Annotated in this window: 56 protein-coding genes and 1 pseudogene (2 of these 57 only partly in view); 26 read left to right on the top strand and 31 right to left on the bottom strand. The window is 71.0% G+C overall.

Annotated features, from left to right (window positions below; translation table 11 throughout):
- Positions 1-251 carry the final stretch of a DNA recombination protein RmuC gene (locus tag O7597_RS16560; RefSeq protein ID WP_269739814.1) on the top strand. The gene continues 919 nt to the left of window position 1, outside the view, so only the last 251 of its 1,170 coding nucleotides appear in the window; its start codon lies beyond the left edge, outside the window; it ends in the stop codon at positions 249-251.
- A 163-nt stretch (positions 252-414) separates the two neighbouring features.
- A complete protein-coding gene (locus tag O7597_RS16555) occupies positions 415-3,681 on the top strand; it encodes a S8 family serine peptidase (RefSeq protein ID WP_281580079.1) in 3,267 nt (1,088 codons plus the stop codon).
- Positions 3,682-3,759: 78 nt separating this feature from the next.
- Here O7597_RS16555 and O7597_RS16550 read toward each other — a convergent pair whose 3' ends face one another.
- The 3 genes from O7597_RS16550 to O7597_RS16540 all read right to left on the bottom strand — a co-directional run bounded on the left by O7597_RS16550 (position 3,760) and on the right by O7597_RS16540 (position 6,190).
- Positions 3,760-4,596, bottom strand: coding sequence for a hypothetical protein (locus O7597_RS16550; protein WP_281580078.1), 837 nt, complete (start codon positions 4,594-4,596; stop codon positions 3,760-3,762).
- 72 nt (positions 4,597-4,668) lie between these two features.
- Positions 4,669-5,121 (bottom strand): hypothetical protein, encoded by a 453-nt coding sequence (locus O7597_RS16545; RefSeq protein WP_281580077.1) that lies wholly within the window; start codon positions 5,119-5,121, stop codon positions 4,669-4,671.
- 76 nt (positions 5,122-5,197) lie between these two features.
- A complete protein-coding gene (locus O7597_RS16540) occupies positions 5,198-6,190 on the bottom strand; it encodes a 4-hydroxy-3-methylbut-2-enyl diphosphate reductase (RefSeq protein ID WP_269739818.1) in 993 nt (330 codons plus the stop codon).
- A gap of 157 nt (positions 6,191-6,347) precedes the next feature.
- On the opposite strand from O7597_RS16540, the gene xseA reads away from it, so the two are divergent.
- Both xseA and O7597_RS16530 read left to right on the top strand, forming a co-directional pair.
- Positions 6,348-7,568: an exodeoxyribonuclease VII large subunit gene (gene xseA / locus O7597_RS16535; protein ID WP_281583263.1), complete on the top strand. Its 1,221-nt coding sequence runs from the start codon at positions 6,348-6,350 to the stop codon at positions 7,566-7,568.
- A 169-nt stretch (positions 7,569-7,737) separates the two neighbouring features.
- A complete protein-coding gene (locus tag O7597_RS16530) occupies positions 7,738-7,959 on the top strand; it encodes an exodeoxyribonuclease VII small subunit (protein WP_269739819.1) in 222 nt (73 codons plus the stop codon).
- Positions 7,960-8,152: 193 nt separating this feature from the next.
- Here O7597_RS16530 and O7597_RS16525 read toward each other — a convergent pair whose 3' ends face one another.
- The 3 genes and pseudogenes from O7597_RS16525 to O7597_RS16515 all read right to left on the bottom strand — a co-directional run.
- Entirely contained in the window at positions 8,153-8,995 is an 843-nt protein-coding gene (locus tag O7597_RS16525; protein ID WP_281580076.1) for a hypothetical protein, read from the bottom strand.
- Positions 8,996-9,229: 234 nt separating this feature from the next.
- Positions 9,230-10,033: a hypothetical protein gene (locus O7597_RS16520; protein WP_281580075.1), complete on the bottom strand. Its 804-nt coding sequence runs from the start codon at positions 10,031-10,033 to the stop codon at positions 9,230-9,232.
- Between the two features lie 134 nt (positions 10,034-10,167).
- A pseudogene (locus tag O7597_RS16515) lies at positions 10,168-10,695 on the bottom strand (DUF4245 domain-containing protein); the annotation flags it as partial.
- Positions 10,696-10,887: 192 nt separating this feature from the next.
- On the opposite strand from O7597_RS16515, the gene glpX reads away from it, so the two are divergent.
- Positions 10,888-11,919: a class II fructose-bisphosphatase gene (gene glpX / locus O7597_RS16510; protein WP_164446111.1), complete on the top strand. Its 1,032-nt coding sequence runs from the start codon at positions 10,888-10,890 to the stop codon at positions 11,917-11,919.
- Positions 11,920-11,945: 26 nt separating this feature from the next.
- Positions 11,946-12,944, top strand: coding sequence for a DMT family transporter (locus O7597_RS16505; protein WP_281583262.1), 999 nt, complete (start codon positions 11,946-11,948; stop codon positions 12,942-12,944).
- On the opposite strand, the gene O7597_RS16500 is transcribed toward O7597_RS16505, so the two are convergent.
- The 5 genes from O7597_RS16500 to O7597_RS16480 all read right to left on the bottom strand — a co-directional run bounded on the left by O7597_RS16500 (position 12,874) and on the right by O7597_RS16480 (position 17,202).
- Positions 12,874-13,527, bottom strand: coding sequence for a rhomboid family intramembrane serine protease (locus O7597_RS16500; protein ID WP_269739822.1), 654 nt, complete (start codon positions 13,525-13,527; stop codon positions 12,874-12,876). The two genes, O7597_RS16505 and O7597_RS16500, sit on opposite strands and share 71 nt — an antisense overlap.
- Before the next feature lie 109 nt (positions 13,528-13,636).
- Positions 13,637-14,311 carry a lytic transglycosylase domain-containing protein gene (locus O7597_RS16495; RefSeq protein ID WP_281580074.1) on the bottom strand — a complete coding sequence of 225 codons (675 nt, stop codon included), beginning with the start codon at positions 14,309-14,311 and terminating at the stop codon, positions 13,637-13,639.
- Between the two features lie 291 nt (positions 14,312-14,602).
- On the bottom strand, positions 14,603-16,018 hold the full coding sequence (locus O7597_RS16490; RefSeq protein ID WP_269739824.1) for a PhoH family protein: 1,416 nt from the start codon (positions 16,016-16,018) through the stop codon (positions 14,603-14,605).
- 382 nt (positions 16,019-16,400) lie between these two features.
- Entirely contained in the window at positions 16,401-16,829 is a 429-nt protein-coding gene (locus O7597_RS16485) for a hypothetical protein (RefSeq protein ID WP_281580073.1), read from the bottom strand.
- A 28-nt stretch (positions 16,830-16,857) separates the two neighbouring features.
- Positions 16,858-17,202, bottom strand: coding sequence for a hypothetical protein (locus O7597_RS16480; protein WP_269739826.1), 345 nt, complete (start codon positions 17,200-17,202; stop codon positions 16,858-16,860).
- A 264-nt stretch (positions 17,203-17,466) separates the two neighbouring features.
- On the opposite strand from O7597_RS16480, the gene O7597_RS16475 reads away from it, so the two are divergent.
- From O7597_RS16475 to otsB, 3 genes are all read left to right on the top strand, one after another.
- Entirely contained in the window at positions 17,467-17,907 is a 441-nt protein-coding gene (locus O7597_RS16475; protein ID WP_269739827.1) for an XRE family transcriptional regulator, read from the top strand.
- Positions 17,908-18,066: 159 nt separating this feature from the next.
- Positions 18,067-18,420 (top strand): hypothetical protein, encoded by a 354-nt coding sequence (locus O7597_RS16470; protein ID WP_164446118.1) that lies wholly within the window; start codon positions 18,067-18,069, stop codon positions 18,418-18,420.
- A 69-nt stretch (positions 18,421-18,489) separates the two neighbouring features.
- Complete coding sequence (otsB, locus tag O7597_RS16465) at positions 18,490-19,314, top strand: trehalose-phosphatase (protein WP_281580072.1); 825 nt, start codon at positions 18,490-18,492, stop codon at positions 19,312-19,314.
- 25 nt (positions 19,315-19,339) lie between these two features.
- Here the strand turns inward: otsB and O7597_RS16460 are convergent, their stop codons facing one another.
- The 4 genes from O7597_RS16460 to O7597_RS16445 all read right to left on the bottom strand — a co-directional run bounded on the left by O7597_RS16460 (position 19,340) and on the right by O7597_RS16445 (position 24,551).
- On the bottom strand, positions 19,340-20,110 hold the full coding sequence (locus tag O7597_RS16460) for an isoprenyl transferase (protein ID WP_281580071.1): 771 nt from the start codon (positions 20,108-20,110) through the stop codon (positions 19,340-19,342).
- Positions 20,111-20,141: 31 nt separating this feature from the next.
- The gene (locus tag O7597_RS16455) at positions 20,142-21,284 is read right to left on the bottom strand and encodes a geranylgeranyl reductase family protein (RefSeq protein ID WP_281580070.1); all 1,143 of its coding nucleotides are present in this window, start codon (positions 21,282-21,284) and stop codon (positions 20,142-20,144) included.
- 524 nt (positions 21,285-21,808) lie between these two features.
- Positions 21,809-22,669 carry a hypothetical protein gene (locus O7597_RS16450; RefSeq protein WP_281580069.1) on the bottom strand — a complete coding sequence of 287 codons (861 nt, stop codon included), beginning with the start codon at positions 22,667-22,669 and terminating at the stop codon, positions 21,809-21,811.
- A gap of 31 nt (positions 22,670-22,700) precedes the next feature.
- A complete protein-coding gene (locus tag O7597_RS16445) occupies positions 22,701-24,551 on the bottom strand; it encodes a phosphoenolpyruvate carboxykinase (GTP) (protein ID WP_281580068.1) in 1,851 nt (616 codons plus the stop codon).
- Between the two features lie 417 nt (positions 24,552-24,968).
- Here O7597_RS16445 and O7597_RS16440 point away from each other — a divergent pair, with 417 nt between their 5' ends.
- Both O7597_RS16440 and O7597_RS16435 read left to right on the top strand, forming a co-directional pair.
- Entirely contained in the window at positions 24,969-25,496 is a 528-nt protein-coding gene (locus O7597_RS16440; protein ID WP_332317176.1) for a GtrA family protein, read from the top strand.
- Positions 25,497-25,559: 63 nt separating this feature from the next.
- Entirely contained in the window at positions 25,560-26,276 is a 717-nt protein-coding gene (locus tag O7597_RS16435; RefSeq protein ID WP_269739833.1) for a GtrA family protein, read from the top strand.
- 42 nt (positions 26,277-26,318) lie between these two features.
- Here the strand turns inward: O7597_RS16435 and O7597_RS16430 are convergent, their stop codons facing one another.
- Both O7597_RS16430 and O7597_RS16425 read right to left on the bottom strand, forming a co-directional pair.
- The gene (locus O7597_RS16430; protein ID WP_269739834.1) at positions 26,319-26,876 is read right to left on the bottom strand and encodes a PH domain-containing protein; all 558 of its coding nucleotides are present in this window, start codon (positions 26,874-26,876) and stop codon (positions 26,319-26,321) included.
- Between the two features lie 181 nt (positions 26,877-27,057).
- Positions 27,058-27,933, bottom strand: a complete 876-nt coding sequence (locus O7597_RS16425; RefSeq protein ID WP_269739835.1) for a biotin--[acetyl-CoA-carboxylase] ligase — start codon at positions 27,931-27,933, stop codon at positions 27,058-27,060.
- A 74-nt stretch (positions 27,934-28,007) separates the two neighbouring features.
- Between O7597_RS16425 and O7597_RS16420 the strand changes: the two genes are divergently transcribed.
- Entirely contained in the window at positions 28,008-29,591 is a 1,584-nt protein-coding gene (locus O7597_RS16420; protein ID WP_269739836.1) for an acyl-CoA carboxylase subunit beta, read from the top strand.
- Between the two features lie 43 nt (positions 29,592-29,634).
- On the opposite strand, the gene O7597_RS16415 is transcribed toward O7597_RS16420, so the two are convergent.
- From O7597_RS16415 to O7597_RS16405, 3 genes are all read right to left on the bottom strand, one after another.
- Positions 29,635-30,486: a hypothetical protein gene (locus O7597_RS16415; protein WP_281580067.1), complete on the bottom strand. Its 852-nt coding sequence runs from the start codon at positions 30,484-30,486 to the stop codon at positions 29,635-29,637.
- Positions 30,479-30,979, bottom strand: a complete 501-nt coding sequence (locus O7597_RS16410; RefSeq protein WP_269739838.1) for a SigE family RNA polymerase sigma factor — start codon at positions 30,977-30,979, stop codon at positions 30,479-30,481. The genes O7597_RS16415 and O7597_RS16410 overlap by 8 nt, the downstream gene beginning before the upstream one ends.
- A 70-nt stretch (positions 30,980-31,049) precedes the next feature.
- On the bottom strand, positions 31,050-31,790 hold the full coding sequence (locus tag O7597_RS16405; protein WP_269739839.1) for a M50 family metallopeptidase: 741 nt from the start codon (positions 31,788-31,790) through the stop codon (positions 31,050-31,052).
- A gap of 132 nt (positions 31,791-31,922) precedes the next feature.
- Here O7597_RS16405 and O7597_RS16400 point away from each other — a divergent pair, with 132 nt between their 5' ends.
- Positions 31,923-32,474: a Uma2 family endonuclease gene (locus O7597_RS16400; protein ID WP_269739840.1), complete on the top strand. Its 552-nt coding sequence runs from the start codon at positions 31,923-31,925 to the stop codon at positions 32,472-32,474.
- Between the two features lie 118 nt (positions 32,475-32,592).
- Positions 32,593-33,342 (top strand): GH25 family lysozyme, encoded by a 750-nt coding sequence (locus tag O7597_RS16395; protein WP_204004703.1) that lies wholly within the window; start codon positions 32,593-32,595, stop codon positions 33,340-33,342.
- Between the two features lie 105 nt (positions 33,343-33,447).
- On the opposite strand, the gene O7597_RS16390 is transcribed toward O7597_RS16395, so the two are convergent.
- Positions 33,448-33,684, bottom strand: a complete 237-nt coding sequence (locus O7597_RS16390) for a hypothetical protein (protein WP_164446131.1) — start codon at positions 33,682-33,684, stop codon at positions 33,448-33,450.
- Positions 33,685-33,748: 64 nt separating this feature from the next.
- Positions 33,749-36,232, bottom strand: a complete 2,484-nt coding sequence (locus O7597_RS16385; RefSeq protein ID WP_281580066.1) for a serine/threonine-protein kinase — start codon at positions 36,230-36,232, stop codon at positions 33,749-33,751.
- 92 nt (positions 36,233-36,324) lie between these two features.
- Between O7597_RS16385 and O7597_RS16380 the strand changes: the two genes are divergently transcribed.
- The 6 genes from O7597_RS16380 to O7597_RS16355 all read left to right on the top strand — a co-directional run bounded on the left by O7597_RS16380 (position 36,325) and on the right by O7597_RS16355 (position 41,103).
- Positions 36,325-36,537: an acyl-CoA carboxylase subunit epsilon gene (locus O7597_RS16380; protein ID WP_281580065.1), complete on the top strand. Its 213-nt coding sequence runs from the start codon at positions 36,325-36,327 to the stop codon at positions 36,535-36,537.
- A 110-nt stretch (positions 36,538-36,647) separates the two neighbouring features.
- The gene (locus O7597_RS16375) at positions 36,648-37,148 is read left to right on the top strand and encodes a hypothetical protein (protein ID WP_281580064.1); all 501 of its coding nucleotides are present in this window, start codon (positions 36,648-36,650) and stop codon (positions 37,146-37,148) included.
- On the top strand, positions 37,145-38,506 hold the full coding sequence (locus tag O7597_RS16370; RefSeq protein ID WP_281580063.1) for a hypothetical protein: 1,362 nt from the start codon (positions 37,145-37,147) through the stop codon (positions 38,504-38,506). Before O7597_RS16375 ends, O7597_RS16370 begins: the two co-directional genes overlap by 4 nt.
- A gap of 119 nt (positions 38,507-38,625) precedes the next feature.
- The gene (locus O7597_RS16365) at positions 38,626-39,675 is read left to right on the top strand and encodes a S8 family serine peptidase (RefSeq protein ID WP_281580062.1); all 1,050 of its coding nucleotides are present in this window, start codon (positions 38,626-38,628) and stop codon (positions 39,673-39,675) included.
- A gap of 108 nt (positions 39,676-39,783) precedes the next feature.
- The gene (locus O7597_RS16360) at positions 39,784-40,440 is read left to right on the top strand and encodes a nucleoside triphosphate pyrophosphatase (protein WP_281580061.1); all 657 of its coding nucleotides are present in this window, start codon (positions 39,784-39,786) and stop codon (positions 40,438-40,440) included.
- Between the two features lie 9 nt (positions 40,441-40,449).
- Positions 40,450-41,103: an O-methyltransferase gene (locus tag O7597_RS16355; RefSeq protein ID WP_269739845.1), complete on the top strand. Its 654-nt coding sequence runs from the start codon at positions 40,450-40,452 to the stop codon at positions 41,101-41,103.
- 151 nt (positions 41,104-41,254) lie between these two features.
- On the opposite strand, the gene O7597_RS16350 is transcribed toward O7597_RS16355, so the two are convergent.
- Together O7597_RS16350 and O7597_RS16345 are read right to left on the bottom strand one after the other, a co-directional pair.
- Complete coding sequence (locus tag O7597_RS16350; RefSeq protein WP_269739846.1) at positions 41,255-42,010, bottom strand: ABC transporter permease; 756 nt, start codon at positions 42,008-42,010, stop codon at positions 41,255-41,257.
- A 17-nt stretch (positions 42,011-42,027) separates the two neighbouring features.
- Complete coding sequence (locus tag O7597_RS16345) at positions 42,028-42,987, bottom strand: ATP-binding cassette domain-containing protein (RefSeq protein ID WP_269739847.1); 960 nt, start codon at positions 42,985-42,987, stop codon at positions 42,028-42,030.
- 185 nt (positions 42,988-43,172) lie between these two features.
- Here O7597_RS16345 and O7597_RS16340 point away from each other — a divergent pair, with 185 nt between their 5' ends.
- A complete protein-coding gene (locus tag O7597_RS16340) occupies positions 43,173-44,927 on the top strand; it encodes a biotin carboxylase N-terminal domain-containing protein (RefSeq protein WP_281580060.1) in 1,755 nt (584 codons plus the stop codon).
- Positions 44,928-44,941: 14 nt separating this feature from the next.
- Here the strand turns inward: O7597_RS16340 and O7597_RS16335 are convergent, their stop codons facing one another.
- Positions 44,942-45,838, bottom strand: a complete 897-nt coding sequence (locus tag O7597_RS16335; protein WP_281580059.1) for a LysR family transcriptional regulator ArgP — start codon at positions 45,836-45,838, stop codon at positions 44,942-44,944.
- Between the two features lie 71 nt (positions 45,839-45,909).
- Between O7597_RS16335 and O7597_RS16330 the strand changes: the two genes are divergently transcribed.
- Together O7597_RS16330 and O7597_RS16325 are read left to right on the top strand one after the other, a co-directional pair.
- Positions 45,910-46,506: a LysE/ArgO family amino acid transporter gene (locus O7597_RS16330; RefSeq protein ID WP_281580058.1), complete on the top strand. Its 597-nt coding sequence runs from the start codon at positions 45,910-45,912 to the stop codon at positions 46,504-46,506.
- Positions 46,507-46,520: 14 nt separating this feature from the next.
- Positions 46,521-47,960 (top strand): GuaB1 family IMP dehydrogenase-related protein, encoded by a 1,440-nt coding sequence (locus O7597_RS16325; RefSeq protein ID WP_269739851.1) that lies wholly within the window; start codon positions 46,521-46,523, stop codon positions 47,958-47,960.
- Positions 47,961-47,977: 17 nt separating this feature from the next.
- Here O7597_RS16325 and thrS read toward each other — a convergent pair whose 3' ends face one another.
- The gene (gene thrS / locus O7597_RS16320) at positions 47,978-49,195 is read right to left on the bottom strand and encodes a threonine--tRNA ligase (protein ID WP_281580057.1); all 1,218 of its coding nucleotides are present in this window, start codon (positions 49,193-49,195) and stop codon (positions 47,978-47,980) included.
- 518 nt (positions 49,196-49,713) lie between these two features.
- Between thrS and O7597_RS16315 the strand changes: the two genes are divergently transcribed.
- Positions 49,714-50,358: a DUF998 domain-containing protein gene (locus O7597_RS16315; RefSeq protein ID WP_281580056.1), complete on the top strand. Its 645-nt coding sequence runs from the start codon at positions 49,714-49,716 to the stop codon at positions 50,356-50,358.
- Here the strand turns inward: O7597_RS16315 and O7597_RS16310 are convergent.
- On the bottom strand, positions 50,292-51,695 hold the full coding sequence (locus O7597_RS16310) for an NAD(P)H-quinone dehydrogenase (RefSeq protein WP_164446144.1): 1,404 nt from the start codon (positions 51,693-51,695) through the stop codon (positions 50,292-50,294). The two genes, O7597_RS16315 and O7597_RS16310, sit on opposite strands and share 67 nt — an antisense overlap.
- Positions 51,696-51,801: 106 nt before the next feature.
- Here O7597_RS16310 and O7597_RS16305 point away from each other — a divergent pair, with 106 nt between their 5' ends.
- Positions 51,802-52,257 carry a gamma-glutamylcyclotransferase gene (locus O7597_RS16305; protein ID WP_269739856.1) on the top strand — a complete coding sequence of 152 codons (456 nt, stop codon included), beginning with the start codon at positions 51,802-51,804 and terminating at the stop codon, positions 52,255-52,257.
- A gap of 93 nt (positions 52,258-52,350) precedes the next feature.
- On the opposite strand, the gene O7597_RS16300 is transcribed toward O7597_RS16305, so the two are convergent.
- The 3 genes from O7597_RS16300 to O7597_RS16290 form a co-directional block, all read right to left on the bottom strand.
- A complete protein-coding gene (locus O7597_RS16300; protein WP_269739857.1) occupies positions 52,351-53,088 on the bottom strand; it encodes a hypothetical protein in 738 nt (245 codons plus the stop codon).
- 86 nt (positions 53,089-53,174) lie between these two features.
- Positions 53,175-54,098, bottom strand: a complete 924-nt coding sequence (locus tag O7597_RS16295; protein ID WP_281580055.1) for a hypothetical protein — start codon at positions 54,096-54,098, stop codon at positions 53,175-53,177.
- 3 nt (positions 54,099-54,101) lie between these two features.
- Positions 54,102-54,734: an MBL fold metallo-hydrolase gene (locus O7597_RS16290; protein ID WP_281580054.1), complete on the bottom strand. Its 633-nt coding sequence runs from the start codon at positions 54,732-54,734 to the stop codon at positions 54,102-54,104.
- Positions 54,735-54,847: 113 nt separating this feature from the next.
- Between O7597_RS16290 and O7597_RS16285 the strand changes: the two genes are divergently transcribed.
- Positions 54,848-55,810 (top strand): DUF4349 domain-containing protein, encoded by a 963-nt coding sequence (locus O7597_RS16285; protein ID WP_269739860.1) that lies wholly within the window; start codon positions 54,848-54,850, stop codon positions 55,808-55,810.
- Here the strand turns inward: O7597_RS16285 and O7597_RS16280 are convergent.
- Positions 55,767-56,159: the end of an amidohydrolase gene (locus tag O7597_RS16280; RefSeq protein ID WP_269739861.1), read on the bottom strand. 867 nt of this gene lie beyond the right edge of the window; the window shows 393 of its 1,260 coding nt (coding positions 868-1,260); the start codon falls outside the window, past its right edge — the gene reads right to left on this strand; it ends in the stop codon at positions 55,767-55,769. The genes O7597_RS16285 and O7597_RS16280 overlap by 44 nt on opposite strands.

Raw genomic sequence — 56,159 nt, 5'->3', positions numbered from 1 at the left:
GACGGTTGTCGACGCTCGGCGACCACGTCGGCAAACTCGGTGCCTCACTCGGTGGTGCGGTCACCGCGTACAACCGGGCGGTGGGCTCGCTGGAGGCGCGGGTGCTGGTGAGCGCCCGCAAGCTGGCGGAACTGGGCGTGTCGGATCAGGAACTGCCCAGCCCGGGGCAGGTGGAACTGGCGCCACGACAGCCGCAAGCGCCAGAGCTGCTCGTCGAATCCACTCCAGATGATCGAACTCGGTCTAACTGAAATCGGCCCCTATCATCTTCGATGTGACAATGAGCGTCTCGCATATCACGAGATGGTCACAACGTACCTGGCGGTAGTGACATCGACGGTCGGCACCACGAAGGATTTCGCTCACGCGTGCCCTGCTTCTGAGGGCGCCTGAGTTCTCTGGAGGAAAGAGAACGTGAGTAAACCCCGAAACCTGAGCCGGCGTACCTCCGCCGCGCTCTTCGCCTCGGTGATGGCGGCCAGCGCCGTGACCGTGGCGGGCGGTGCCGCCACCGCGAGCGCCGCTCCTGCCGGACCCGACGCCGCGCAGGCCACCCCCGCCGAGTCGTTGGACCAGCACGACGCCAAGCTGCTCGCCGAGGCGGAGGCGAAGAAGGCCCCCACGGTCACGATGATCGTCGCCACCGACAAGGGCAAGGCGAAGGACGTCGCCGACGACCTCGAGGATCTCGGCGCGGCCGTCACCGAGCGCTTCGACACCATCGGTTACGTGCTCGCCAAGGTGCCGACCGGCAAGGCGGTCAAGGCCGCCAAGCTGCCCGGCGTGGCCACCATCGACCTGGACGAGAAGATCCAGCTGCCCGACCCGAAGCCCGAGGTCGCCCCGGGCGGCACGAAGGGCGGCAAGCAGGGCGGGACGCTCAGCGGACCGGGCGCCCGGACCAAGGCCGACAACCCGTACATGCCGACGAACGAGACCGGTGCGGTCAAGTTCGTCAAGCAGCACAAGAAGTGGGACGGCCGAGGCGTCACCATCGGCATCATGGACTCCGGCGTGGATCTGGAGCACCCGGCGCTGCAGGAGACCACCACCGGCGAACGCAAGATCGTCGACTGGGTCACCGCGACCGACCCGTTCGAGGACTCCACCTGGCGTCCGATGCTCAACCAGGTGACCGGGCCGACGTTCACCCTGGCCGGTCGCACCTGGACCGCGCCGGCCGGCACCTACCGGTTCAACCTGTTCAGTGAGAACATCACGAACCAGAGCGACCCGGCCGGTGACGTCAACCGCGACGGGGACAACACCGACCAGTTCGGCATTCTCTTCGACCCGGCCACCAACAACATCTGGGTCGACACCGATCAGGACGGCGACTTCACCGACCAGGCCGTGATGCGGCCGTACAAGGAGAAGTTCGACGTCGGCCACTTCGGCACCGACAACCCGGCGACTCCGATCAAGGAGCGGATGTCGTTCGTCGTCGAGTACCGCAAGAACGTCGACACCACCCCGGTCGGCGGCCCCGGCCTGGTGGACTACGTCAACATCGGCATCATCGAGAGCGCCCACGGCACGCACGTCGCCGGCATCACCGCCGCGAACGACATGCTCGGCAACGGCGCGTTCGACGGTGCCGCCCCCGGCGCCAAGATCGTTTCCTCCCGTGCCTGCTCCTGGGGCGGTGGCTGCACGGCCGCCGCGCTCACCACCGGCATGGCCGATCTGGTGATCAACCGCGGGGTCGACGTGATCAACATGTCGATCGGTGGCCTGCCGGCGCTGAACGACGCCAACAACGCCCGCGCCACTCTCTACAACAACCTGATCACCACCTACGGGGTGCAGATGTTCATCTCGGCCGGCAACTCCGGCCCGGGTGTGAACACCATCGGCGACCCGTCGGTGGCGGGCAACGTGGTCAGCGTCGCCGCCAGCATCAGCAAGGACACCTGGCTGGCGAACTACGGCTCGGTGGTCAAGAAGAAGAACGCGCTGTTCAACTTCTCCTCGCGCGGCCCGCGTGAGGACGGTGGCGCCAAGCCGAACATCGCCGCGCCGGGTTCGGCCATCTCCACCACGCCGGTGTGGCAGCCCGGCAGCCCGGTCGCCGAGGCCGGCTACGCGCTGCCGCCGGGCTACGGCATGTTCAACGGCACGTCGATGGCCTCTCCGCAGGCCGCCGGCGCCGCCGCGCTGCTGCTCTCGGCCGCCCGGGCGACCGACAAGGGCATCACCCCGGAGATGCTGCGGCGGGCGATCTTCACCTCCGCCAAGCCGATCGCCGACACCCCGACCTACGGGCAGGGCTACGGCATGTTCAACGTGCCGGGTGCCTGGAAGCTGCTGAAGAAGGGTGTGCAGACCCGCTCGTACACCTCCGAGGCCCCGGTCTGCACGGTGCTCTCCGGCCTGTTGGCCACGCCGAACCAGGGCACCGGCATCTACAACCGCTGCGGCTCCGCCGACGGCGGCCACCAGGTCAACCAGTCGAAGTCGTACCAGGTCAAGCTGACCCGGACCAGCGGCCCGACCGGCAACGTGAAGCACAACATCGGCCTGCGCGGCAACGACGGCACCTTCTCGGCGCCGAAGAACGTCACGCTGCCGCTGAACACGCCCGTCACCATCACGATCATCGCCAAGCCGAAGACCGTCGGCGCGCACGGCACGATCGTGACCGTCGACGACCCGGCCACCAGCACGATCGACTTCGAGGTCTCCGCCGTGGTGGTGGTCTCGAACGACGTCAGCAAGCCCAACTTCGCCTACTCGGCGCAGGGCTCGGTGGACCGGAACAGCACCACGTCGTACTTCGTGACGGTCCCCCCGGGTGCCGGTGCGCTCCAGGTCAACCTCTCCGGCATCGCCACCGGGTCGCAGACGCGTTTCATCGCGTTCAACCCGTGGGGCGTTCCGGTGGAGAGCACCTCCAGCCTGGCCTGCTTCACCAACCACAACAGCACGGTCGTCTGCAACGCCTTCGAGCGCGACTACCAGAACCCGATGCCGGGTGTCTGGGAGATCGAGGTCGAGTCGCGGCGGACCTCGCCGTCGCTGAACAACCCGTACCAGCTCCAGGCACGGGTGCAGGGCGTCGCGGTCGAGCCGGCCGTGGTCGAGCTGCCGTCGGTCACCGCCGGCGTCCCGACCCCGGTCACCTGGTCGCTGAAGAACACCTTCGGCCCGGTCACGGTGACCGGCCAGGGTGGCGCGCTGGCCAGCTCGCACGCGGAGCGGCCGACCATCGTCGAGTACGCGACGCAGGAGTACACCGTGGACGTGCCGGCGGGCGCCACCAGCTTCACCGCCCGCATCGGCAACACCTCGGATGCCGGCGCCGACCTCGACCTGTTCGTGTACCGGGGTGGCAGCCTGATCGCGTACAACGCGGACGGCGACTCGGAGGAGTCCGTGACCCTGAACAACCCGGTGGCGGGCACCTACACCGTCGTCGTCGAGGCGTACTCGGTCGACGGGGCCGGTGGCAGCACCGAGTACGACTACCGGGACTCGTTCTCCTCCCCGGCGCTCGGCACCCTCTCGGCGTCGAGCACGCCGCTCACGCTGGCCCACGGTGCCACCGGCACCATCTCGGGCACGGTGACGGCCCAGTCCGCCCCGGCCTCGGGTCGGAGCCTCTACGGTGAGCTGACCGTCGTGACCACCGAAGGCGCGGTCGTCGGCCGCGGCGCGGTGGACATCGGCGCGGTGAACTGACACCACCAAGCGCACCACCAGGAAGCCCGTCTCCGGTTCTCCGGAGACGGGCTTCCGTCCGTCCACGGGCCGAGCCGGTCAGCTGACCGGCTCGGCCCGTCCCGGGTGGCGGCCGACCAGGCCCACCACCAGCAGCAGGTACGCGGCCACCTCGACGGCGGCGAGGACGGCTGGTCCGGACGCCGGCAGGCTCGCGTTGGCCTGGTAGACGGCGGTCAGCAGGACACCCTGTCCGGCGGCCGACGGCAGCGACAACGCGTCGAGCGCCACGTCCAGGTGGGTCACGGCGACCAGCACCAGCAGGACGGCACCGCTGGCGGCGATCCGGTGGCGACGCCCGGCCAGCAGGGCGGCCAGGACCAACGCGCCGACGGCGAGGACGAGCGGTGCCAGCACGGCGCCGACCGTGGCCACGGCGGACGGGCCGGTGTCGCCGGGACTGGCCCGCTGGGTCGCGCGTACCGCAAAGTGGATCTCGGCCAGCCGGACGGCCGCGTACCCGACCACGAGCGTCGCCGCCAGCACCGCACCGGTGAGGGCGGAACGTCCCGGGCGGGCATCGCGCCACCGACCGGTCAGCAGCAGGATCAGGACGAGAAGCAGCGCCGCCCAGCTCAGTCGGAGGCCGGTGACGAACCCCAGGGTCGGGTCAACCGCGTCGGTTCGGAGGACCTGCCATCCCCGGTCGGCGGGTTCGGCGGGCATCGTGATCCACGCGTCGACGACGGGCACGGCGAACGCCACCGGCAGCGCCCAGGGCAGGTCCGGTGGCCGGGCGGTCAGCGCGTACGCCGCCAACAGCAGCAACGCGGCCACCTCGGCCTGACGCAGCAGCGGAACACCGGTGAGGATGTTGAGGACGTGGACGGCGGCGAGGGCCCCGGCCGCCACAGGAAGGATCGGTCGGTACCGCACCGGGGCATCCTGCCATCAACTGATCCACATCGTCGGCCCGTGCCGCCATCGCGGGCGGCCCAGGGCCAGAACTCAGCCGCGCCTGGCGGAGGCCACGACGAACGGGGTGCCCTGCTGACAGGTGGACATCATGGTCGGGTCAGGACGCCCGGTCACCGTCACCGACGCGCCTGCGCTGAGCACGTCGCGCGGACCGCCGAGCAGCAGGTAACCGTCGAGCAGCAGGCAGCCGGGCTCGACGCCGGACTCGATCCGGCCGGTCAACGTGATCTCGGCGGTCGCGGGTGGCTTCGACGGGGCGCTCGGCCGGACCGTCGGTCGGGTGGTGGGCGCCGTCGGGTCCACGGGGTCGGAGGGTGAGGGCGCGGGCGCGGACCCGGTCGGGTCCGGGGTGGGCAGTTCGGTCACCGGTGACGCTCCCGTCGGGGTCGGGGTGGTGGGGCCGTCACCCGCCTCCTGGCCGGCACAGGCGGCGAGCGCCGTGCAGACGATCAACGCGGTGGCGGCGATCCGAATGGTCCTCATACCAAGCTCTGACGCACCGGGCCGGTGAACAGTTCCACCGGGCCGGCCTGGCGTGTTCACGAACCCGTCCGGCGGCTCAGTCGCGGGCCGCAGCGGCGGCGGCCTTCATGTCCCGCTTGAGTTCCTGCGGCAGTGAGAAGGTGAGCCGCTCGTTCGCGGTCACCACCTCCTCGACGTCGGTGAAGCCACGCTCGGCGAGGTGTGCCAGCACCTCCTGCACCAACTCCTCCGGCACGCTGGCACCCGAGGTCAGGCCCACCGTACGCGCGTCGGCCAGCCAGGCGTCCTCGATCTCGTGGGCGAAGTCGACCAGGTGGCCGCCCCGGGCACCGCCGTCCAGAGCCACCTCGACCAGGCGTACCGAGTTCGACGAGTTACGCGAGCCCACCACGATCACCACGTCGCACTCCGGCGCGATCTCCTTGATCACGTGCTGCCGGTTGCTGGTGGCGTAGCAGATGTCGTCGCTGGGCGGCGACTGGAGCATCGGCAGCCGCTTCTTCAGCCGGGCGACGGTCTCCATCGTCTCGTCCACCGACAGCGTGGTCTGCGACAGCCAGACCACCTTGTTCGGATCCCGCACGGTGATCCGGTCGGCGTCCTCCGGACCGTCCACCAGCTGGATGTGCTCCGGCGCCTCGCCGGAGGTGCCGATGACCTCCTCGTGCCCCTCATGACCGATGAGCAGGATGTCGTAGTCCTCGGCGGCGAACCGCTTCGCCTCGTGGTGCACCTTCGTGACCAGCGGGCAGGTGGCGTCGATCGCCTTCAGCGACCGCTGCCTGGCCTGCTCGTAGACCTCGGGTGCCACGCCGTGCGCGGAGAAGATCACCGTGGCGCCCTCGGGCACCTCCTCGTTCTCCTCCACGAAGATCGCGCCCTGGGCTTCCAGCGTCCGCACCACGTGCTTGTTGTGCACGATCTGCTTGCGGACGTAGATGGGGGCTCCGTAGAGCTTGAGCGCCTCCTCGACGGTCTGCACCGCCCGGTCCACGCCCGCGCAGTAGCCGCGGGGCTTGGCCAGGAGCACGCGCTTGCCGGTCCGGGAAGTCGCCTCAGCCTCAGTCACCCCCTCATCGTACGTGCCACCACCGGACCCGGCAGCGGCCGAGCCGACCCCCACCGCCCGTTGACCATGAAGTTGACACCCGCGACACGCCGCGCCGAGCACAACAACTTCATGATCGACGCCGGCCCGGAGGGGGTCGTAGGGTGGGCGGGTGAGTGTGGGTAAGGGGGCTGGTGGGAAGAGCAGCTCGGATGAGCCGTGGCCGGTACGGGTGGTCAGTCAGAAGATCGGTGCCTGGGTGGCCCGGCTCGGGTGGGTGTGGGTGGACGGGCAGGTGGCGCAGATCAGCCGGCGGCCCGGTGCCAGCACCGTGTTCCTGACGCTGCGGGACCCCTCCGCCGACCTGAGTCTCACGGTCACCACCAACCGGGACGTGCTCGACTCCGGCGCACCGGAGCTGCGCGAGGGCGCCCGCGTGGTGCTGCACGCCAAGCCCGAGTTCTACGCCGCCCGGGGCACGCTCAGCCTGCGCGCCGACGAGATCCGTCAGGTCGGCCTCGGTGAACTGCTCGCCCGGCTGGAGAAACTCAAGAAGCTGCTGGCCGCCGAGGGGTTGTTCGACCGGGCGCGCAAGCGCCGCCCACCGTTCCTGCCGCAGCGGATCGGGCTCATCACCGGTCGGGCCAGTGCCGCCGAGCGGGACGTGCTGACGAACGCCCGCCGGCGCTGGCCAGCGGTGGAGTTCCGCACGGTGAACGTGGCGGTGCAGGGCCCGGCCGCCGTTCCGCAGATCGTGGACGCGCTGAAGGTGCTGGACGCGGACCCGAGCATCGACGTGATCATCCTGGCCCGCGGCGGGGGTGGCATCGAGGATCTGCTGCCCTTCTCCGACGAGGCACTGTGCCGTGCCGTTTTCGCCTGTCGCACACCGGTGGTCAGCGCCATCGGCCACGAGACGGACGCGCCGCTGGTCGACTACGTGGCCGACGTCCGGGCGTCGACCCCCACCGACGCGGCCAAACGGGTGGTGCCAGATCTCGCCGAGGAGGTACGCCTGATCAAGCAGGCCCGGCACCGGCTGCACCGGGCCGTGCACAACCTCGTCGATCGGGAGGCCCACCGCATCGACGCGCTACGCTCCCGACCGGTGCTGGCCCGGCCACAGGTGATGATCGACCAACGGGCCGCCGATCTGGTCGCACTGCGTCAGCGCGCCGGCCGCTGTCTGGACCACCGGCTCGCCGCCGCCGACGACGACCTGCGGCACACCCTGGCCCGGCTGCGCGCTCTCTCCCCGGCCGCCACCCTCGACCGTGGGTACGCCATCGTGCAACGCGCCGACGGCCACGTCGTACGCGCGACCACCGAGGTGGCGGCCGGCGATCCGCTGCGGGTACGCCTGGCCGACGGCGAACTGTCCGCCACGGTCGACACCTGACCAGACACGGGCACCGCCCGAACCGCCGACCTCGCCCGGGGCCGCCGGGTACGTGAGCCACCATCCCGAGCCCCGGCGTGACCGCTACCGGCGGCCTGACCGCAATCGGGCGCGGACGACGGCGGTGCGGTCGCCGGTGGTGTCGGGCCGTTGTGCTGAGATGGGTGCGATGACTGACGAGAAGACAGCCGGGTCGGACGAGCGGCTCAGCTACGAACAGGCCCGCGCCGAACTCGCGTCGGTGGTGGAGCGGCTGGAGGCCGGCGGCACGTCGCTCGAGGAGTCGCTGGCGCTCTGGGAGCGCGGCGAGGCGCTGACGGTGATCTGCCAACGTTGGCTCGACGGTGCCCGCGCCCGTATCGACGCCGCCCGGCCCGATCCGGCTGCCTGACCGGCCCCCGGGAACACATCGCCTCCGGCGCGGCCGACCCACAGCCCGGGCGATCCGGCAGGCCGACGCGACAGCTGACCGGCGGGCCGGCCGATTCCGGCAGGCGGCGCGGCGGGAGCCGGTCGGCTCCCGCCGCGATCCTTGGTCCGACTCCGGCGAGGCGGCCGTCCGGCCAGGTCGCCGCGCTTCGGGCTCAGTCGAACAGGTTGTACAGCTCCGGCGGCGCCTCGACGACCTGGTCGGCCGGCGGCTTGGTCGCCTCGGTCGCGTTGCCGTAGTCGGAGTAGGTCACCCGGATCTCCTGCCCGGCGGGCCGGCCACCCTCGGGCAGTCGGATGACCATCTCGGTGAGCCGCCCCTGGGCGTCGGTGGTCGCGGTGAACGGCACCGACTTCGCCTCCGCGCCGAGCGCGGTGACCACGCTCGGGTCGAGGGAACCGGCGTCGGCGGCCTTCGACAGGTCGAGGGTGCCGGCGTACGCCCCGTCGCCGGTACGGCGGACATCGGTGACGGCCTGGGTCAGCGCCTCACTGCCGGCGGGGTCGACCTTGTCGAAGTCGAAGCCCAGGCTGCGGTTGCCCTGAATCCGGCTCTGGTCGAGGTGGTGGTACTTGCCCAGGTTGAGTCGGTCCGCCCCGGGCACACCGCTGGCCGCCTGGCCCTGCAGGTCCAGCTTCACCCAGCTGTCCGGCTTGGCGTGGATGACGTCAAGACTGATGGCCAGGTCGTCGGTCGACTCGCCGAGGCGTACCCGCATCTCGGCGGTCTGGCTCGGCTGGTGCACCTGCCCTTCCATGACCGAGCCGGCGCCGGACATGGTGAACCTGAAGTTGCCGTTGCGGATCTCCCGGGTCGAGTCCAGCAGCGCCTGCTTCGCCTCGGTGTCAGCCTCGGGTGCGGCACCGGTGGCGGTGGCGGTGGCGGTGGCGGACGGTGTGGCGCTCGGCCCGGCCTCGCCGCTGGTGGTGCAGGCGGCGACGCCGGGCGTGAGAAGGGCGACGGCCACCAGGCCGGCGCTCAGTCGTCGAACGGTCATCGGTGTCTCCCAGCAGGGTCATCCGGTGCCTTCTCGCGCCGGAGGCTTCCCTATCTGTTCCCTGCCGGCCGCTCCCGCAATCACCCGAAACCGACCGCAACTCCCGGACCGCCGCCGATCCGCCCGGCCTTCCGGCGCGCGGCGTACGCAAGCGCGACCCACCCCGACGGTCAACGATCCGCCGAAAGCGAACGGGGGTGGGCTGAGCCCACCCCCGTAGCGTCGTCGCTCGGCCTACTTGAACATCTCGTAGGTCTGCTCGCTCGCCTCGATGACCTGGTCCGCCGGCGGCTTCTGCACGGCGGTCGCGGCACCGTAGTCGGCGTAATTGATCTTGATGTCCTGCGCCTTGGTCTCGCCCGCTGCCGGGATGGACATGACCAGCTCGCTCAGCCGACCCTCGGCGTCCAGCTTCGCGGTGAACGGGATCGCCTTGGCCTGGTCGCCGAGCGCCTTGAGCATGTCCTCGTCGGCGGCCACCGAGTCCTTCACCGAGGTGAGGTCGAAGGTGCCGCTGTAGCTGCCCGCACCGGTCTCCTGCACCTCGGCGAGGCCCTCGAACATGCCGGCGGCGTCGGCCGGGTCGGTGCCCTCCTTGAAGATGTCGAGGTTCTTCGCGTCCTTGGCCTTGGCGGCGTCGAGGTGCTGGTACTTGTCCTTGATCGCCTCCATCCCCGGGACGCCGGCGAACAGGTCACCGAGGTCGACCTTCACCCAGGTGTCCGGCTGGATCTGGATGAGGTCGAAGTCCATGGTGAAGTCCTCGTCACCCACGGTCATCGTCATCTGAGCGCTGTTGCTGGGCTTGTGGAACGTGCCCTTGCCGGTCATCGAGTCGGCCGCGATGGTGAACGTGAAGTTGCCCTCGGCCAGCCCCTTGGTGGAGGCGACCAGCGCCGCCTTCGGGTCGGCCGGAATGCCGGAATCGGCCGAGGCGCCCGCGGAGGGCGAGTCGCCGCTGGCGTTGTTGCAGGCGGCGAGGCCGGGAACGAGCAGCGTGGCGGCGATGAGGCCCACGCTCCAGCGTCGAATGTTCACAGATCGTCTCTCTTCAAGCAGGAAAGCCCGACCGACCACAGCCGGCCAGGCATCGAACCCGGGGAGCGTAGCGGATCGGACCGACACGCAGGGGGCACCCGATCTGCCGGCCCACCCGTACCGGTCGCCGCCGTTCAGTCCACGGCGGTGGCGAGCGCGCGCAGCTCGTTGTCCCGGGCGTCGCCGACGACGATCACCGTGCGCTGCGGTTGCAGCAGCACCAGCGCCTGCTCGTTGCCCCGGGCCGTGTACCGCTGCCAGGCGCCCGACCCGAGATCGGCCTGCCCCTGCGGGCGGCCCTCGTCGGTCAGCTCGGCCGGCAGCAGCCGTTCCGGCGGCACGTTGCTCTGCACCAGCTGCAGGCCCCGCCCCTCCGGGGTGACATATCCCACCCGCAGGATCGCCCCGTCCTCGGCGGTGCGGTAGGCCGCACGTACCGCCCGCCAGCCGTCACCCAGCTCGGTGGGCTCGCTCACCGGAAACGCGCCGGCCGATCTCGCCTGTTCGAAGGCGGGCGTCGGATCGACCGTGTTCGGCTGGTCCCCACCGAGAAAGCCCCGGTAGAAGGCGAGTAGCAGGGCGATCGGGATCAGCAGCACGAGCAGCGAGATGGCCATGTCCCGCGGCGACCGCTCGGACTTCGCGGCGGCTGCGGGTGGTGGCACGGGCTCGTCGTCGGGCGTGCGGTCAGCAGGCTGTGCAGGTTCCACCCCGCCATTCTCGCAGCCGCTCGACCGGCGGTATCCGTCCCATCACCGCCCCGACCCGGCTGCGCATCCGCCATCGTGTGAGGATCAGCGACGAAGCCGGCAGCGCCGGCCCGCCCCGCACCGCCGCGAGGAGGAGCCGTTTTCATGACCACCATCAGGACGCGAATTCCCCAGAACCTCGACCGCAACCTCGCCCTCGATCTGGTCAGGGTCACCGAGGCCGCGGCGATGGCCGCCGGCCGGTGGGTCGGCCGGGGCGACAAGGAGGGCGGCGACGGCGCCGCCGTCGACGCCATGCGCAAGCTGATCAACTCGATCCCGATGAAGGGCGTCGTGGTGATCGGCGAGGGCGAGAAGGACAACGCCCCGATGCTGTTCAACGGCGAGGAGGTCGGCGACGGCGACGGCCCCGAGGTGGACGTCGCGGTGGACCCGATCGACGGCACCACCCTGATGAGCAAGGGCATGCCGAACGCCCTCGCGGTGCTGGCCGTGGCCGAACGCGGGGCGATGTTCGATCCCAGCGCGGTCTTCTACATGGAGAAGCTCGCCGTCGGCCCAGCCTATGCGGACGTGGTGGACATCGAGGCCGGCACGGTCGAGAATCTTCGCCGCATCGCGAAGACCAAGGGCACAAGCGTCTCCGAGGTCACGGTCTGTGTGCTCGACCGCTCCCGGCACGACGGCCTGGTCGACGAGATCCGCCGCGCCGGGGCCGGCATCCGCTTCATCTCCGACGGCGACATCGCCGGCGCGATCGCCGCCGCACGCGGTGAGTCGGACGTCGACGTGCTGATGGGCATCGGCGGCACCCCGGAGGGAATCACCGCCGCCTGCGCCCTGAAGTGCATGGGCGGCATGATGCAGGCCAAGCTCTGGCCGCGCGACGACGCCGAGCGCGAGAAGGCGGTCGCGGCCGGCCACGACCTGGACCGGGTGCTCACCACCGACGACCTGGTCACCGGCGACAACTGCTTCTTCGTGGCCACCGGCATCACCTCCGGGGACCTGCTGCGCGGCGTGCGGTACCGGGCCGGCGGGGCGTACACCCAGTCGATCGTGATGCGCTCGAAGAGCGGCACCATCCGGGTGATCGACTCGTACCACCGCCTGGAGAAGCTGGCCCTCTACTCGGCGGTGGACTTCGACGGCCGGCCGCTGGACGAACAGGCTTGAGCGCCCCCACGGCGACCCGGCCGGCGGTGTCGGCGGGTCGCCGGTTCGGCGCGGTGGCGCTGGCGACCCTGGCCGGGGTCGCGGTGGCGACGCAGTCGCGGATCAACGGCGAGTTGGGCGTACGCCTCGGCGACGGGGTCGCCGCCGCGGTCGTCTCGTTCGGTTCGGGCCTGCTGCTGCTGTTGCTGCTGGTACCAGCCACCCGCGCCGGGCGACGCGGGCTGACGACGCTGCGTACCGCCCTCAACCGGGGAGCGCTTCGGCCCTGGCAGTGTCTGGGTGGTGCCTGCGGCGCGTTCCTGGTGTTCTCCCAGGGCGCCACCGTCGGCACCCTGGGAGTTGCGGTGTTCACGGTGGCCGTGGTCGCTGGCCAGTCCGCGAGCAGCCTGCTGGTCGACCGGGCGGGGATCGGCCCGAGTGGCCGGCAGGCGGTGACCGGTGCCCGGCTGGCCGGTGCGGCGCTGACCGTGGTCGCGGTGCTGCTGGCGGTCAGCGACCGGTTCCGCGAGCCGTCCACCCTCGGTCTGGCCCTGCTGCCGCTGCTGGCCGGGTTGGCGGTGGCCTGGCAGCAGGCGGTGAACGGGTGGGTCCGGGTGGTCACCCGGAGCACGCTGACCGCCACGCTCGTCAACTTCACCGCCGGTACGGCGGTGCTGCTTGTCGCGTTCCTCGTCAGCCTCGCACTGCGGGGCCTGCCTCCCGGCGGGCTGCCTACCGATCTCTGGCTCTACCTCGGCGGGCCGATCGGCGTCGCGTTCATCGCGGTGGCCGCGGCGGTGGTCCGCCTCACCGGCGTGTTGCTGCTCGGCCTGGCCACCGTCGCCGGCCAGGTGGTCGGCGCCGTGCTGCTGGACGTGCTGATGCCCTCCGCCGCCTCGCATCCCGACCCGACCACGCTGCTCGGTGCCGTCCTGACCCTGGTCGCCGTGGCGGTCGCCGCGCTCGGCGGACGCGTCAGGGCATGGTCATCGGAGACTCGGAGCGGTACGGCCCGTCGAGGTCGGACCGACGACGGCGGAAGATGATCGCGGCCACGATGCCGCCGAGCAGCCCGAACAGGTGGCCCTGCCAGGAGATCCGTTCGTCGGTGGGCAGGACGCCGACCAGTTGGCCGCCGTAGAGGAGCCCGACCAGCAGGAACACGGCGAAGTTCCACCAGCTCCGCTCGAAGATGCCCCGGGTGAGCAGGATGCCGAGGTATCCGAAGATCACCCCGCTGGCACCGACCACGATCGTGTTGGACGAGCCGGTGAACCACACGCCGAGCCCGCTGACCAGAACGATCACCAGGGTGGACCAGAGGAAGCGTCGGGCACCCGCGGCCAGCACGAAGGTGCCGAGAAGAATCAGTGGGATGCTGTTGCTGTAGAGGTGGTCGAAGCCGTGATGCAGGAACGGCGAGAAGAAGATGCCGTCCAGTCCGTCGATGCGCTGCGGGATGATCCCGGCGGCGGAGTCGAATCCGGCGCCCAGCCAGACGTCGAGGCCCTCGATCAGGAAGAGCACCGGAACCACCGCGCACATGGCGACGAACGCCCGGCCGATGGACGCGTAGAAGGCCAGGGTGCCGAACCGGTGGGGATCGCCACTTCCGGGAAGCAGGGTCACCCGTCAACAGCTATCAGCAAACGGCGACGGCCGCCACTTTTCCCGGCACGAGGCACGAGTGCCACGGCGGCGGGGCGCGGTCGCCCGCGCCCCGCCGCCGTGGTTCAGCTCAGTAGTAACCCTTGGCCTGCGAGTGGTTCCACGCCGCGCAGGGCGTGCTGTAGCGGCCCTTGATGTAGCCGAGTCCCCACTTGATCTGGGTGACCGGGTTGGTCTCCCAGTCGGAGCCGACCGAGGACATCTTGTTCCCCGGGTACGCCTGCGGGATGCCGTACGCCCCGGAGGAGGGATTACGGGCCTTGTGGTTCCAGCCGCTCTCCTTGTTCCAGAGCCGGTCCAGACAGGGGAACTGGTCGATCTTGAAGCCCGCGTCGATCATGAGCGCGCAGCCGACCTTCCGGTTACCGCTGTACTCCTCGCAGGACTCGGGGACCGGGCCGTCGTACGGCTTCGCGGCCCGGGCCGCAGCCTCCCGGGCGGCCTTCTCCTCGGCCTTCTTGCGTGCCGCCTCCTCGGCCTTGCGGGCCTTCTCGGCGGCGGCCTTGGCCTGCTTCCGCACTTCGGTGGCCTGTTGCCGGGCGGTACGGACCTGGCGGGAGACCGTCTCCTGCTGCCGGTACTCGACGTCGACGTCGACATCGCTGACGCTGCCGGCCACCTGGGCGCCGGGGCCGGAGCGCTGGGACTGGCGGTCCTCACTGAGGTAGAAACCACCGGCCACGCCCACCGAGAGCAGCGCGACGGCTGCGGTGCGGGCGGCGAACCGGCTCCACGGCCGACTCACGAAGTGATCCCTTCGTCGGGGTCAGGGTCGCGGTGCGCCGAGACCAGACTGAGGTCGTAGCGCACCACGGGCGCCCGCGGCCGGCGGATATACCGGCCACCGTGGACGCACCGCGTCGCGTGGTCGGTGTCGTCCGCCCCGAATGGGAGTGACGAATGATCACCAACGATGCGTCGGGTGCGTGGGCGCCCGTGGGACACGATCGCGCACAGTGAGGCTGTTGGGAAACTGCGGACCTCAATTGTGATGTGGGTCACGCCAAATTTCGGTACAATCCCCTCAATAAGGTGGTCAGGTCGGGATGTCCTCCAGTAGGTCCGTCACCATCGCGGCGATCGGAGACCGCTCCGAACGGCTGAGCGTCACGTGCGCGAACAGCTGATGGCCCTTCAACGCCTCGATCACCGCCGTGACGCCGTCGTGCCGTCCGACCCGGAGATTGTCCCGCTGGGCGACGTCGTGGGTCAGTACCACCCGCGAGCCCTGGCCGATCCGGGAGAGCACGGTCAGCAGCACGCCGCGTTCGAGTGACTGCGCCTCGTCGACGATGACGAAGGCGTCGTGCAGGCTGCGCCCCCGGATGTGGGTCAGCGGCAGCACCTCGAGCAGACCGCGTGAGGTGACCTCCTCCAGCACGTTCTCGTGCACCACCGCACCCAGGGTGTCGAAGACCGCCTGCGCCCAGGGCGACATCTTCTCCGACTCCGAGCCGGGCAGGTAGCCCAGCTCCTGCCCACCGACGGCGTACAGCGGGCGGAAGACGATCACCTTCTTGTGCCGGCGACGTTCCATCACCGCCTCAAGCCCCGCGCACAGCGCCAGGGCGGACTTGCCGGTGCCGGCCCGACCGCCGAGCGAGACGATGCCGATCGACTCGTCGAGCAGCAGATCGAGCGCGACCCGTTGCTCGGCCGAGCGCCCGTGCACACCGAACGCCTCCCGGTCGCCACGGACCAGCCGCACGGTCTTGTCGGGCAGCACCCGGCCGAGCGCCGAGCCCCGGGACGAGTGCAGCACGAGGCCGGTGTGGCAGGGCAGACCGGCCGCCGCGTCCACGTCGATGACCTCTCCGGCGTACAGCCGGGTGATGTCGTCCTCGGCCAGCTCCAGCTCGGCCATCCCCGTCCAGGTCGGGTCGCTGGCCTGGCCGTGCCGGTACTCGTCCGCGCGCAGCCCGACGGAGGCGGCCTTGACCCGCAACGGCATGTCCTTGCTGACCAGCGTCACCTCCCGACCTTCGGCGGCGAGGTTCAGCGCGACGGAGAGGATCCGTGCGTCGTTGGACTCGTTGCGGAAGCCCGGCGGCAGCACCCCGTCGTCGGTGTGGTTCAGCTCCACCCGCAGCGTGCCACCGACGTCGTTGGCGGGCACCGGCCGGTCGAGCCGACCGTGGCGCACCCGCAGCTCGTCGAGCATGCGTAGCGACTGTCTGGCGAACCAGCCCAGCTCCGCGTGATGCCGCTTGCCCTCCAGTTCGGAGATCACCACCAGCGGGAGCACCACCTCGTGCTCGGCGAAGCGGTGAAACGCCGCTGGATCGCTGAGCAGGACCGAGGTGTCCAGCACGAAGGACTGGCCCGCTGGTCGAGGCTCCCTGGGGTCGGCCGAACCGGCGGCCGCCGTGCGGCGGCTCCGGGTGCTGCGGCGGGTCGTGGTAGTCGCGGCCGGGCCCTGGTCGGCACCGGCGGTCGTACGGCGAGTCGTCACAGGCCTGCTCCGGCGGATGGGCACCCGGCCACCCGCGGTCCGCCTCCTCCGGATGCCCGGCTGACACGGGGTCGGATGCGGGCCCCGTGCGCGAGGTCGCAGGCCGGGCGGGCCGGCTGGCTCGGGACAACCCCGCGCCATGCCTAGACGCTAGCTCCCCGCACCCGTCCCGGCTAGTGGTCGTTCATGAACGGCCGCGGGCGGAGGCGGCCGAGTTCCGCAACCCGCGCGGAGCCCACGCGATGAACCGGCCGGGATGCATGCCCCCTGCGCGCATCCCGGCCGGTGGGACCACCGCCACCGGTCTGACGTGGCCCCGGCGGCGCCACCCGGAAGGGCGTACGCGCCGCGCCTGTGGACGGGCCGGAGCCCGTCGACCGGTTCAGCCGGTCCGTCGGACGAGGGTGCCGGTCGGGTGCCGCCCGGTGACCGAGGCGGCCGGCTCCCCGAAGGACGACCCGGTGTACGTGGTGCCCGGGCGGACTGTCGGGCCCTTCTCGATCTCCCCCGGTGACCCGTCGGCACGCAGCGCCGGAGGTGGCACACCCGTTCCGCGCGGCTGAAGCGGATTCACCGTCGCCGAGACCCGAGCGGGGGGCGACGAGGGTGTGGCGACGGAGAGGGCGGAGGCGATGGCCGCCTGAGCCTCCCGACGACGCCGGTTCCACGCCCCGCGGTCCCCGTCGAAGTAGCCCTGCCGGTAGCCGAAGCGGTAACCGATCCGGTAACTGAGCTGCCCGTGCAGCCGCCCGGCGGCGTAGCTCGTCGCGGCGAGCACGAGCACCAGGAAGATCGCCAGGAACGGGCTCATCCGGCGGCTCCGGTGCGCCGCGCGGCCCTCATCGTTCCTCCGGTTCGACAGTGGTGGGGTCGGCGACCAGGAGCCGGTCGAGGTCGTCGGTGCCGATCTCCTCCACCAGTTCCACGCTGATCCGACAGCCGTCCATGACCACCTCGGCCATCGAGGAGCGGCGGATCTCACCGCCGGCGTCGTAGACCCGGACGCTCAGTTCGGGGCAGCCGAGATGGGTCCGCCAGGCGTTCCACTCGGCCCGGTCACCGACACTCAGCGACAGGTAGCGGCAGCCCCGGGCGAGGTAGAGGCGCCACGGCGCGCTGAGCCCCGCGGCGACCCCCTCGGCCACCAGACCGAACGCCTGGGCACGGGTTGCGAGTTCGGTCACCGCGTCCCCCTCGCACCGGGCGCGTGACGCAGGTGAGCACTGATCGTCTCATGCACGTGACACACCGTAGGTTGTCCCATGAACGTGACAGTATCAGCTTTTCGTTCGTTTGCCTCCGCACCTACGTACATCTATCCTGCCCAGGTGAAACCCCTCAGAAAGAGTGCCGGACCCCCATCCGGCTCCACCCCAACGACGTCACGCAAGCGTGACAGACGCGTGGCAGGCGCCGTCACCCAGGCTCAACGGTCGTACGGTCACGAGGTGACCGAGACGGCCAACGCCAGGAAGATCGCCTTCGCCACCTTCGTCCGGCGCGCGCTCGACGAGGCCCGCGCGACCCGGGCGTGGAGCGGCACCGAGGTCTCCCGGCGCACCGGCGTCTCGCGACAGACCATCAACCGGTGGGTACGCGGCGACTGGGCCAGCGACCCGGAGGCCGAGCGGGTGGTGGCGTTCTGCGAGGGCCTCGGGCTCGACCCCGCCGTGGCCTTCGCGGCGTTGGGCTGGGACCGGACGACCTCCCGCCGAACCGCACCGTCACCACCACCGATGGACCCCGACGTCGAGGCACTGCTGCGCCGGCTGGTCGATCCCGACGTCTCGGATGCGGAGAAGTTCCACATCCGAGAAACCATTCGTTACCTCGCATATCGCCCGACGTTGCCGCTCGATGTCCGAAAACGAGGAGACGCTGCCAGTTAGTTCTCAGATGGCGAAAGAACGGCAGGTCAGCCTCATTCGTTTCGCTACGGGGCGGGATCGGGCGCGCTAGCGTCCGTATTCGTACTGCTTGGGCTCGTCGTCGGCGGGGGGACGGGACAAGGCCGAACCCAGCCCTGCGGGACAGAAAGGGGTCTCTCCATGACCCTGAAATGGTTGGCTGTCGTGGTCGCGACGGTCTCGGTGACGCTGTGCATCACCGGCAACGCGGTGACCCTGACCCTGAACGGCGGGCAGCTTCCGCTGCTCGTCAACCTCTTCGCGCTCGCCACCGCCGGCACCGCGATCGTCCTGGCCGTGGTCGCCGAGCTGCACGACCGGCTCAACGACCGGCTCACCGCGCTCACCGAGTTCCTGGTCGAGCGGCTGCGGGAGATCGAGGCGCACACCGGCGACCGGAACTCCGGTTTCGTGGAGGGCTACCTGCTCAGCCACGGCCAGGAGGCGGCGGTGGTGCCGTTCGGACGCCGGGGACGTGGAGCCGCCGAACGCTGAATCACACCTGTCGCCCACACCGGATTCACGTCAGGATTGACCGGTCGAACCCGGGGTACGCTTTCGCGCGTGCCGCCGTTGAATCTGGGCAACCAGCAGCCGAAGACCCCGCTGAACGCCGACCAGGCCTGGCGGGCAACCGCCGACCGGGCGGCCGAGACCGTCCTCTTCTTCGACTTCGACGGCACCCTCGCGCCGGTCGACGACGATCCGACGCAGGTGCAGCCCGCGCCGAAGGTGCTGGCCGCCATCGAGACCCTCGCGCCGATCGTGCGGCGCATCGCGATCGTCTCGGCCCGACCGGTGGAGTTCCTGCGCGACCACTTCGGCGGGCTCACCGGGGTCGACCTCTACGGCCTCTACGGCCTGGAACACAGCCACTCGGGCGGCGACACGGTCACCGAACCGGCCGCGCTGCCGTGGGTGCCCACCATGGCTGAACTCGCCGAACTCGGCCGCGCCGAACTGCCGCCGGGCACCCTTGTGGAGTACAAGCGGCTGTCCGTGGCCCTGCACTGGCGAACCGCACCGCAACTCGCCGCCACCGTCGAGCAGTGGGGCCGGGATCAGGCGGAGCGCCTCGGCCTGCGGGTGCAGATCGGACGGATGGTCCTGGAGATCAAGCCACCGGTCGACCGGGACAAGGGCATGGTGATCGCCGAGCTGGTGCAGGGCGTACGCGCGGCCTGGTATTTCGGCGACGACGTCTCCGACATCAAGGCCTTCGCCGCGCTGCGCGCCCGCGCCGCCGCCGACCCCGACTTCCTCGGCGTCTGCGTCGCCGTCGCCAACCCGGAGACCGGTGACGAGGTCGCCGAAGCCGCCGACCTCACCATCGACTCCCCGGCCGCCCTGGGTGACTTCCTCACCGAGGCGACCCACCGGCTCGCCTGAGCCGGACCGGTGCCGCTGCGGCGTCTCAGACCCCGTAGCGGCGCTGGCGGGTGGCGTACGAACGCAGCGCGCGGAGAAAATCGACGCGACGGAAGTCGGGCCAGTTCAGCTCGCAGAAGTAGAACTCCGAGTGCGCCGACTGCCACAGCATGAAGCCGGAGAGGCGCTGCTCACCGCTGGTCCGGATGATCAGATCCGGATCCGGCAGGCCCCGGGTGTACAGGTGCTCGGAGATGTCGTCGACGTCGAGCGAGCCGGCCAGATCCTCCAGCGTGCCGCCGTTGGCCGCGTGTTCCAGCAGCAACGAGCGCACCGCGTCGGCGATCTCCCGCCGCCCGCCGTACCCGACGGCGATGTTGACCTGCGCGCTGCCGGCGCGTTCCCGGGTCCGCTCCTCGGCGGCCTTGAGCGCCGTGGCGAGGCGCGTCGGCAGCACGTCGAGCGCACCGACCATCCGCAGCCGCCAGGGGTTGCCCTCCTCGGCCAGCTCGGTGGTGAGGTCCTCGATGATCTGCAGCAGCGGATCCAACTCGGCCGACGGGCGGGACAGGTTGTCGGTGGAGAGCAGCCACAGGGTCACGTGTCCCACGCCCGCGGCGTCACACCAACGCAGCAGCTCCTTTATCCGCTCGGCACCCATCCGGTGCCCGTCGTTCGGATCGACGAAGCCCATCTCCCGGGCCCATCTGCGGTTGCCGTCACACATCACACCCACGTGGCGGGGCACCGGCCGACCCGCGAGCTTGGCCGTGAGCCGCCGCTCGTAGACGGAGTAGAGAAGTTTCCGCAGACTCATCACTAAGCAGGGTAGCGAGCCGCCGTACGGATCAGTGTGCCGGTGGCCGATGCCGCACCGACAGGCCGAGGGCGATCAGGCCGAGCGTCCGGCCGTCCAGCAGCCCGTCGCCCAGCCCCAGCTCGGTCACCCTGCCGAAGACCCGCGCGTCCCGACCGGCCGCCCGCACCGCCGCGTCCACCACCCGGCGTCGCCGGGCCAGCCAGGCCGCCGCCGAACTGTGCCGCAGATGGGTGCCGAGCCGGTGCCGCAGGGCGGCCGCGTACCGCCGCGCGGCCTGCTCGGGAGCGCCGACGGCGGCGTACCCGGCCAGCGCGCCGGAGCGCAACGCGTAGAAGATCCCCTCGCCGGTCAGCGGGTTGATCAGCGAGAACGCGTCGCCGGCGAGAAGCACCCGACCCCGCCCCGGCGCCGGGCGGAACGTGGACAGGGGCAGGTGATGGGCGCGCAGCGAGCCGACCGTCGCCGGGTCGGTGCCCGGCAGCAGCGCGGCCAGCCGGTCGAGCAGGTGCGCGCGGGTCAGCGACTCGCCCCGCAGCACCTCCCCGTACCCGACGTTCGCCCGGCCGTCACCGATCGGGAACGACCAGGCGTACGCCGGCCAGCGGGTAGCCGAGGTGACGATGAGCTGCGCGGGCGGACCGGGCGGCGCGGGCGCGTACCCCCGGATGGCCAGCGCCAGGTGACGGTCCGGATTCGTCGGCTCGCCGAGCGCCCGACGCACCACGGACCCGGCACCGTCGGCACCCACCACGACCCCGGCGGAGATCTCCCCGTCCAGCACGACCCGGTCGGCGCGCACCTCGACCCGGCGCACCGCCCGTCGGCTCAGCGGCACGCCGCCCCGGACCGCCGCCGCCACCAGCCGGGCATCGAACACCTGACGCGGCACGGTGTACGCGGGCCGGGGCAACGCCCGCGCCACGGCACCGCCGTCCGGCGCCACCAGCCGCAGGGCCGGCACCGGCGCGAAGCCGGCCACCGCGTCGGGCACACCCAGTTCGGCGAGTACGTCGAGCGCGTGCGCGGCGATACCGTCTCCGCAGGCCTTGTCCCGGGGAAACTCGGCCCGGTCCAACAGCAGGACCTCGGCACCCGCCCGGCGGGCCGCCAGCGCGGCAGCCGCCCCCGCCGGACCCGCACCGACCACCACCACGTCGAACTCGTCGCGCACAGCCCCTCCCCGCCGCTCAGCATCCCGCTGCTTCTCCGCCCCGCTGCCCCGCTGCTTCTCCGCCCGCTGCCCCGCTGCTTCTCCACCCGCTGCCCGCTGCTTCTTGTCCCGCTGTCCCCCTGCTTCTCCACCCGCTGCCCGCTGCTTCTTGTCCCGCTGTCCCCCTGCTTCTCCACCCGCTGCCCGCTGCTTCTTGTCCCGCTGTCCCCCTGCTTCTCCACCCGCTGCCCGCTGCTTCTTGTCCCGCTGTCCCCCTGCCCCGCTGCTCCGCCTCGACTGCGCGGCACTTGCTGCTCTGCCGCCTTTGCTCTGCTTCAACCCGCGCACTGCGATCGTCCCGGATCCAGCGCGCCCGTTGAAGCAGAGCAAGGGGGTCCGGCCCCGTATTGTCGACCAGCCGCACGTCAAGATCCGGGCAAACCCGCCGCCGGGGAACAGGAAGCAGCAACATCAGCGATGTTGTCCCCGCACGGGCGCCCGAGACAGCAACGTCGGGGAAGTTGCTGTCTCAAGGCGTCCGGGGGTCAGGGCGGGGCGGGGGTCAGGGCGGGGTGGGTGGCGCGGTGGATGCCGTAGACGGTGAGGGCGGCGGCGACGACCAGCGGCGCGCCGTCCCGGATCAGGCCGTCGACGCCGAGCAGCCACCAGCACAGCGGAAGGTCGACGGCGAGCACGGCGGCCGTGACGACGACCAGCAGGGTGCCCGCCCAGCGTCGACCGCGCAGCAGAAACGCCGTGCAGAACAGCACCAGATAGCTGGTCGCGATGCCGGCTCCCAGCCAGAGCAGCACGGCGGGCACGGCGAGCAGTTGGCCGTCCAGGATCGCGGCGGTGGCGACCAGGGCCGGCACCAGCATCAGCGGGCTGTAGGTGAACGCCGCCACCCGGGCGGTCAGCAGCCAGGCGCTCGCCTCCGGCCGGCGCGGTGGCGTTTCCCGCCAGGAGATGCCGGTGCGGTCGATCACCAGTCGGGGCCGGTGCCGCACCAGGTGCTCGGCGAGCGCCGGCGACCGGTACAGCAACCAGACCACTGTCGCGCAGAGCGTGGTGAGCAGGGCGAAGCCGAGCAGGCCGGGCAGCGGCGGTACGCCCTGGCGGGGCACGATCAGCCGGCCGACCGCGAAGACCGTGGTGACGGCGAGGATCAGGCCGAACGGGCGGGCCACCGTCCGGCCGCGCCGCACGTGCCCGATGAGCAGCAGGAAGCCGAACGAGCGCAGCATCGCCCAGCCGGTGCGTACGGCGAGCCCGAAGCCCTGCTCCGGCGCGTACCACCAGTTGAGCACCTCGACCACGACGGTGGCCGCGGCCGTCACCGCCAACAGTGCGGTCAGGGCCCGGACGGCGGGCGGCCGCCGGACCTCGGTCACGGCGGCCGTCCTCATGGGATCCGATGATGCCCGGATCCGGCGTCGATCACACCCCTCGCTGCGGTTGCTCCGCGTCGAGTCGAGCCCGCAGTGCGTCCAGCTCGGCCCAGAGGACACCGGGCAGCTTGTCGCCGAACTTCTCGAACCACTCGGTGACCAGCGGCAGCTCGTCGCGCCACTCGTCCGGGTCCACCTTCAGCGCGATCCGGACGTCCTCCGGCGTCATGTCCAAACCCTCGACGTCCAGGGAATCCAGGGTCGGCACCATGCCGATCGGGGTCTCCACGGCGTCCGCCCGGCCCTCGATCCGCTCGACGATCCACTTGAGCACCCGCGAGTTCTCGCCGAAGCCCGGCCAGAGGAACCCGCCCTCCGGGTCCTTACGGAACCAGTTGACGTAGTAGACCTTGGGCAGCTTCGACTCGTCGCCGTCGGTGCCCTTGCCCATCTCGATCCAGTGCCGGAAGTAGTCGCCGCCGTGGTAGCCGATGAACGGCAGCATCGCCATCGGGTCGCGACGCACCACACCGACGGCACCGGAGGCGGCGGCGGTGGTCTCCGAGGAGAGCGTGGCGCCCATGTAGACGCCGTGCACCCAGTCCCGGGCCTCGGTGACCAGTGGCACGGTGTCGCGACGGCGGCCACCGAACAGGATCGCGTCGATCGGTACGCCGTTGGGGTCGTAGTAGTCCTCGGCCAGGATCGGGCACTGGGTGATCGGGGTGCAGAACCGGCTGTTCGCGTGCGAGGAGAGGTTCTCGCTCTCCGGCGTCCAGTCGTTGCCCTTCCAGTCGATCAGGTGGGCCGGCGGTTCACCCATGCCTTCCCACCAGATGTCACCGTCGTCGGTGAGGGCGACGTTCGTGAAGATGGAGTTGCCCCGGTCCAGCGTACGCATGGCGTTGGCGTTGGTCTTCCAGTCGGTGCCCGGTGCGACGCCGAACAGGCCGTACTCCGGGTTGATCGCGTAGAGCCGGCCGTCCGGGCCGAACCGCATCCAGGCGATGTCGTCACCGATCGTCTCGACCTTCCAACCGGGGATGGTCGGCTCCAGCATGGCCAGGTTGGTCTTGCCGCAGGCCGACGGGAAGGCACCGGCGATGTGGTAGACCCGACCCTCCGGCGAGGTGATCTTCAGGATCAGCATGTGCTCGGCGAGCCAGCCCTCGTCCCGGCCCATCACACTCGCGATACGCAGCGAGTAGCACTTCTTGCCGAGCAGCGAGTTGCCGCCGTACCCGGAGCCGAAGGACCAGATCTCGCGGGTCTCCGGGAAGTGCGAGATGTACTTGGTGTCGTTGCACGGCCAGGCCACGTCCTGCTGACCGGGAGCCAACGGTGCGCCGATCGAGTGCAGGGCGTGCACGAAGTCGGCGTCGTCGCCCATGGCCTGCAGGACGGCGGCGCCCATCCGGGTCATGATCCGCATCGAGGCGACCACGTACGGGCTGTCGGTGATCTCGACGCCGAACATCGGGTTCTCGGCCTCGACCGGACCCATGCAGAACGGGATGACGTACATCGTCCGGCCGCGCATCGAGCCGCGGTAGAGCTCGGTCATGGTCCGCTTCATCTCGGCCGGCGCCATCCAGTTGTTGGTGGGTCCGGCGTCCGCTTCGTCCACGGAACAGATGAAGGTGCGCTCCTCGACCCGGGCGACGTCCGTCGGGTCGGTGCGCGCGTAGAAGGAGTTGGGCTTCTTGTCGGGGTTCAGCCGGATGAGCGTGCCGGCTTCGACCAGCTCATCGGTGAGGCGACGCCATTCCTGGTCGGACCCGTCCACCCAGACGACCTGGTCAGGGGTGGTCAGTTCAGCGACCTCACGGACCCAGGCGAGGAGTTTCGGGTGGGACGTAGGGGCCTGATCGATACCCCGAACGGTGGCCGGAGCAACCATGACACATCTCCTTGTGGTCGACGCTGACCGGTCTATGGAGTGCACGAGTCTCGGCGCCGCGATGCGCGTCGCCTTCGTGGAAACCTGGGATTGGCCTCAGCGTAAACCGAGGGACCTCTCCAGTCAGTGGGACTGGTTGTGAAGAACTGCACAAGGTGCGGTCACGCTGCGGCATCACGAGCCTTTACCCGCTTTCACGCGCAGTTTCACGCAAATCCTTCGGTGGACCTCCTGCTGGCGGCACCCACACCGGCGTTTTGCGACCGGGAGCACCGAAGCGGCGGAGAACACCCGATCGCACGGATCCGGTTACGCTCCGTTCGTGCCCGTCCGTGCCGCGGCACCGGTGCACCCCGGTGCCGGTTGCTACCCGCTCCCGGGGTCACCAACCGGTACGCTCGCACGGTGGCCGCCACGATGACCGGGGAGCCAGGCTCCCGGCAGACCCGCTCGGGTCTGGTTCACTCCCTGATCGACCGTTTCGGTCACCTCGTCCGGGAGATGAGCAAGTTCGCGACCGTCGGCGGGATCGCCTTCCTCATCGACTTCGCACTGTTCAACTACCTGATCGGCCCGCAGGGCGTGGAGCAGATCACCGCCAAGACGATCGCGACGGTCATCGCCGCGACGTTCGCCTTCCTGGGCAACCGGTTCTGGACCTGGCGGCACCGTAAGCGCTCCCACCCGGCCCGGGAGTACGCGCTGTTCTTCTTCTTCAACGCGGTGGGCCTGGGCATCGCGGTGGCCTGCCTCGCGATCAGCCACTACGGGCTCGGCAGCGTCTGGCCGTCCGTCTTCCAGACCCGGCTGGCCGACAACGTCGCCAGCTTCGTCGTGGGTACCGGGTTCGGCACGCTGTTCCGATTCTGGTCGTACCGACGGTTCGTCTTCGTCGAAGCGGGAACGCCACCCGTCGCGGAAGCGAACCAGGACCGCCGGGCGTGACCTGCCGCCCACTCGTTCGGTCGGAGCCAGCCGACCCCGACCCACTGCCCTAAGGTGTTGCGCATGCCTCTCGTCCGTCTGCTGCCTGAGCGCTGGCAGAAGTTCATCCACGAGGCACTCAAATTCGGCCTGGTCGGTGGCATCAACACGGTCATCAATTACGCCGTGTTCAATGCACTCGCACTCACGGTCTTCGTCGACGGCCAGCTGAAGGCGACCGTCGTGGCCACCATCGTGGCCACCATCACGTCATATCTGATGAATCGGCACTGGACGTACCGTGATCGTCCGAAATCAGCGATGCAGCGGGAATACGCCCTGTTCTTCCTTTTCAACGGAGCTGGGCTGCTGATCGAACTCGGCGTACTCGCCGCCGCCAAGTACGGACTGGGCGTGACCGGGCTGCTGGCGCTGAACATCGCGAAGACCGGCGGCGTGGTGCTCGCGACGCTGTTCCGCTTCTGGTCGTACCGGACGTTCGTCTTCCAGCCCGCCGCACCGGCCGAGGCGACGCAGCGGTGGCACGGTCTGCCCCGCGACGAGTGGGACACCATGGCCGGAATGGACCCGGTGGCCGAACTCGCCGAGTCGGTGACGGAGCTGGAGGAGGAGCAGCCGCCCGCCGCCCGGCCCGGCGTGACTCCCCGGCCACTCCAGCCGAGGTCCGCGTCGCTGCCCGACGAGGCCCGGCTGACGGCGGAGTTGGACGCCGAGTTGGAGGCCGAGTTGGCCGCCCAGTTGCAGCCCGCGCCGGCCCCCCGTCGCCCTCGCCGTCGCTGACCGGGCGCTGCGGGCGGGCGCGCCGGATCCGGGTCCGGGCGGCTACGCCCCGGCGGCCGTGTCGCGCTCGCCGAGAATCTCGCGCAGCTCGCCGTCACCGAGCGAGTGCCGGTCGTCGAACGCCTCCACGAGTTCGTACAGCTTCGTCTGGACCCGGTCGACCTTCGGTACGTCGTGCAGCACGGACTGTCCGCGCTCACCGGCCGACTCGATGGTCAGCGTTCCGTAACCCAGCAGCCGGCCGGCGAACTGCTGACTCATCGAGTGGTCGTTGACCCGGCTGAGCGGGATGTCTCGGCGATCGCGGGAGAAGACGCCGTGCTGGAGCACGACCCGCTCGTTGGTGAAGAGGTAGTGGGTGCTGCGCCAGGAGACGTACGGCCGCACCGCCAGCACCAGCACGGCCAGCAGGGCCAGCCCGCCGATCACCGCGAGCGCCACGGCACCGCCCCCGCCCGAGGGCAGGAACAGCACGCCGACCACCACCGCCGCGACGGCGAGCACCAGCACCGCCACCGGCCGGATCAGCGCCTTCCAGTGCGGATGCAGGTGCAGCACGACGTGCTCATCCTCACTGAGCACGTCCTCGGGAAACGCCACGGAACCCTCCTCGCCGAAACGGACGCCCAGACCGTAACCCCCACCCCCACCACCCCACATCCGCCACGCGGCTCAAACCCCACCCCCACCCCACCCCCAGCCCATCGCGCCGATCATGAAGTTGTCGTCGCCCAGGCGCGATCCACTCGACAACAACTTCATGGTCAACTAATCAAGGTGGTCAGCGGAGGTGGTGGAGGTCGGCGGCGGCCAGGGGGCGCGTGCCGGTGGGGGTGGTGAGGAGGAGTTGGCCGTCGGGGTCGACTCCGGTGGCGGTGCCGGTCAGGGTGGTGCCGTCGGGGAGCAGTGCCCGGACCTCGCGGCCGATGGTGCCGCACGCCGCCAGGTACGCCTCGCGCAGACCGCTGGCCGCCGCGTCGCCGCCGGCCGCGCGCCACCGGGCGTACCAGTCAGCGACCGAGCGGAGCAGGGCCCGCAGCAGCGGATCCCGGTCGGTGGCCGACGCGCCGGCCAGTCGCAGCGAGGTGGCCGGCAGACCGGTCGGATGTTCCGGCAGCTCGTCGGCGCGCAGCGTCACGTTCAGCCCGATACCGACAACGACCGCCGGCGGGTCGTTCAGCCCCGGCCCGGGCACCCCCTCGGCGAGAATCCCGGCGCACTTGGCACCCCCGATGAGCAGGTCGTTCGGCCACTTCAGGGTGGCGTCCAACTCGGCCAGCAGCGTCACCGCCTCGACCAGCGCCACACCGGCCAGCAGCGGCAGCCACCCGTACCCCGAAGGTGGCGCCGGCGACCAGCCTCGGGCCGGCACGGCCTCGCCGGGCCGGAGCAGCACGCTGGTGGCGATGCCGGCTTGCGGCGGCGACTGCCAGACCCGCCCGCGCCTGCCCCGGCCGGCGGTCTGCCGCTCGGCCACCACGACCAGGCCCTCCGGCTCCCCCGCCCGGGCCGCCTCGGCGACGTCGGCGTTCGTGGACCCGGTCTCCGTCCGCAGTTCCAGCCGGGACCACGGACCGTGCGGCGCGACCAGCGCCCGACGCAGCCGGGCCGCCGACAGCGGCGGACGATCCAGATCGGTATACGGAGAACCCGGCACGCCATCAGCCTACGGGTGGCCGGTGAGGCGAAGTGCACAGCGGCGGCGACCTGAACCATCGTTATATTCCCAGGGTGACTACCGAGACCGGGACCAACATCCACAGCACCGCGGGCAAGCTGGCGGACCTGGCACGACGGGTCGACGAGGCGGTGCACGCCGGGTCGGCCCGCGCCGTGGAGAAGCAGCACGCACGCGGCAAGAAGACCGCCCGGGAGCGCATCGAGATGCTGCTCGACGAGGGGTCGTTCGTCGAGTTGGACGAGTTCGCCCGGCACCGGTCCACCAACTTCGGGCTGGACCGGACCCGCCCGTACGGCGACGGTGTGATCACCGGCTACGGCACCGTCGACGGTCGGCAGGTCTGCGTGTTCGCCCAGGACTTCACGGTCTTCGGCGGCTCCCTCGGCGAGGTCTTCGGCGAGAAGATCGTCAAGGTGATGGACCTGGCCATGAAGATCGGCTGCCCGGTGGTCGGCATCAACGACTCCGGTGGCGCCCGGATCCAGGAGGGCGTGGCCTCGCTCGGCCTCTACGGCGAGATCTTCTTCCGCAACGTCCGCGCCAGCGGTGTCATCCCGCAGATCTCGCTCATCATGGGCCCGTGCGCCGGTGGCGCGGTCTACTCCCCCGCGGTCACCGACTTCACCGTGATGGTCGACCAGACCTCGCACATGTTCATCACCGGTCCGGACGTGATCAAGACTGTCACCGGCGAGGACGTCGGCATGGAGGAGCTGGGCGGCGCCCGCACCCACAACAGCCGCAGCGGCAACGCGCACTACCTCGCCACCGACGAGGCCGACGCGATCGACTACGTCAAGGCGCTGCTGTCCCACCTGCCCTCGAACAACCTGGACGAGCCGCCGGTCTTCGACGCGCCGGCCGACCTGGAGATCAGCGACGCGGACCGGGAACTGGACGCGCTGATCCCCGACTCGGCCAACCAGCCGTACGACATGCACCGGGTGATCGAACACGTGCTCGACGACGGGGAGTTCCTGGAGGTCCAGCCGCTCTACGCGCAGAACATGGTGGTCGGCTTCGGTCGGGTCGAGGGCCGGCCCGTCGGTGTGGTGGCCAACCAGCCGATGCACTTCGCCGGCACGCTTGACATCGCGGCCAGCGAGAAGGCGGCCCGCTTCGTCCGCACCTGCGACGCCTTCAACATCCCGGTACTCACCTTCGTCGACGTTCCCGGGTTCCTGCCCGGCACCGGACAGGAGTGGGACGGCATCATCCGCCGGGGCGCGAAGCTCATCTACGCGTACGCCGAGGCCACCGTGCCGAAGGTCACCGTCATCACCCGCAAGGCGTACGGCGGGGCGTACGACGTCATGGGCTCCAAGCACCTGGGGGCCGATCTCAACTTCGCCTGGCCCACCGCCCAGATCGCGGTGATGGGCGCGCAGGGGGCCGTGAACATCCTCTACCGGCAGGAACTGGCCGCCGCCGAGGACCCGGCCGCGGTCCGCGCCGAGCGGATCGCCGAGTACGAGGACACGCTGGCCAACCCGTACGTGGCCGCCGAGCGCGGGTACGTCGACGCGGTGATCCCGCCGCACGAGACCCGTACCCAGCTCGTCCGGGCGCTGCGGGTGCTGCGCACCAAGCGGGAGACGCTGCCGCCCAAGAAGCACGGCAACATCCCGCTGTAGCCGCCACGAGCGGACCCCTCCCGCCCTCGCCGGGAGGGGTCGGTCAGCACGGTGGGTTGGCAGCGACGCAGAGCCGGTCGGCTGCCACCGTGGCCAGCCGGCGCAGCTCTCGTTCCGTACCGTCCCGGCCCAGACCCATCACCGTGACCAGGTCGCCGACCCGCACCACGGCGGTCCTGTCGAGCTGGCCCGGCTTCCGGCTCTCGCCGGTTTCCAGATTCCGTATCTCCGTGACGCTGTGCTGGATCACCATCGACTGATCGCCGACGAAGTCGCGGGCGGTCACCTCCCACCGGTGGTCGGCCTCGGCCGCGACGACCTGTTCATCCCAGAGCATGTCCCCGCTGGACCGCCAGTTCGCACACGGGGCGAGCGACGCATCGATCCGAGCGAAGATGCGGTCGGCTACCTGCGGAGCGAGCCGGTAGACGGCCTGGCTGAACACCTCGTCGGCCGGGAGACGCTCGGCAGGCGCCCGCAGCAGCGTCTGCGAGCGCGAGTAACGCGACGTCTCCCAGTCGGCGCTGCGACCCTGGTCCTGGTGACAGGCGAGCAACACGTGATCGATCTGCACCGGTTCACCCAGGCCGGACTGGCCGAGCGGAGGGCCGGTCTCGACGGGAAGGTCGCCCGGTTGCACCATGGCGTCCCGGGGAATCTCGGCGGACGGGACCGACGTGGTCGGCGCGGCCAGCGGCGCCGCCGGTGGTGGTGTGGCGAGGTCCTTCGTGACGACGACGGAGGCGGCGGCCATCACCAGCACGGCGACAGCCGATCCCACCGCCGCACGCCTGCGGCGGCGGGTACCCCGCTCACGCAGTTCCGCCGGCTCAGCCCAGCGGACCTCCCGCAGGTCCTGGTGCATCCGCTCGAGAAACCTCATCTCGTCAGGCACCGTGAGCCTCCTCAAGATCAGAGACGGCGAGCAGCCCGGCGAGCGCGGCGCGCCCACGGGAAAGTCGTGCCTTGACCGTGCCGACCGGAGCCGCGGTCTGCCGCGCCACCTCCGCGACCGGCAGTCCGGCGAGGTAGTACAACGCGATCGCGACGCGTTGTTCCTCGGGGAGCTGGCGCAGGGCGGCGACCACCTCGACGGTGTCGGTGGTGGGTCCGGGCACGCTGTCTACCGCGCCGTGTCGCAGGTAGGCCCGGGCGCGGCTGCGCAGGCTGCGCCACCGGCTGACCGCGATCCGGGCCGCCACCACGCGTACCCACGCCTCCGGATCGTCGTAGGCTCCCACAGTGGACCAGCGCTGCCAGGCCCGGATGAACGCCTCCTGCACGGCATCCTGCGCCTCGGTGCGGTCGCCGGTCAGCACGTAGACGTACCCGAGCAGCCGCTGCCGGCTGCCCCGGTAGAACTCGTCGAACCCCTCGACATCGGCCACCCGCACCTCCCCGTACCTGACAGAGCACACGCACCGGGGGGCGGTCCGGGTTGCCGACCGGGCGTCGAAATCAGGTGAGACCAGCCTCGGCGAGCAGCGGGCCGGCCAGCAGCAGGCCGCCGGCCGCCAGCACGGCGAGGTTGCCCAGGCCGAAGAGGACCACCCAGAAGAACGCCGGCAGCGGGGTGATCCCGGCCAGCTGGTCGGCGTCGGAGGCCGGCATGCCGCGTCGCGCACGCATCCGCTGCAACTCCACCACCGGCCGTACGCCACCGAGCAGCAGGAACCACACCCCGGTCCACGCGAAGGCGGCCTGGACCTGCGGGCTGGCGTACCAGGAGACGGCGAGCACGGCACCCCCGACGATCACCAGAGTCAGCGCGCCGTAGAGGTTGCGGATCATCACCAGCATGGCGAACAGCAGGATCACCGCGATCCACAGCAGCAGGGTGATCCGGTTGCCGGCGAGCAGCCACGCCCCACCCAGGCCCACCAGGGGCGGGGCCAGATAGCCGGCGAGCAGGGTGAGCACCATGCCCGGGCCGGTCGGGCGGCCGGCGGACAGCGTCAGACCGGAGGTGTCCGAGTGCAGCCGGATGCCCTGCAGCTTGCGTCCGGTGAGCACGGCGACCAGCGCGTGACCGCCCTCGTGGGCGATGGTGATCGCGTTACGGGCGATCCGCCACGGCAGCCGGGTGACCACGACGACCAGCGCGACCAGGCCGGTGAGCACCACGAGTAGCGGAGGCGGGTCGGGCTGCGCGCCGAAGAGGCGGTCCCAGAAGTCGGCCATGCCCTCGATCGACACCATGAGGCGGCAGCCTACCGCTCACGTTCCGCCGCCGGCGTCGCGCCGGGTGACCGTTGCGGTGTCGGTCCCGGGCCAACCGGTCGTATCGTGTGAGACTGACCGGGTGGCGATCGGATCGGGAGGTGAACGCCGGTGAGCGCGGCCCCCCTGGAACCCCACGTCGGCCTCTGGACGGAGGCCGAATACTTCGGCACGGGTGAGACGAATGCCCGGTTCGAGCTGCTCGACGGGAGCCTGATCGTGAGCCCTGCCCCGAGCAAGCGGCATCAACTGGTGTCTCGATGGCTGGCCAACAGCCTCGACGCGGCGGCTGCTCCGCTCGGCCTCACCGTTTTCGAGGCGGTCAATCTCCGGCTCGGCCCGAACCGGATCGCCATTCCGGACGTCGTGGTGGCCGATACCGACGACGAGGGCAGCGTGGTCGAAGCCGCCGAGGTGGCGCTCGTCTGCGAGATCGTGTCGCCGGGCAACGCCGCCGCTGACCGGGTGCTCAAGATGCAGCTCTACGCGATCGCCCGGATCCCCTGGTACCTGCTGGTCGAGCAGGACGGCGACACCCACGCGCTGCGGCTGTACCGGCTGGACGGCGGGCACTACGTCGAGGACCGGGTGGCCAAGGCCGGCGAGACGCTCACCCTCACCGACCCGTTCCGCTGGCAGGTGGATCCGGCCACGCTGCGCTGATCGCCAGGTGGGTTGCCACCACAACCGGTACATCGAAAGTTGTCTTGATCCCTCTTGCCCTGGCCGACGATCACCTTCAAAGATGTCTGTCTATCGACAGTCGTCTCAGGAGGACGCCATGGGTCGGACCAGATCGCTGCGTCGGCTGACCGCCGCCGCACTCGCCGTACTCGCCACCGCCGCCGCCGGGCTCGTCGCCACCGCGACCCCGGCCGCCGCCGCCACCGTGCCGGGCATCGACGTCTCGCGCTACCAGGGCACCATCAACTGGACGAGCGTCCGCAACTCCGGCATCCAGTTCGCCTTCATCAAGGCCACCGAGGGTACGAGCTACCGCGACCCGAACTTCAACACCAACTACGTGAACGCGTACTACGCGGGAGTGATCCGCGGCGCGTACCACTTCGCCCGGCCCAACATCTCCTCCGGCGCGGTCCAGGCGAACTTCCTGGCCTCCAACGGCGGTGCCTGGTCCGCGGACAGCCGCACCCTGCCGGCGGCGCTGGACCTGGAGGCGAACCCGTACAGCGGCGGCTACTGCTACGGCCTGAGCACCACCGGCATGCGTAACTGGGTGCAGGACTTCCTCAACACCTACCGGTCCCGCACCGGCCGGTACGCGGTCATCTACACCACCACCAGCTTCTGGAACCAGTGCACCGGTTCCTGGAGCGGGCCGTGGAACAACCACCCGCTGTGGGTGGCCCGCTGGTCGTCCTCGGTGGGGGCGCTGCCGGCCGGCGCGCCGTTCTGGAGCTTCTGGCAGTACACCGACTCCGGCAGCGTTCCCGGCATCAGCGGCGGCGTCGACCGCAACTACTGGAACGGCGACCGCAGCCGGCTGATCGCGCTGGCCAACAACACCTGACGTACGCCGCGACGGCGGGCCGACGTCCTTCGCTCGGAGCGGACGTCAGCCTGCCGTCGCGCCGCACCCGGACACTGTCGTCGCGCCGGGCGTCACGGGAAAATCTCAGGCCCGCCGCCGCGCGGTCATCGCGACCGGCACGCTCATCCCCGCGCCACGGGACACACTGCCCCGACGGGTGAGGTGCCAGCCGGCGAACGCGGCACCGGCGAGCGTCACCAGGCTCAGCATGGTCGCCAGCACCGCGACTCCGACGGTGGCGACCAGCAGTACGACGTTGCCCAGCACCACGGCCGTCCACAGTGCCAGCCGGGGCCGGGCGTCCCTTCCTCGGTAACCCATCTCGGGCCTCCCTTCCGTCGTCGGAGATCAGATACCCCGAACGACGAAGGGCCATGCCTGCCGATCAGTCCCGCCGGTCCGGCACGAACTCGCGGAAGATCATCTCGAAGTTCTCCAACTGCTCGTCCCAGTCGCGGTCCGCGACCTCCCACCGCAGCGCGAAGCCCCGGTTGCTGGCGGGTACGAAGGCCCGGTTGCGGACCCGGATCCGGGTGCCGTCGCGGGTTTCCCGCCAGTCCCAGTCGGCGCAGGTCCGCCACTTGCAGTCGAACGAGGAGATGTCGATGTACTCGTAGTTGCGGACCAGGTTCTTCCGGTTCGGCTCCTGAGTCCGCCAGTCGGCTTCGGCGTCCCGCTTCGGCGTGTCGGTGCGGTCGATGAGCAGTTCCCGCACCCCGTCCGGCTCCTGGTAGATGACCGAAGTACCGCTGGTGCTGCGTCGCCAGCCGTCGGGTACCGGCACCTTGAAGCCCACCGGGTCGGTCCGCAGCGTCCACCCTTCCGGCAGGCCGTCGGCCGTCTCCGAGGCGCTGGGCGAGGCCGACGGGCTGGGCGACGCCGACGGGCTGGCCGGCGGGTCGCTCGGCGGCGGGGCGGCCGGTTCCGATCTGGTCGGGGCCGGCGCGCTGCTGGTGCCGTTCGCGGCCGGCGGAGTCCCACCGTCCTCGTCGCCACTGTTGAGCAGCGGCACCGCCACCACCACGCCGAGCAGCAGCAGCGCCACCACGGCACCGACGAGCACCGCACGCCGGGTCCGCTCCGAACGGAACTGCCCGGCCTTGAAGACGTTGCCGCGGGTCGGGGCCGGGCTGACCGGGGCCGCCGGCATGACCGAGGTCGGCTGCGGCGTGCGCCGGCTGCCGTCCCCTGCCGGCTGATCCACCCGGGTGCGACCGCCCACCGACCGGGCACCGCTCGCCTCGTCCGGCGTGCCGCTGGACCGAACCGTCGGTCCGGGCTGCGAACCGCGATCCGTGACCGCACCGCCCGTTCGGGCCTTGTCCGTCGCGGCCCCGCCGTGCGTACCGGTCGCCGTCCCGGATGCCGTGTCGCCCGCGGTCGCCGTACTTTCCGAAGCGTCGGCGTCCGTCGCGGCGGGACCCGCCGGGGCGGCGTCGCCCGGGTGCGCCTCGCTGGCCCTCGCACCGTTGTTCGTCGCGTCCGGCGTCGCGTCGGCCCCGGCACTCGTCGGATCCGCCGGGTCCGAGCCGGTCCGGTCGCCGGTGGCGGCGTCCGATCCGTCCTGCTCGCTGGGCGGCGCGGACTGCCCGTCGCCGGTGGCGTCTGCCGGGGCTCCGACCGTGCCAGCGGCGACCGGAGCGGTACCACCCGCCGGCCCGCCGGCAGCCGCGCCGGCGGTCGACGCGGTGCCGGCAGCGGCGGCCAGGGCGGTGTCCCGGTCGCCCGTCGTCGGGTCGGCAGCGGCGGTGCCGTCCGGACCGGCGACCCGTGTCGTCGGAGCGGCATCGGCCCGGCCGTCCGGCTGATCGACCTTCGTCGTCGGGTCGAGCTGATCACCTGTCGGACGGTCCGCTGTGGAGCCGGCTGCCGCGGCACCACCGGCCAGTGGCCCTGAGGTGGGCGGCGTACGAGGTGCCGGCGGCGTGACCGGGGTGGACGGCCGCTCGCCGGAGGGGCGCGGTGCCGGCACCAGTGGCGGGCGTGGCTCGCGGGGTCCGTTCGGCCCGGGTCGGCGTACGCCGTCGAGCAGTGAGATGCCCCGGGCCCGACGCCCACCGGCCCGGCGCAGCATGCGCTCGGCCGACTCGGCGGTGATCCGCTCCTGTGGGTCCTTGCGCAGCAGCCCGGCCAGCACCTGCTTGAGCGGCCCGGCGTTGCGAGCCGGCGGCACCGGCTCGGTGGCCAGCGCGGCCAGGGTGCTGATCGCCGAGGGGCGCGCGAACGGAGACTTGCCCTCGACAGCGGCGTACAGGGTGGCACCGAGCGACCACAGGTCGGCCTCCGGGCCGAAGGTGCCGTCGCGGGCGCGCTCCGGCGCGATGTACGCGGGCGAGCCGAGCACCATGCCGGTCCGGGTGACGTTCGGATCACCGGGGATCGTGGCCAGCCCGAAGTCGGTCAGCACCACCCGGCCGTCGGTACCGAGCAACACGTTGCCGGGCTTGACGTCGCGGTGCATGATGCCGGCCTTGTGCGCGGCCTTCAGCGCGTTCAGCACGCCCAGACCGATCTCCACGGCCCGCGCCGGCGACACCGGGCCGTCCTCGGCGATGGTGTCCTGCAACGACTTGGACGCCACGTACTCCATGACGATCCACGGATCGCCGTCGGTGCGGAGCACATCGAAGATGCGTACCACGTTGATGTTGTTGAGCCGCGCGATGGCGCGCGCCTCGCGCAGCGACCGCTCGCGCATCTCGCGACGTTCGTCGCTGGTCAGGCCCGGCGGCGGAACCAACTCCTTGATGGCGACGTCGCGGTGCAGCACCTCGTCGCGCGCCTTCCATACCCGACCCATGCCGCCCTGACCGAGCGGCGACAGCAGCCGGTACCGGTCGGCGACGAGTTGGGGGGCAGCTTCTGACATCGCTGAGACGGTACCCGGCAGCGCAGACGGTCACACCGCCGGCACGCCACTGTGCGACGAAGGCCGGCCTCTCCCCCGCGTACCCTGAGGTCATGTCTGTCGAAGAGCCGTTGTTCCGGGTGGTGCGCGGCGTGCCGACCGCCGAGGAACTGGCCGCCTTGGTGGGCGTGATCGCCGTCCGGTCGCGCCCAACGGCCCGGCCCGCGCCGGTCCCGGCATCGGTCTGGGCGCGTAGCGGCCGTCCGTCGGGTGCGGGGCTGACGCCCGGTGCCGGTAACTGGCGCACCGCCGGCCTGCCTCGCTGACCCCGTCTGGTTCCATGCGGCCCGGTCGGGCGCGGCCAGGGCTGCCGGAGGGGGCGTTCACCGTCTAACCTCACTCAGGGGAGCGAGCCCGTGACAGATTGGGAGGGCCGATGATCCCTGAGGAGGATCGACACGCGTCCTGGCTGGGCGGTTCCGGGGGCGTCGAGGCCGACATCCGGCAGCTACGCGACTTCGCCGAGCAGCTCCGCGCCGAGGTGGAGGGCAGCTACGCACCGCACCTGCGGTACATCGCCGACGACATGCTCACCACCGTGCCCAACCCGGCCGACGCGTTCGTCGAGCTGGTGCACTTCATGCGCACCCACTGGGAGACGCAGCAGGCCACGACCAACGCGGTCTGGGGCGTCGGTGACGCCACCGGCCACCTCGCGGCGGCCGCGAAGCTCGTGGCCGAGCAGTACGCCGACACCGACGCCTTCGCCGCCGCCCGCGTCGCCGACGTCCGCCGAGCATTCGAGCAGCGACACGCCGCGCCACCCGTCAGCGAGACGCTCGGGCAGCCCGGCCCGCCGCCACCAACGGCCGTGGCCTCGCCACCGCTCGTCGACCCGACCGGCACCGACAACACCGGCCCGGTGGTGGTGCCATGAGGGAACCGGGCGTCGGCCGCAGCGGCCTGACCGAGTGGCATCTGATGAACGTGGCCGACATGTGGGCCTGCCTCCAGGGCCACCACACCGACAACCACTGGCGTCACGTCGCCGGCTGGCGAAAGATCGCCGAACTGGCCGGCCAGCATCTCGGCCGGCTGAGGACCTACCGCGAACGCCTGGCCCAGGCATGGCCACCCGAGACCAACGCGGCCTCCCACGCCTACCTGGCCAAACTCGACGAGCTGATCGACCAGGTGCAGCGCACCCACGACGCCGCCGCCACCAACCAGACGGCGCTGTCCGCCGCGACCCTGGCCCTCAGCAGCAGCCGAGACAAAATCGAGAAAATCCACCAGGAGTACGCCGACAAACTGCAACAGAAGCGCTCCTGGGAACAAACCGCCGCCGATCCTAAAGCTGCCGCCGCCAGCCGAGCCATTCAGTCACCGGTCACCGACTCGGACCTGGAGCAGTTGAACACCCAGGCCCGCAACATCATGTACGGCCTCAGCACCGAACTCCACCAAGCCCAAACCCAACTCCGCCACCCTCCACCAACCAAGGCGATTGCTCTCGATAGCGCCGCCCCTAACACCTATGGCGACAGTGCGGCACCAATAATTCCGCCCATCGTTTCCTTCTCGCCGTCACGCCGGCAGACTTCATTCAGGGAGCAAAATCTCCCGCCGGTCAAATCACTCTTCAACTCGACGACCCCAACTATTGGGCCGGTGCTCGGCAGAGTTGACTCTCATCTGATTCCTCCTCCAACCCCACCTGCACCACCCGCAACCACGCCAGCTATCCCGATATCACCAACATCCATTTCCGAACTTCCGCCTACATCAGGATTGGTTATCCGACCGATTCCTGGTGGTCCCAGCCAAGGAACGAGCGCGACCGGCAAGGAAGCCAGCAGATCGACTAGCAGGAGTTTATCGGCAACAACACCGCAAAGTGGGTGGATCGGGGGACCAACCGGACGCGCCGCCAGCCATTCCGGGGTTAGCAACGCGTACCCGCGCCCGTCAAATCCCTTCGGTGGATTCATTGGTGGTGGCGCAGCCGGAACTGCGCCGACCGGGGGTGCAGGATCGCGACCAGGTGGAAAAGGAGGGTTCGGGCTTATTCAAACGCATGCCGGGGACTCCCCGAGGTTTGCTCCGGTCAGTGACACGAGCCGCCGCAGGACCCATGGGCCGCTTAGCCACCAAGATTCCGCGTATGGCAACGAGGCGCGCCGATGGGATCCAGACGACCCTTGGGCAGTGGATGAGGGGGTCACTCCAATAGTCCGTCCACCAGGTGAAGAGGGACCAATCGACCCAGGCCCCGCCATCGGCCTCACGCGGTGATATCAACCGCGAAAAACAAACGGCTTCCAGTAGTCGCGCTATTGATGTGCATCCTCCCACTAGCGTCACCTACCGAACTTCATCCTCCACCAACGCCCGACGGTGTCAGCCTCGTACGGATGGATCAATGGCATCTCCGGCACCTGAGAGTTCGGGAGGCTCACAGAGAAACCCAAGGAGAAGGCGTCACAGTAGCAGTAGTTGACACAGGGGTTGAGCCCCACCCGGACCTTCGCGGGAATCTGCTTCCCGGAATCGACCTTACTAAAGGTGGCGGCAGGGACGGGCGTCGGGATAGCACTGGACACGGCACTGGAATGGCGGGTCTAATTGCCGCTCACGGCCGCAGTGCCGACACCGGCGCCTTAGGCATAGCACCGAAGGCAAAAATTCTGCCCGTCCGGTGTTTGGATGCCGCACCTAATGGCAATGTTGATTGCTTAGCCGATGCAATCGAATATTCGATTCACGCAGGAGTCGATGTAATCAGCATTTCCGCTGGAGGCGGGGCAAGTGCGCACCTCCTCCGCGCCCTTGGCACAGCACGTTCGTCCGACGTAGTCGTCGTGGCAGCAGCGGGCAACCGACCCATAAATTCTGACGTACCATATCCAGCGGCTTCGCATGATGTCATTGCAGTAGGCGGAATTGACCACAGAGGAAGCATTGCCGAGATTTCCACCAGTGGATCTAGTATAGACATCGTCGCACCGGCAGTAGACATTTATAGTACAAGCATCCGCAGCCGATATCGAAGAGGTACGGGGACTTCTGGGGCGGCGGCGATTGTGGCGGGGGCGGCTGCTTTGGTCCGGGCCAAGTATCCGTATCTGCCGGCTGATGAGGTGGCGCATCGGCTGACTGCGACTGCGATCGACAAGGGGCCGCCGGGAAGGGACGACCAGTACGGCTACGGAGTCATCGATCTGGTGGCGGCGCTGACGGCAGACGTACCGCCGAGGGGTTTCGGGTCGGTGCCGGCGGACGCGCCGGACACGGCCGGTCCTACCACGGCGGCGGCTGATGGGCCGCCGGCTGACGAGGGGCGGGCGGCGACTGTCCGCGGTCTGGTCACGCTGGGGGTGCTGGTGGCGGCGGGCGGCGCTTGGGCGCTGGTGGCCCGGCACCGACGCCGCTCCGATGATCCGCCACCTCGGATCACTCGCTGACGCATCGGAATCGCGTTTCCCCGGGCCGTGGGCGCGCGGGGAAGGGCCCAGGCCTGCGGCCGGCGGTGCGCGGTGAGGCGTACGCGGGCAGGCGGTAACGTCGGCGGGGTGTCTGATGCCCTGCCGCTTCGCCTTGTGCTCGCGTCGGCGAGCCCAGCCCGTCGCAAGTCCCTCCAGGCTGCCGGCATCGAGCCGGACGTGCTGGTCAGTGGAGTCGACGAATCGCTCGTGGTGACCGAACGGGCGGAGGATCTCTGCCTCGAGTTGGCCCGGCTCAAGGCGCAGGCCGTGCTGGGTCGGCTGCGTCCCACCGACGACGAGCGAACCCTTGTGCTCGGCTGTGACTCGGTGCTCGCCTTCGACGGGGAGATCTTCGGCAAGCCCGACAACGAGGCCGACGCGACCCGGCGGTGGGAGCGGATGCGTGGGCGTAGCGGGGTGCTGCACAGCGGGCACTGTCTCGTCGACATCGCGGCCGGGCGACGCGCGGAGGCGGTGGCCTCCACCGTGGTGCATTTCGCCGACATCAGCGACCACGAGATCGCCACGTACGTCGCGACCGGCGAGCCGCTGGCGGTGGCCGGTGCGTTCACGATCGACGGATTGGGCGGGCCGTTCGTGGAGCGGATCGAGGGGGACCCGGGGACGGTCGTCGGGCTGTCCTTGCCGTTGCTGCGGAGGCTGCTCGCCGAGTTGGATCTGCGGATCACCGATCTGTGGACGAAGGTCGCGCCTGGTAACCAGATCGTCGAACCGCTCGGTTAGGTTCCGAGCATGACGCTGAAGTCGATTCCACTCACCGACGACCTGCACCGGTACCTCGTGGCGCACGGTGCCCCGCCGGACGAGGTCATCAGCGACCTGGCTCGGGAAACGCTGGCGCTGCTTCCCGAGCACGCGTCGATGCAGGTGGCGCCGGAACAGGCCGCCTTCCTGACGTTCCTGACCCGGCTGATCGGTGCCCGGCAGGCGGTGGAGGTGGGCACCTTCACCGGGCTGTCGTCGCTGGCGATCGCCCGTGGGCTGGCCGAGGGTGGGCGGTTGACCTGCTTCGACATCTCGGAGGAGTACACGAGCGTGGCCCGCCGGTACTGGGCGCGGGCCGGTGTCGACGACCGGATCGACCTGCGGATCGGACCGGCCGGTGACACGCTGCGCGAACTGCCGCACGAGCGGTACCTGGATTTCGCCTTCATCGACGCCGACAAGACCGGCTACCCGGTCTACTGGGCCGAGTTGGTGCCTCGGATGCGGCCGGGCGGGGTGATCGCCGTGGACAACGTGTTGCGTAACGGTCGGGTGGTGGCACCGCAGAGCGCCGACGACCGGGCGATCGCTGCCTTCAACGAGGACGTGCTGGCCGACGTTCGGGTGGATGCGGTGATGCTGCCTATCGCCGACGGCCTGACCCTCGCCCACGTGCACTGACACCCCGCGCGCAGGCGTCGATCCACTCCGGTTGCGGCATGTCGCGGTATCCAGCCGACGGGAAACCGCGACATGCCGCAACTCGGGCCGCCGCCCTCCAGCCCGGGCCGGGCGCCCCTCCAGCCCGGGCCGGGCTGGAGGGCGGGGCTCGTCAGCGGACGCTGCGGGCGAACTGGCGGGCGGCCCAGTAGACACCGGCTGCGGCGAGCACCGCGATGATGCTCAACCCCTGCCAGACCCGGTCGTCGCCGATGTCGCCGTTGAACAGGGCGCGGGTGCCGTCGACCGCCCAGGAGAACGGGTTCCACTTGGCGACGCCCTGCAGCCAGCCCGGGGCGAAGGCGAGCGGCAGCAGGATGCCGGAGAGCAGCAGCACCGGCTGGGCCACGGTGTTCATCAGCGGCGCCAGGGCGTCCTCGCTCTTCACCTTCAGCGCGACGCCGTAGGAGACCGCCGAGGTCATCAGCGCGATCAGGGCGAGCATCAGGTACGCCAGCAGCAGGTCACCGATGAACACCCGCAGGTCGAACAGGAGCGCGAGCAGCGTGATGATGACGGCCTGGGTCATCAGCGACACCACGTCGCGCAGCGACCGGCCGAGCAGCAGGGCGAGCCGGCTGACCGGGGTGACCCGGGAACGTTCGATGACCCCGGCCCGTAGTTCGGCGATGAGGCCGAAGCCCTGGAAGAGGCCACCGAAGATGGCCAGCAGGACCAGCAGACCAGGCACGAAGATCTTGTACGCCTCGGCCTGGGTCGGCGCGCCCAGCGCCGGCTTGAGCAGCGGGGCGAACAGCAGCAGGTACATCACCGGTTGGAAGACGCCGACGAAGACCCACACGGGGTTGCGCAGCAGCAGGTGCAGTTGCCGTTGAAAGATCAGCCAGGTGTCGCGAGCGAGCTTCATGAGATCTCCGGGTCGGGTCAGGACTCGCGCAGCGAGCGGCCGGTCTTGGTGAGGAAGACGTCGTCGAGGCTCGGGCGGTGCAGCTCGATCGATCTGAGGTCGAGCCCGGCCGCGTCGATCCGGCGCAGGATCCGCGGGATGGCGGTGGCGCCCTCGTCGACGAAGAGCCGCAACCCGCCCTCGTCGAGCCGTTCCAGCCGGTTCACGTACTCCTCGCCGTCGAGCAGTTTCTCGGCCTCGCCGGTGGCGGTGACGTCCAGGCCGACCTGGACCACGTCGCCGGAGATCTCCCGCTTGAGGTCGGCCGGCGTGCCCTCGGCGACCACCTCGCCGTGATCCATGATCGCGATGCGGTCGCAGAGCGCGTCGGCCTCGTCGAGGTAGTGGGTGGTGATGAAGACCGTCATGCCGTCGGCGCGCAACCGGCGGATCTCGTCCCACATGTGCGCGCGGCTCTGCGGATCGAGCCCGGTGGTCGGCTCGTCCAGGAAGACGATCTTCGGCTCGTGGATGATGCCGAGCGCGATCTCGACGCGGCGTCGCTGGCCACCGGAGTACGTCTTGCACTTCCGGTCGGCGAACTCGACGAGTTGGAACGCCTCCAGCGCCCGGGCCGCCCGCCGTTGCGCCTCGGTCTTGCGGATGCCGTACATCCGGGCCTGGAGCACCAGTTCCTCGCGGCCGGTGGATTCGTCCCAGGTGCTGCCGCCCTGGGCCACGTAGCCGATCCGGCGACGCACCTCACCCGGGTCCTTGAGCAGGTCGGCACCGGCGATGGTGGCCTGACCCCCGTCCGGCTCGATCAGGGTCGCCAGCATCCGCAGCGTGGTGGTCTTGCCGGCACCGTTCGGGCCCAGGAACCCGAAGATCTCACCGGCCGGGACGTCGAGGTCGACGCCGCGTACCGCCTCGACGGTTTTCGTCTCCCGACCGGCCCGGCTGCGGAACGACTTCCGCAGCCCTCTGGTCTCGATCATGTCCTGCTCCCCGCTCGTGGCCGCTGTCGGCCATCATCGTCACCGGCACTCGACCACATCGGTACGACACCACGCCGCTCAATTACCTCGCCCGGACAGTGCGCCATCCCACACTGAGCGATCGTTAGGGCCATCGGGGTGCCCGATAAACTCCCGGTCAGTAACCCGCCGGGAGGAGCCACCAGGTGCGCAAGGTACTCATCGCCAACCGAGGCGAGATCGCCGTCCGGGTCATCCGCGCCTGCCGGGACGCGGGCCTGGGCAGCGTCGCGGTGTACGCCGACTCGGACCGGGACGCCCTGCACGCCACGCTCGCCGACGAAGCGTACGCCCTGGGTGGCGACACCGCCGCGGACTCCTACCTGCGCATCGACAAGCTGGTCGACGTTGCCCGACGTTCCGGCGCGGACGCGGTGCATCCCGGGTACGGCTTCCTCTCCGAGAACGCCGATTTCGCCCAGGCGGTCATCGACGCCGGCCTGACCTGGATCGGTCCGACCCCGCAGGCGATCCGCGACCTGGGCGACAAGGTGACCGCCCGGCACATCGCCCAGCGGGCCGGCGCCCCACTGGTCCCCGGCACCGCGGACCCGGTCGGCGGCCCCGACGAGGTGCTGGCCTTCGCCGTCGACCACGGCCTGCCGGTGGCGATCAAGGCGGCCTTCGGCGGCGGTGGGCGCGGGCTGAAGGTGGCCCGCACGATGGAGGAGATCCCGCAGCTGTTCGAGTCGGCCACCCGGGAGGCGGTCGCCGCGTTCGGGCGGGGCGAGTGCTTCGTCGAGCGGTACCTCGACCAGCCCCGCCACGTGGAGGCGCAGGTCCTCGCCGACCAGCACGGCAACGTGATCGTGGTGGGCACCCGGGACTGCTCGTTGCAGCGCCGCCACCAGAAGCTGGTCGAGGAGGCGCCGGCGCCGTTCCTCACCGCCGCGCAGCGGGCCCAGATCCACGACAGTGCCAGGGCGATCTGCCGGGAGGCCGGCTACCACGGTGCCGGCACAGTCGAGTACCTGGTCGGCAACGACGGCACCATCTCCTTCCTCGAGGTCAACACCCGACTCCAGGTGGAACACCCGGTCACCGAGGAGACCGCGGGCATCGACCTGGTCCGCGAGCAGTTCCGCATCGCCGACGGCGAGAAGCTGCGGTTCACCGAGGACCCGACCCCGCGCGGGCACTCCATCGAGTTCCGGATCAACGGCGAGGACCCGGGCCGCAACTTCCTGCCCGCCCCCGGCACGGTCACCGCGCTGCGGCTGCCCACCGGCCCCGGGGTACGGGTGGACGCCGGCATCTCGGCCGGCGACGTGATCGGCGGCAACTTCGACTCGCTGCTCGCCAAGGTCATCATCACCGGTGAGACCCGGACCGAGGCGTTGGAGCGGGCCCGCCGTGCGCTGGACGAGATGGTGGTCGACGGGATGGCCACGGCGCTGCCGTTCCACCGTCTGGTGGTGCGCGACCCGGCGTTCACCGCCGAGCCGTTCACCGTGCACACCCGGTGGATCGAGACGGAGTTCGACAACACCGTGCCGCCGTTCACCGCCGCCGCCGGAGCCGTCGCCGGCCCGGCGGAGCGCGAGACCGTCGTGGTCGAGGTGGGCGGCAAGCGGTTGGAGGTGAGCCTTCCCGCCGGTCTCGGCGCCGGTACGGCCGGTGCCGCCGCGCCGGCCGCGCGGAAGCCCACCCGCCGGGGTGGCGGAACCACGGCGGGCGCGGCGGCGAGCGGTGACTCGCTCACCTCGCCCATGCAGGGCACCATCGTCAAGATCGCGGTCGCCGACGGCGACACGGTTGCCGAGGGTGACCTCATCGTGGTGCTGGAGGCGATGAAGATGGAGCAGCCGCTGCACGCCCACAAGGCCGGTACGGTCAGTGCCCTGTCGGCCGAGGTCGGCGCGGTGATCACCGCGGGCGCGGCGATCTGCACCATCGCCTGAGGTGTGACGGGACGTCAGCGGAGGGTTTCGGCGGCTACGGCGCAGACGGCGGCGGTCAGCGCGGTCAGCACCTGCGAGTCGAGTCGCCAGTGCTGCCAGTACAGCGGCACGTCCAGCACGCGGCCGGGTGCGATGTCCACGCAGCGCCCGGCGGCCAGGTCGGCGTCGGCGAGCTGCTCGGCCATCAGCCCCCAGCCGAGCCCTAGTCGGATCGATTCGTTGAAGGCGGGCACCGACGGCACGTAGTGCACGGGCGGATCGAGGGCGACCCCGGTCACCGTACGCAGGAAGCGGTGTTGGATGCGGTCCTTGCGGTCGAAGACCACCACCGGCGCGACGGCGGCCGACGTCCGGGTCAGCCCGTCGGCGAACCAGCGGTCCGCCAGTTCGGGTGCGGCCAGGGCCCGGTAGCGCATCGAGCCGAGCCGGCGTACCCGGCAGCCCTGCACGGCTTCGCGCTGGGCGGTGACCGCGGCGGTGACCGTGCCGGCGCGCAGCAGCTCGGCGGTGTGGTCCTGGTCGTCCTGCCGGATGTCGAAGGACAACTCCGGCTGCTCGGGCAGCCGGGCGAGCGCGGCCGGGAACCAGGTGGCGAGCGAGTCGGCGTTGACCACGATGGCGACCCGGGTACGCCCCCGGTCGCCGCCGAGCGGGCCCCGGGCGTCGGCCAGTGCCTCCCGTTCCAGCAGCGCGAGCTGGCCGGCCAGGCGCAGCAGTGGGCGGCCGGCCTCGGTGGCGTCGCAGGGCCGGTGGCGGCGGACGAGCACCTGCCCGACGGTCTCCTCCAGCGCCTTGATCCGTTGGCTGACCGCCGACGGTGTCACGTGCAGCAGGCGGGCCGCCGCCTCGAAGCTGCCCTCGGCGACGATGGCCGCGAGGGTACGGAGCTGGGTGGAGTCGACGCCACTCATGTAGCTGAGCTTAACTAGCTGAAGAATCTTTAGCTGGACTCAGGAAAGGAGACACCTCTAGCGTCGGCCGCATGCTCACCTCCGTCGTCGCCGGCTTCTCCCTCTCCATCGCCCTCATCGTCGCCATCGGCGCGCAGAACGCGTTCGTGCTGCGTCAGGGCCTGCGCCGGGAGCACGTGGTGCCGGTGGTGCTGACCTGCGCGCTCTCCGACGCGTTGCTGATCGGGGTGGGCATCGCCGGGGTGGGCTCGATCGTGGCCGGCCGCCCGGTCCTGCTCACCGCGATCCGTTGGGGTGGGGCGGCCTTCCTCCTCGGGTACGCGGCACTCGCCGCCCGCCGGGCGTTGCGGCCCGCCGCGCTCACGCCGGCCGACCGGCCCCCGGCCCGGCTCGGCCCGACGCTGCTGGCCTGCCTCGCCTTCACCTACCTCAACCCACACGTCTACCTCGACACGGTGCTGCTCCTCGGCGGCATCGCCCAGCAGCACCCGCACCGGTGGCTGTTCGGGGTGGGCGCGGCGGGCGCCAGCGTGCTCTGGTTCGCCGCCCTCGGAGCCGGCGCGTACCGGCTCGCCCCGCTGCTCGCGCGCCGGCGGGTCTGGCAGGTGCTCGACGGCGTGATCGCCGTGGTGATGGTCGCAGTGGCGCTGGCCCTGGTGCTGGGCTGAGTCATGATGGCCGGGTGCGGTTCCTCAACGGCGTGAATCCCGGGTACGACCTGACCTACAACGACGTCTTCATGGCACCGGCCCGCTCGGAGGTGGGTTCGCGGCTCGACGTGGACCTGGCCACCGGCGACGGCACCGGTACCACCATCCCGCTGGTCGTCTCGAACATGACGGCGGTCGCCGGCCGTCGGATGGCCGAGACGGTGGCCCGACGTGGCGGCATCGCGGTGATCCCGCAGGACATCCCGATCGACGTGGTGGCGGAGGTGGTCGCCTGGATCAAACAGCGGCACCTGGTGCACGACACCGCGATCGCGCTGGGCCCGAACGACACCGTCGGTGACGCCATCCACCTGCTGCCCAAGCGGGCGTACGGTGCGGTCATCGTGGTGGACGAGGACGGCCGCCCGATGGGGGTGGTGACCGAGGCCGACACGGTCAGCGTGGACCGTTTCACGCAACTGCGGCACGTGATGTCGACCGAGTTGCACACGGTGCCCGTCGACGCGGATCCGCGTACCGGCTTCGACCGGCTCTCGGCGGGCCGGCGGCGACTGGCGCCCGTGGTGGACGACGCGGGCCGGCTGGTCGGTGTGCTCACCCGTCCCGGTGCGCTGCGGGCGACGCTCTACAAGCCGGCGGTGGACGCCCACGGTCGACTGCGGATCGCGGCGGCGGTGGGCATCAACGGCGACGTGGCGGGCAAGGCGAAGGCGCTGCTGGAGGCCGGGGTGGACACCCTGGTGGTGGACACCGCGCACGGCCACCAGGAGCGGATGATCTCCGCCCTGCGGACGGTACGCGGCCTCGACCCGGCCGTGCCGGTGGCGGCCGGCAACGTGGTCACCGCCGACGGGGTACGCGATCTGGTCGACGCGGGTGCCGACATCGTCAAGGTGGGTGTCGGTCCGGGCGCGATGTGCACCACCCGGATGATGACCGGAGTCGGTCGGCCGCAGTTCTCGGCGGTACTGGACTGCGCGGCGGCGGCCCGGGCCCTGGGTCGCCACGTCTGGGCCGACGGTGGGGTGCGGCACCCTCGGGACGTGGCGCTGGCGCTGGCCGCCGGGGCGTCCAACGTGATGATCGGCTCCTGGTTCGCCGGCACCTACGAGTCCCCCGGTGACCTGTTCACCGACGAGGAGGGCCGGCGCTACAAGGAGAGTTTCGGCATGGCCTCGGCGCGGGCGGTGAGCGCGCGTACCGGCGACGACAGCCCCTACGACCGGGCCCGAAAGGCGATCTTCGAGGAGGGCATCTCGTCGGCCCGGATGTACCTGGATCCGACCCGTCCCGGGGTGGAGGACCTGATCGACGAGATCATCTCGGGGGTGCGCAGCGCCTTCACCTACGCCGGTGCGCGCACCCTCGACGAGTTCCACGAGCGGGTGCTGATCGGTGTGCAGAGCACCGCCGGCTACACCGAGGGCATGCCCCTGCCGACCAGTTGGTGAGGGCCGAGGCAGCGTGCCTACGAAGGGAGCAGGTCTCCGGAGCGAGCGGCGACCACCGCGCCGATCAGCCCGATCGCCTCGGCCGCCGGCTGCGGCTCCAGCGAGCGGCCGTCGCGCAACCGCAACGCCACCCGGCCGTCGGTCGCCTCCCGGGCGCCCACCACGGCGGCGTACGGGACCCGGCGGCGTACCGCGTCGCGGACCCGGGCACCGAGCGAGCCGGCGTGGTCGACCTCGACCCGCAGTCCCGCTTCGGTGGCCCGCCGGGCCAGGTCGGCCGCGGCCCGGGCCTGGTCGTCACCGACCGGCAGGACGACCAGCTGCACGGGGGCGTACCAGGGCGGGAAGGCACCTCCGTGCACCTCGATCAGGTACGCGAACAGCCGCTCCATGCTGCCGGCCAGGCTGCGGTGCACCATCACCGGACGCCGGCGGGCACCATCGCCGTCGACGTAGGCCAGGTCGAACCGCTCCGGCTTGTCGAAGTCGAGCTGGACGGTGGAGAGGGTGTACTCGCGGTCGGCCGCGTCCCGCACCTGGATGTCGATCTTCGGACCGTAGAAGGCGGCCTCGCCGGGCACCTCGGTGTACGGCTCCCCGTCGAGCGCGGCGCGGAGCAGGTCCTCGGCCCGCGCCCACTGCGCGTCGGCGCCGACGTACTTCTCCCCCGGCCCGCGCAGCGACAGCCGTACCCCCGCCGGCCGCACGCCCAGCGCCGCGTGCGCGGTCCGGATCAGCCGCAGGATCTCCGACACCTCCTGGCCGACCTGCTCCAGGGCGCAGAAGTTGTGCGCGTCGTTGAGGGTGATGGCGCGCACCCGGGACAGCCCGCCGAGCACTCCCGAACGTTCCGCGCGGTACATGCCCCCGATCTCCGAGACCCGCAGCGGCAACTCCCGGTAGGAACGCCCACGGGACCGGTACACCAGGGCATGGTGCGGGCAGAGCGCCGGCCGGAGCAGCAACTCGTCGTCGCCCTCCCCCGGCCGCATCGCGGGAAACATCTCGGCGGCGAAGTAGCCGAGATGCCCGGAGACCTCGAACAGCTCCCGTCGGCCCAGCGGCGGGGTGTACACCTGCTGGTAGCCGGCCCGGCGTTCCAGGTCACGCAGGTACTCCTCGACGGCGTGCCGGGCGGCGGCACCGGCCGGCAGCCAGATCGGCAGGCCGGCACCGCAGAGCGGATCGGTGGCGAACAGGTCCAGGTCCCGGCCCAGCCGGCGGTGGTCGATCATGACAGGCTCCTTGGCGGTACGCCCCGGCACGACCCCTGGCCCACGACGCACGAGTGCCCCGGGCGGATCGCCCGGGGCACTCGTTAGACGAAGACGTCAGTGCGGCGCGCCAGGCTTCCCCGGCGTCGTCGTCAGCACCGCACTGCACATGCGCGGAAGCGTACGCCGGTGCCGCGCACCGCCGCACCTCTTTTGACCGGGCCGCTGGCACGGGACCTGCCAGCGGCCCGGCGGCGGCCCGGGCGTCAGGAACGGGGGACCCGACGCTCACCGGGCCGCGCGCCGACAACGGTACGCCGCCGAGAGAGATTTCGGCGACCGTGCCTCGCCGTCAACCGTCATCGATATGCTTCGGGTACGCCGCGTATCCGGTCAGGCGTCCCGCCGGCCGGGTGCCCGACCACCCGGAGCAGCCGGTCACCCGGGGAAATCCGGATGACCCGTCGGGGTGGTCCCGGGGTCGGATTTCGGTGCTCGTCCCGGATCCGCCCGAGGTGCCCACGACGACAGGCTGAGACATGCCTGGAATCCGGAACCACGGGGCACTGGCCCTCGGTGGGATCGTCGTCGCGGCGGTGCTGACCGTCATCGGTCACGCCGGGGTCACCGACCTGGATCCGGTCAGTCTGACCGTCAGCGACTACGCCGTCTCCGACTCCGGCGGGATCATCCACGTGGCCATGCTGCTGCTCGCCGCCGCCTCCGCCGTACTCATCCCGACACTGGGCCGGCTCGGTCCACCGCGCGGTCGACGATCCGCCGCCGCCGAGTGGCTGTTGGCGGCCTGGGCGGGCGGGCTGCTGGTGTCGGGTCTGGTGCCGACCAACCCGCCCGGCACCGAGATGGGTACGGCCGCCTACGTGCACCGGTACGCCTCGGTGATCGCCTTCCTGGCGCTGCCGGTCGCCGGCTGGCTGCTCGCCGCCCGGCTGCCCGCCGGTGCCCGGGCCGGGCGCTGGCTGCGGGTGCTGACCGTGACCAGCCTGCTGCTGGCCACGATCATGGCCTGGTCCGCCTACCCCGGCGACCGCGCCTACTACGGCCTCATCGAGCGCTTCCTCATCCTCGCCGAGGTGGCCCTGCTCACCGTCATCGCCTACTCCAGCTCGTGGAGCATCAGTTGGCGGCCGGCTTCGGTGACCGAGCCGGAGAGGCTGGGGTAGATGGTGATGGTCTGCGCCAGTTCGTTGACCGTGAGGTTGTTCTCCACGGCCAGCGTGATCGGCATGATCAGTTCGCTCGCCTTCGGTGCCACCACCACTCCGCCGATCACCTGACCGCTGGCCGGGCGGCAGAACAGCTTGACGAAGCCGTCCGGGATCTCGTCCATCTTCGCCCGGGCGTTGCCACCCAGCGGCAGCATCACCTGGCGCGCCGGCACCTTGCCGGCGTCCACCTCGTCCTGCGAGACCCCGACCGTGGCCAGCTCCGGGTCGGTGAAGACGTTCGCCGAGACGGTACGCAGCCGCAGCGGCCGGACCGCCTCACCGAGCGCGTGCCACATCGCGATCCGGCCCTGCATCGCGGCGACGCTGGCCAACGGCAGCACGCCGGTGCAGTCGCCGGCCGCGTAGATGCCGGGCACGTTGGTCCGGGACACCCGGTCCACCGTCACATAGCCGCCCCGGGCCAGCTCGACGCCGTACTCGGCCAGGCCCAGCTCGGCGGTGTTCGGGATCGAACCGACCGCGATCAGGGCGTGCGACCCGGTGACCGTACGACCGTCGGAGAGCTCGACCTCGACGCCGTCGGCGGTGCGTCGGACGCCCTCGGCGCGGGAGTTGTTCAGGATGCTCATGCCCCGGGTCCGGAAGACCCGCTCGATCGCCTGGGCGGCGTCGGCGTCCTCGTGCGGCATCACCCGGTCGCGGCTGGAGACCAGGGTCACCTCGACGCCCATCGCGAGGTACGCGCTGGCGAACTCGGCACCGGTGACGCCAGAACCGACCACGATCAGGTGCTCGGGCAACTCGGGCAGGTCGTACACCTGCCGCCAGGTCAGGATGCGCTCCCCGTCGGGCAGCGCGGTGGGCAGTTGGCGGGGCGTGGCACCGGTGGCGATCAGCACGGTCGAGGCGTCGATGGCGTACGCGGCCTCCTCGCCGTCCGGCGTGACGATCACCCGGTGGGTGTGACCGAGCGTGTCCTCGCCGAGTCGGGCGCGCCCGGACACGAAGGTGACCCCGGCCTTCACCAGCTTCGCGTGGATGTCGGCGGACTGTGCCAGGGCGAGCCGCTTGACCCGGTCGTTGACCGCCTGGGCGTCGACGGTGACCGCCTCCAGCCCGTCGGAGTGCACCCCGAACACCTCGGTGTCGCGGTAGCCGGTCACCACCTCCGAACTGGCGATGAACGTCTTCGACGGTACGCAGTCCGACAGCACGCAGGCGCCACCGGCGCCCTCGGCCTCCACGACTGTGACGTCGGCGTCCAACTGGGCCGCCACCAGTGCCGCCTCGTAGCCCGCCGGCCCCCCGCCGATGATCACGATCCGGCTCACCACGACCGTCCTTCCTCCATGCTCACAGTGACTTTCTTCTCCCCGGCGCGTCCGACACGCACCGTCGTATTCTCCCCCACGCTCCGGCCGGGCTATCGTCATCGCCGTGCGTCACTACGCCGCCTACGGCTCGAACCTGGACCCCGCGCGAATGCGCGCCTACTGTCCGCATTCCCCGATGGTGGGCATCGGCTGGCTGGAAGGCTGGCGGCTCACCTTCGCCGGTGAGGACGTCATCGGCTGGGAGGGCGCGGTCAGCACCGTGGTCGAGTCGCCCGGCGACCGGGTGTTCGTGGCCCTCTACGACATCCACCCGTACGACGCCGCCCAGTTGGACGAGATCGAGGGGGTCACCTCCGGCACGTACCGGAAGCTGACCGTCCGCGTCTCGACCCTGGACGGCGACGTCACCGCCTGGGTCTACGTCTTCGACGGTTACGAGGGTGGCCTGCCCACGTCCTGGTACCTCTCCGAGATCGCGAACGCCGCCGAGAAGGCGGGCGCGCCGGACGACTACGTCACCGACCTGCGGTCCCGGCCCACCGGCACCGCGTCGGCGTAGCTCGTCTCCCACCACTCCAGTCTGCTACCGGTGGTGGTGGCGCCGGGCGCCGACCCCGGGTCTCGGGAAGATCGTCCCGGGATGGCCCGGTTCTCACCGCTGTGCGTGCGTCCGTGCCAGGGTCAGCAGCTCGACCAGTTCCGCGCCGTCGGCGGGACCGAGCGCCGTGAACGCCGGGGCGACGAGCCGGTCGGTCATCGCCTCGGCCCACAGCCGCCGCCGCACCAGCGGTCCGACCGGCGGATACGGTGGCGGCCAGCCACAGGCCATCGCGCCGCTGGCCCCCTCGGGACCGGACAGCACCGCCTCCAGCGGCGTCATCCCGCTGGCGCGTACGGCCACCAGGTGCGCCCCGGTGAAGTGTTCGCGCAGCAGGCGTAGGCCGGCGGCGACCCGGGCACCGGCCGTCACCGCGTCCGACGGCATGGCCCGCCACGCCGCGAACAGTGGCATCGCACTCGCGTCGGCCGCCGCGACGGCTCGTTCCACGAGCACCGCGAGGCGGTCGACGCGGGGCAGGTCACCCAGCACCTCCTCACCCCACCGGCAGCACTCGGCAAGGCTGGCGGCGGCCACCTCGGCGGGCCGGACCGTGCGGGCGGCGGCGTCCCAGCCGTCGGCCACGGCGTCGGGGGCGATGAAGCCGAGCGCCGCCGCCACTGTCTCGGCCCGCACGTCACCGAGCGCGCCGGCCCGACCGGTGACGTAGAAGGCCCACCCGGAGATGCCGAGCAGCCGAGCCCGACGCAGCGTGGTCGGGCACCTGGTGTACGCCTCCCCGAGGATGAGCACCGCCGGCTTGCTGGCCGCCGCGACCTGCTCCGGCGTCATCCCGCCCCGCCCGCGCGCGGTCCGCCCGACGCTGTGTACGTGAAGGATCCACCCGAAGGTCCGTCCATGGGGGACCAGTCTGCCGGTCAATCGTCAGCGTCGGCATCCCCCTCCTCGGCGTCCAGTGCCTCCATCGCGGCCTCGACCTCGCCGGCCCGTCGCCGAGCGGTGGTGAGCGCCCGTTCGGCGGCCCGACGGGCCAGCCGGGAGCGGCTGAGTTCCTGCTCGGCGACGGCCCGGCGGCGTTCCAGTTCGGCCAGTTCCGCCTCGACGGCGTCCAGCGCGGCTGTCCCCTCGCGTTCGGCCTCGACCGCGCCGGCCAGGTCCGTCTCGGCCCGGTCCTGGTCGGTACGCGCCCGGTCCAGCTCCTTCTGCAACGCCTTGCGGCGACGGGACCGTTCGGCGCGGGCGGCCCGCTGCGCCTGTTCGGCACGCAGCGCACCCCGGTCCGGTGGGCGCTGCCGGACCGGGGCGGCGGGCGGCGGTTCCTCGTCGCCGGTGACCAGGCGCAGCTGCGGACGGGGTACCTCGCCGAACCCCGCGTAGTGGGCCGGGCGCAGCAGCCGCCCGGAGCGCACCTGCTCGGCCACCTCGACGTCGGAGAGCGCGGCGTTGAGGGTCGCCTCCACCTCGGCCAGTGGCAGCTTTCCGCCCGCCGGGGCGCCCTCGACGCCGGCGGCGAGCCGGCGCACCTCGGCGACCAGCGCGCCGACCACGGCCCGCCGCTGCGCGGACAGCTCCCGCAGCCGCGGGCCGCGCAGCTCCCGCTGCGCCTCCCGCAACGCCTCGGCCAGCTGCGCCAGCTCGGCCACCAGCTCCGGTCGCTCCAGCGCGAGCAGGTTGACCAGCCAGGCGGCCACGGTGGGTCGGCGCAGCCGGGCGATCTCCCGGGCGGTGCCCGGGTCACCGGCGCGGCGGGCCTGTGCCACGGCGTCGTCCCGGACGGCGACGAACCGGTCCGGCGGCGTGCGGTACAGCCGCTCGACGAGGTCGGGTGGCGGGCCGGGCATCGCTCAGCCGTCGATCCGGCTGCCCGGCTCCAGCCGCTGGTACTCGCTGCCGGACAGCGCCGTGTACTGCCGGTCGAGCACGGCGTAGCCGTTGTCGTTGAGCAGGGCGTCGTGCAGCGCGAAGACCCGACGCGGCGCCACCGCCCGGATGAAGTCGACCACCTCGGAGAACTTCGACCAGGGGGCGTGGATCGGGGCGAAGAGGGTGTCGACCTGAACCTCGTCCGGGACGTACAGGGCGTCGCCCGGGTGGTAGACGACGTCGTTGAGCAGGTAGCCGAGGTTGTCGATCACGGGGATGTCGGGGTGGATCACCGCGTGCCGGCCGCCGTGGGCGCGTATCGGGATCCCGGCGGCGGTGAACGCCTCGCCGGGAGACACCGGACGCAGCACGTCGGCCGCGTCGCCGAGGGCACCGGCCAGCGACGCCGGGCCGTGGATGACGAAGGGGCGCCGCGCCAACTGCCGGTGCACCGCCGCCGCGTCGAGGTGGTCCGGGTGCTCGTGGGTGATCAGTACGGCGTCGGCCCCGTCCAACGCCACCGCCGGCTCACTGAACATCCCCGGGTCGATGACCAGCACTCCCCCGTCGTGCTCGACCCGTAGGCACGAGTGGGCGTACTTGGTGAGCCGCATCGTGATGCCTCCCATATCGATTCGTGACGTCCTCAGCGCAGTCTGCCGGAACCCGCGCGGTGGTGTGTGGCGTCCGAGCCATTGCCCGCTCGGGCAGCAGAGAGGGGACGGGGATGAAGATGCGAAGAGCCCGCCGGCACGGGACCGCGGCGGTGGCGACTCTGGCCGCGCTGCTGATGCTCGCCGGCTGCGGCAGCGGCAGCGACTCGGGGACCACCGACAGCGCCGCCGCGCCGGCCCAGGAAGGCGGGCGTGCCCCGGCGGAGGCCGGCGGTGACGCGCAGGGCGGGGCCGGGGCGGCGGCGGACACCCGGGTCGACCAACGGTCCATCATCTACACCGGATCGATCCGGGTCCAGGTGGACGATGTGGACCTCGCCGCCCGGGACGCCGCCGCGGCGGCCACCCGGGCCGGCGGCTTCGTCGGCGGCGACCAACGCCGCAGTACCGACGCGGACGCGGTGGCCGACCTCGAACTACGGGTGCCGGCGGAGCGGTTCTACGCGGTCGTGGAGGAACTGGCGGGTCTCGGCACCCAGGAGCGCCGGGAGATCGGCACGCAGGACGTCACCGAGGAGACCATCGACCTCGACGCCCGGATCGCCAGCCAGCGGGCCCGGGTGGAGAGTGCGCGACGGCTGCTCGCCCAGGCCGACTCGATAAGCGACCTGGTGAGCATCGAGAACGAACTGGCCCGCCGGGAGGCCGACCTCGCGTCGCTGGAGGCGAAGAAGCGGCGGCTGAGCGACCTCACCGCGCTGTCCACCATCACGGTCACCCTGGTGGGTCCGGGCGTCACCAGCGCCGAGGATGAGGACCAGATCGGCTTCCTGGTCGGGCTCAAGGGTGGTTGGCAGGTCTTCCTGTCCTCGATGACCATCCTGCTCACCGTGCTGGGGGCGATCCTGCCGTGGCTGCTGGCGTTCGGCGTACCGCTGGGGGCGCTGTGGTGGCTGGCCCGTCGTCGGCGCCGGAACCGACCGGCGGTGCCGGCACTGGTCGCGCCGGTCGGCGCGCCACCACCGCCGGGTGTCAGCGTGCCGCCGCCAGTGCCTGGAGCGCGGTCTGCACCATGAGGCGTACGCCCACCGGGATGGCCCGTTCGTCCACGTCGAACGACGCCCGGTGCAGATCCACGTTCGGCCCGGAGCGGCCGACTCCGAGGCGGGCCAGGGCACCGGGGACGTACTCCAGATACCAGGAGAAGTCCTCGCCGCCCATGCTCTGCGGGGTCTCCGCGATGCCCTCCGGGCCGAGCGCGGCGGCGGTGGCCGCGTTCAGCACCCCGATGGCCCGCGCATCGTTGCAGACCGGTGGGCGACCGCGCAGGTACTCCAGGTCGACGGTGGCCCCGGTGGGCGCGATGACGTCCCGGACCACCTGCGAAACGATCTTCGGGGCCAGTTCCCAGGTGTCGCGGTCCAT

Origin of the sequence: Verrucosispora sp. WMMC514, assembly GCF_027497295.1 — a bacterium.
Taxonomy (GTDB): Bacteria; Actinomycetota; Actinomycetes; order Mycobacteriales; family Micromonosporaceae; genus Micromonospora; species Micromonospora palythoicola.
Note: the sequence above shows the minus strand (reverse complement) of the source record. Positions and strands in the feature narration are given on the sequence as shown.

Excerpts from the sequence above, each read along its gene's own strand:
- O7597_RS16525 (WP_281580076.1), bottom strand. The coding sequence starts at position 8,995 with ATGACCGTTCGACGACTGAGCGCCGGCCTGGTGGCCGTCGCCCTTCTC.
- O7597_RS16290 (WP_281580054.1), bottom strand. The coding sequence starts at position 54,734 with ATGCGGCTCACCAAGTACGCCCACTCGTGCCTACGGGTCGAGCACGAC.
- O7597_RS16350 (WP_269739846.1), bottom strand. The coding sequence starts at position 42,010 with ATGAAGCTCGCTCGCGACACCTGGCTGATCTTTCAACGGCAACTGCAC.
- O7597_RS16385 (WP_281580066.1), bottom strand. The coding sequence starts at position 36,232 with ATGTCAGAAGCTGCCCCCCAACTCGTCGCCGACCGGTACCGGCTGCTG.
- O7597_RS16365 (WP_281580062.1), top strand. The coding sequence starts at position 38,626 with ATGGATCAATGGCATCTCCGGCACCTGAGAGTTCGGGAGGCTCACAGA.
- O7597_RS16435 (WP_269739833.1), top strand. The coding sequence starts at position 25,560 with ATGCCTCTCGTCCGTCTGCTGCCTGAGCGCTGGCAGAAGTTCATCCAC.
- O7597_RS16470 (WP_164446118.1), top strand. The coding sequence starts at position 18,067 with ATGACCCTGAAATGGTTGGCTGTCGTGGTCGCGACGGTCTCGGTGACG.
- O7597_RS16295 (WP_281580055.1), bottom strand. The coding sequence starts at position 54,098 with ATGCCCGGCCCGCCACCCGACCTCGTCGAGCGGCTGTACCGCACGCCG.
- O7597_RS16390 (WP_164446131.1), bottom strand. The coding sequence starts at position 33,684 with ATGGGTTACCGAGGAAGGGACGCCCGGCCCCGGCTGGCACTGTGGACG.
- O7597_RS16345 (WP_269739847.1), bottom strand. The coding sequence starts at position 42,987 with ATGATCGAGACCAGAGGGCTGCGGAAGTCGTTCCGCAGCCGGGCCGGT.
- O7597_RS16445 (WP_281580068.1), bottom strand. The coding sequence starts at position 24,551 with ATGGTTGCTCCGGCCACCGTTCGGGGTATCGATCAGGCCCCTACGTCC.
- O7597_RS16370 (WP_281580063.1), top strand. The coding sequence starts at position 37,145 with ATGAGGGAACCGGGCGTCGGCCGCAGCGGCCTGACCGAGTGGCATCTG.
- O7597_RS16485 (WP_281580073.1), bottom strand. The coding sequence starts at position 16,829 with ATGAGCCCGTTCCTGGCGATCTTCCTGGTGCTCGTGCTCGCCGCGACG.
- glpX (WP_164446111.1), top strand. The coding sequence starts at position 10,888 with ATGACCACCATCAGGACGCGAATTCCCCAGAACCTCGACCGCAACCTC.
- thrS (WP_281580057.1), bottom strand. The coding sequence starts at position 49,195 with ATGATCGACCACCGCCGGCTGGGCCGGGACCTGGACCTGTTCGCCACC.
- O7597_RS16530 (WP_269739819.1), top strand. The coding sequence starts at position 7,738 with ATGACTGACGAGAAGACAGCCGGGTCGGACGAGCGGCTCAGCTACGAA.
- O7597_RS16460 (WP_281580071.1), bottom strand. The coding sequence starts at position 20,110 with ATGAGTCTGCGGAAACTTCTCTACTCCGTCTACGAGCGGCGGCTCACG.
- O7597_RS16315 (WP_281580056.1), top strand. The coding sequence starts at position 49,714 with ATGCCTGGAATCCGGAACCACGGGGCACTGGCCCTCGGTGGGATCGTC.
- O7597_RS16395 (WP_204004703.1), top strand. The coding sequence starts at position 32,593 with ATGGGTCGGACCAGATCGCTGCGTCGGCTGACCGCCGCCGCACTCGCC.
- O7597_RS16450 (WP_281580069.1), bottom strand. The coding sequence starts at position 22,669 with ATGAGGACGGCCGCCGTGACCGAGGTCCGGCGGCCGCCCGCCGTCCGG.
- O7597_RS16380 (WP_281580065.1), top strand. The coding sequence starts at position 36,325 with ATGTCTGTCGAAGAGCCGTTGTTCCGGGTGGTGCGCGGCGTGCCGACC.
- O7597_RS16330 (WP_281580058.1), top strand. The coding sequence starts at position 45,910 with ATGCTCACCTCCGTCGTCGCCGGCTTCTCCCTCTCCATCGCCCTCATC.
- O7597_RS16375 (WP_281580064.1), top strand. The coding sequence starts at position 36,648 with ATGATCCCTGAGGAGGATCGACACGCGTCCTGGCTGGGCGGTTCCGGG.
- O7597_RS16335 (WP_281580059.1), bottom strand. The coding sequence starts at position 45,838 with ATGAGTGGCGTCGACTCCACCCAGCTCCGTACCCTCGCGGCCATCGTC.
- O7597_RS16545 (WP_281580077.1), bottom strand. The coding sequence starts at position 5,121 with ATGAGGACCATTCGGATCGCCGCCACCGCGTTGATCGTCTGCACGGCG.
- O7597_RS16440 (WP_332317176.1), top strand. The coding sequence starts at position 24,969 with ATGACCGGGGAGCCAGGCTCCCGGCAGACCCGCTCGGGTCTGGTTCAC.
- O7597_RS16285 (WP_269739860.1), top strand. The coding sequence starts at position 54,848 with ATGAAGATGCGAAGAGCCCGCCGGCACGGGACCGCGGCGGTGGCGACT.
- O7597_RS16355 (WP_269739845.1), top strand. The coding sequence starts at position 40,450 with ATGACGCTGAAGTCGATTCCACTCACCGACGACCTGCACCGGTACCTC.
- O7597_RS16405 (WP_269739839.1), bottom strand. The coding sequence starts at position 31,790 with ATGGTGTCGATCGAGGGCATGGCCGACTTCTGGGACCGCCTCTTCGGC.
- O7597_RS16300 (WP_269739857.1), bottom strand. The coding sequence starts at position 53,088 with ATGACGCCGGAGCAGGTCGCGGCGGCCAGCAAGCCGGCGGTGCTCATC.